Consider the following 41,970-nt stretch of genomic DNA (forward strand, 5'->3'; position numbering starts at 1 on the left):
ACCGTCGAGAACATCATTCCCCGGCGCCGCGTCGGGCAGGGTCACCGTCAGGGTCGTGCTTTGGGTCCGGGTGGTTTCCAGCCCCGCCTCGGTGCTGGTGTAGTCCGGGTTGTCGGCATCGATGTCGGTGGTCGTGACCTCGACGGTCAGGTCGAAGGTCGGCGCCGTTCCCGTGGGCACCGACAAGAACAGGCTGCCGTCCGTGTACAGGGCGTCCTGGGCATCACTGAGCGGAACAGCCCAGCGCCCGTCTCCCAGATCGGTGCCGACGGACAAGGTGACGCCGTCCGGCAGACCCGAAATCACGATCGTTTGCGATTCCGAGCCATCCTGATCAATCAGCGTGCTCGACAACGACAAGGGCACCGTGTAGCCGCTGGCCTCGCCATCACCATGCAGCACATCGTCGCCGGCGCCCCCCGCCACGGTGTCGTCGCCATCGCCGCCATACACCGTATCGGCGCCATCGCCCGCCGTGATGACATCATCCCCGGCGCCCCCATGAACCACGTCGTCGCCGGCACCGGCCACGATCGTATCCGCGTGGCCGGTTCCCGCCAGCGTGTCGGCCTCGTCGGTGCCCGCCGGGGGAGGCGTCGCCGCCCCGGCCTCGGCCGTTCCGCTCGTGGCCGTCAGGGTCACGCCATCGGCCACCGCCAGGACTTCGATCGTCATGGTGCTGGTGACCGTCACCGGATCACCAAGCGAGTTGGACCCTTCCACCTGGATGGTGAGATCAAAGTCATCGGCGCTGTTGGCCGCGGGCGTGAGGGTCAGCCCCTCCATGTCCTGGGGCAGGACACGCCAGACCCCGCCGCCCATGTCCTCGCCCGCCGAGAGAGTAGCCCCCGCCGGCACGCCGGAAATCACGAAAACGGAGGGAAGCACGCCCTCGACCGAGACATCCAGCGCGATCGCCTGATCCTCGTGGCCTCCGCCCTCGCCCGACACGCTGGTGGGAGCGGCCTGCGCCGCGCCGCCGGTATCGGTCGGGTCGCGCGGTACCTCGGGGGTGTCCGGACCGCCGTCACCGCCCGGAACATCAACGCCCGTGGTGGGATCGAAGCCGGTCGAGGGTGGGGACGTGTTTTCCGCCGGCCCTGTCCCCTCGGTGGGAGAGGACTCGGGACTGGGTTCTGTATCGGTGGTTTCGGTATTGTCTTCCTCGACCGGAACCTGGCCCTCTCCCTCGCCCACGCCACCGGTACCGCCCACATCGGCAGGCGCGCCCGCTGCCCCGGCCGCCTGGGCGGGAGCGTTGGGCGTTCCGGGAGCCGGAGGGGCCTGGTTTTCCGTGTCGCCCGCCGTTTCTCCCGCCGGACCCTCGGGCAACTCGGGCTCGCCCGAGGGAACACCCGCCTCGGGTTCCGGGTACTCGGGGGAGACAAAGCCGCCGGAGCGGGTTGGCGCGATTTCGTTTTCGCCTTCGAAGCGACGGATGGTCGGATCGGTCGGATCGACAGGGGGCGTTTCCTCGCGCGGGATCTCGCGAGAGGGCGGCACCACCACCTCGCCTTCCACCGTCTGGGCGCCACCGACTGCTTCGCCTTCGCGGACATTTTCGTCAGGGACCGAGCTGCCCTGATGGAACGCCCCGTAGACCATCAGGTTTTCGGTGTCTTCCGGATGGACGTCGGCCAGGTCCTCGTCGTCCTCGTCGCGCAGGGTGTTGTCCTGCACGTCCGACATCATCAGAAGATCGTTGTTCACCGCGTCCTGGTTCTGGGACCCGGCTTCGTCCATCTCGTCGTCCATTTCCGGCGGCGTCGGGGTAGTGGTATCGCTAGCCATGGTGCCATTCCCATTCTGCTGACCGTCCGGATGCCCCCGGACCCCTTGACGGACAGAGCCGAGACTCCACCCTTTGCCTGCGTCAGGCGCTTATTCCAAGGAATAGGCCGCTTTTGACGCGATTGCCATGTGGACCTATGGGAGGGGGGCAACCACCGCTTGCTTCTCCCATAACCCTTTGATTAACAATACAATCCCATCGCTCCCTTCTCGTTATATGACTTCGGGCATAAGGGCGGTCTGACGACGTTCCGCGCCCGAAGGCCGGGAATCGAAACGCCCGCCCCAGAAAGGGCGGGCGTGAAACGTCATGGAACGGTAAAACAGAGCGGATTAGCGTTCGTGGAACGCTGTCTCGATGTTGCGATAAACCGGCTTGAGCAAATATTGCAGCAAGGTTTTATCGCCCGTGATGATATCGGCCTGCACCGTCATGCCGGGCAAGACTGGATTGCGTTCCGGGTCCGTGCCCACATAATCCTTATCGAGGCTGACAAACCCTTTGTAATAGGGGTTGTTATCTTCATCCACGAAGGTCGTGGCCGAGACGGCGGTTAGCTTGCCCGTCACATAGCCATAGCGCGAGAAATCATAACTGGTCACCTTGACCTTGACCGGCTGGCCGACCGCCACGTGGCCGATATCCCGGGTCTGGATGCGGGCCTCGACGCGCAGGTTCTCCTCGACCGGCACGATATTGAGGATAATCCCCCCGGCCGGCACCACGGCGCCCACCGTTTTCACCTTCATGTCCTGCACGTAGCCCGAAACGGGCGCGCGGACTTCAAGGCGGGCCACCCGGTCCTGGGCCTTGCTCATGGCTTCGCGCACCTGGGCCAGTTCCGAGGTAACCGCCCCCATTTCCTTGAGGGCCTCCTGGCGCAAGGTGGCGTCAAGATCGCCAAGGCGGCTGTTGATCTCGGCGATTTCCTGCATCACCGAGCGCTTGTTGCCCAGCACCTGCACGATGTCCCCCTTGACCGAGGCGGCGGTGCGTCGGGTATCAAGCAGCGTGACGCGCGAGGTGAGCCCCTTGCGCATCAGCTCTTCGCGCATGCCCAGTTCCTCGCCCACCAGGCTCAGCTGTTCATTCAGCGCGTGTTCCTGCTCGTCGAGGAGGGTAAGGGACTCGCGCTTCTGGCGGATCTGGTCGACCAGAACGGCGCGCGAGGTCTCGCGGTTGGCCACCTGGGTACGGAAAATCGACATCTGGTCGTCCTTGAGCGCCTTGTACTCATCGCTCAGGAACGAAAAGTCCGGCTCGCGCCCGGCCCCGAAGGCCCGCAGCCGCTCGGCTTGCAGCGACAGGGCGGCAAAACGCGCCCGCATGGTCTGAAGCTCGGACAAGGCCGCGTCCGGGCTCATTTTCAGCAAGATCTCGCCATCCTTGACCAGCTGGCCCTCGTCCACCGAAATCTCCTGGACGATCCCCCCTTCCAGATGCTGCACCACCCGCACCGACCCACTGGGCGCCACCTGGCCAAAGGCAATGGACACCTCTTCCAGATGAGTCAGCGAGGCCCAGACCAGGAAGGCGGTGACCACCCCGGCGGCGGTGATCATGGCAAGCCGGACGTAGCGGGACATGCCCGCCTCCTCCAGCATCACCGATTGCCCGAGATAGCGGGTCTGGCGGCTTCCCTTGCTGACCCGGGACCGGCCGGCGGCCGAGGTCGACGCGTGAGAAGCCGTTCCCGCCACGAAAGGCCCGGCCGGGCCCCCGGCGGACACGGGTGTCAGATCGGAAGAAGGCGCGGTCATAGCATCTCCTGCGGAATCTTGTCGCGCACCTGGTCGGTGGGGCCAGCCAGACGCAGATACCCGTCCTCCAGCACCACGATCTGGTCGGCCAGGCGCAGATGGCTGGGGCGATGGGTGACCAGGAACACGGTGGCGTGGCCGCGCATGGCTTCCACCGTTTTCATGAAGGCGCGGTCGCCCGCGAAGTCGAGACCGTTCACCGGTTCATCGAACAGCATGATCGGAGAGCGCTGCACGTAGGCCCGCGCCAGGCACAGGCGCTGCACCAGGCTGGCCGACAGGCGTTCGCGCGCCCCATCGCCCACCCGGGTGTTGATCCCCTCGGGCAGGGCCTCGATTTCCTTCAGGCAGTCGGCCTGGTCGCAGGCCCAAAGGATATCGTCGTCGGTCGCGGTTGGCGCGGCCAGGCGCAGGTTCTGGGCTACCGTGCCATGGAACAGGGCCGGGGTCTGGGGCACGTAGCCAATGGACTGGCGCAGTTCCAGGGGCTCGATCTGGCGGATATCGATGTTGTCGATCCGCACGTTGCCGGCCTGCGGGTGATACATGCCCAAGATCAGCTTGAGCACCGTGGACTTGCCCGCGCCATTGGGCCCGACCACCGCCACGACCTCGCCCGGCTGGGCCTCGAAGGTCACGCCGACCAGGGCCGGGTCGGCCTCGCTGGAATAGCGGTGCGACACGCGCGAAAAGGTGATCTTGCCCTTGAAGCGGGTCTGGGTCTTGACCGTGGCCGAGGGCTCGCGCTCGGGCTTGAGGCCCATCAGGCCGTCAATGTTGCGGATGGCCGAGCGCACCTGCTCCACCTGGGTCAGGGCCAGGAACCCGTTTTGCAGCGGCCCCAGCACCCGCCAGACCAGCATCATCGAGGCGATGAGCGCGCCCACGGTCATGTCGCCCGACAAGATGCGGGTCACGCCAAACGTGATGGTGCCCAGGCCCGTGCCGATCACGGTCACGTGCGACAAGGTGCCGGCGGTCGACGACAACAGCGCGGCATGGAAGTTCGCCATGGTCGAACGGGCCGACATCTCGCGATAGCGCCGCCGCCAGGTGGCTTCGGCGCCCGTCACCTTGAGGGCCCGCATCTTGGAAACCGTCTCGACCAGGAATTCCTGGCGCCGCGCCTCGACCCGCGACGCGTAGCTGACCTGGGCCCGGATCCGGCCAAACATGATAAAGCCAATGAAGGCGAAAATTCCCAGCGAAAGCAGGGGAATCAAAACCAAGGTTCCCCCCAGCCAGAAAATAACGCCCAGGTAAAGAAGCATGAACGGCAGTTCAAGCGCGACGGTCGCCAGGGATCCGGTGAAGAAGTCACGCACCGTGTCGAAATTCTTGATGCGCGCGACCTGGGACCCCAGGGTCGCGCGCTCGGTATAGGATGGCGGCAGGCACAAGATCCGCTCGAAAATCGCGTTGCCCACGATGTTATCGAGACGGGCGCCCACATAGGCGATCATGCGCGCGCGCACGTCACGCAGCAGGTGATCAAAGAAGACCGCGAGCAAAACCCCGGCCAGCAGATAGCCCAGGGCGGACACCGACCCGGTCGCGATAACCGTGTCATAGACCGCCATCACGAACATGGGCATCGCCAGGGCAAGAACGTTGCTCAGCAACGAAGTCGCGAACAGTTGCCAGATGACCGGCCGGAAGCGGGTAATGGTGGCCTTGAACCAGCCTTGCTGCCGGTTGACCTGGGCGATTTCCTCGGTGTCGATGGGCGAGAAAACATAGGCCTCGCCCATGACCCGGGGCATGCGAACCGTGGCGTAATTTTCCGTTCCCGACCGGTACACGACCATGACCGGCTCGCCCTCGCGCTCGCGCACCGACAAGGCGACAAAGGCCGGTCCGCTATCGGGCAGGAACAGGGCCGGCATCAGGCGCGGGTCGATGTCGCACGCCCGCGTCCGGAAGAGATCGCTGCGATAACCCAGTTGCGCCATGGTGTTGCGCAAGCCGGTGATGTCGAGGGTGTCGGCGAAATGCGGCAGGGCCTCGGCGATCTGCCGGGGGTTGCCCGCCCACTTCAAGGCGCGCAGCAAGGGCAGCAGGCATGCCGCCAGATCGGATTTGGCGCGAAAGCCGCCCAGGGTTCCGGCGGTGATCGCGGCATCGGAAATGCCCAGTTCGCGCGGAGGGGCTCCCCACGACGGGCCGGTGGGACGCGCCTGGGCCAGTTCCCGACCCAAGGGGGTGTCCCCTTCCAACCCCTGGGCCGCCAGCAGCTCGCGCACGGTCCGAGCCGCCTCGTCATCCATGCGTTCCTGGGCCTTGGCCGCCAGCGTGGCTTCCATCAGGGTGCTACTCCCCTTGTCACGGGTCTCGTTCAGATCAACCGGCGCAACGGCTGGGCCCGGCGGGCCCCGAACCCGGCCGGTCCCCCCGCCGGGGCTTCGGCGCCCTCGACGCGCTCGACCAGGGTGCCCATCGAAAGCTGATAGACCCGGTCGGTCATGCGCAGGAGCGACGGCCGCTGACTGACGACCACCATGGTGCATCGTCCCTTGAGCCGCTCCAAGGCGGCCCGCAGGTAGGTATCGCCCACGCTGTCCACCGACGAATTCGCCTCGTCGAACAAGATCACGCGGGGTTCATGCAGCAAGGCCCGCGCGATGGCAAGCCGCTGGCGCAAGCCGGTGGGCAGGGTATCGTAGGCGCCATCGCCAACCATGGTTTCAAATCCCATGGGCAGGGCGGCGACCACATCGGTCAACCCCAGGTCGTCGGCAACCTGCAAGGCCCTCTCGCGGCGATCGGGATCGAACATCGTGATGTTCTCAAGGATGGATCCCTTGAACAGCTGCCCGTCCTGGGGCAGCGTGCCGATCTGCTCCTTGTACGAAGAGGGCTGATAGGCGCGCAGATCAAGGCCATCCAGGGTGACCCGCCCCCGGGTGGGGCGCAAGGTGCCGTTGATCAGCGACAAAAGCGTGGTCTTGCCGCTGCCGTTCGCGCCCACGATGCCGATGCACTCACCGGGCCTGATCTCAAGATCAATGCCCCGCACCACTTCCTGATCCTCGCCGCCATAGGTGAAATGGGCCTGCTCCAGCACCACGTGGCCCCTAAGCTCGGGCAACGGCGGCAGGGTCTCGGCGGCGTCGACCGGCAACGAGAGGATCCGGCGCAACCGTTCGCGGCCGATGTGAATGGTCTGGAACCGGGTCCACAGGCCGGCGACCCGCTGCAGCGGCTGCAGCGAGCGCCCCGACAGCAAGGTGCACGCCGCCAGCTGGCCAATGGTCAGGCGATTGTCCATCACCAGAAGCGCCCCGTAGGTACTGACCAGCACCATGGTCAACTGCGAGAAAAACGCCCCCTGGGCAATGGAAATGGCGTTGCGTTCGGCGACCGCGAAGCTCGCCGTGGCGCACGATTCCTGCAAACGCTCGAAGCGACGCATCATCAGGCTTTCCATGGCCATGGCCTTGGTCGCGTGAATGTTGCTCAACACTTCGATGATGAAATTCAGCTTCCGGTCATTGCTGGTCTGGTGATCCTCGATCGCCTTGCGCAGCCTGATGCCCGAACGCACCGCGACCAGCGCGAAAATCACCAGCATGCCAAGCGGCACCAGGACAATCGGTCCTCCCAGGAACCACGTCACCCCGAGGTAGATGAACACGAAAGGCAGATCCAGAAGCGAGGTCGCCGCCTGTCCGCCATAGTACTCCTTGACCGATTTAAGGGCGGACATTTCCTCAAGCAGCACGCCCGAACCCTTGCGCTGCACGGCCATCAGGTCGGCCCCCAGCAGGCAGGCAAACGAGGCGTTGCCCATGCGGTGCTCGAAACGGGCCCCCTCCCACCCGGTGGCATACGACCGGCCAATGCGCAAAAGCGCCTCCAGGGCCAGGGCCGTGAGAACCCCGATCACCAGAAGCGCCAGCGTCTGCATGCTGGAGTTGGGAACGATCCGGTCATACACCTGCAAAAGGGCGACCGGCAGGGCCAGGGAGAGGAGATTCAGGAAAAAGGATGTGATCATCAGGTCGGGCGATGCCTGGGGCAGCGCCGACAAGGCCTTGACATCCTCTTGCGTTGCGTCTTTTGCCCGCCCCACGTTCAATGCTCCCGCTTGAATCAACCAAAGTATGCGGGGTCTTCCCGTCTTCTTCGTTTCGTTATCGCAAAAGTATCGCCCCCTCACAAGGGACATGACGCCAGGCCCGGGGGAGAGCGTTTGCGTAACCCCCGAAAGGCCGGTTCCCAAGAGACGAGAGCCACTCCAAACAGGTTCAAGGCACCTGGCGCGGACCGATCCATCGTTTCAGCCGGTCAATCGCCTGAAGAATCGTCTCGGTTTCGCCACAAAAACTAAACCGGACCCAGGCGCGCCCCTGCTCCTCGTCGAAGTCCAGGCCCGGAGTCGCGGCCACCCCGGTTTCCTCCAGCAAACGCGCGCAGAAGGCCACGCTGTCGGTGGTCAGGGTGCCCACGTCCACGTACAGGTAAAAGGCGCCGTCCGGCGGCGCGAAGTGAGGAAGCCCCATCCGGGGCAGTTCCGCCAGCAAAAGGTCGCGGTTGCGGGCGTAGCGGCGGATGTTGGCGTCGAAGGCCTCGCGATGGCGCAGCGCGATCACGCCCGCGTGCTGCGACAAGGCGGGCGGGCTGATGAACAGGTTCTGGGCCAGGCATTCCACCGGACGCACCAGCTCGGGCGGCAGCACCAGCCAGCCCAGGCGCCAGCCCGTCATGCAAAAATACTTGGAAAAGCTGTTCACGATGATCGGATGATCGGCCATCCCCGCCGCCGTCACCGCCGGGGTTTCGTAGGTGATGCCGTGGTAGATCTCGTCGGAAATCAGCCGGATGCCACGCGCGCCACAGGCCTCGACCAGCTCGCGGAGCGCCTCGCCCCCCAAAACGGTGCCGGTGGGGTTGGCGGGACTGGCCACGATCAGCCCGTCGAGCGGCTCGGGCAGGCTGTCGAGCAGCTCGGGCGTGGGCTGGTAGCGGGTTTCGGGCCCCACCCGCACGGTCACGGGCTCGCAGCCCAGGGCCCGCAGGATGTGGCGGTAGGCGGGATACCCCGGCGCCAGCACGCCCACCCGATCGCCGGCCTCGAAGGCGGCCAGGAACGCGAGCACGAAAGCCCCCGACGAGCCCGTGGTCACGGCGATGCGGGCCGGATCAACGTCCACGCCCTGGGTCTCGCGGTAATGGGTGGCAATGCCCTGGCGCAGGGCATCGAGGCCCAGCGCCACCGTGTAGCCCAGGGCATCCTCGCCCTTCAGAAGGGCCGCCAGCTCCTCGCGGGCCGCCGGAGGCAGGCCACTTGACGGCTGCCCGACCTCCAGGTGCAGGGCCGAGGCCCCCGAGGCCTCGCGCCGGGCGGCGGCCTGCATCACATCCATGACGATGAACGGCGGAATCTGCCCGCGACGGGCAACCTTAAGCGACATGATGGCTTCCAACCCAATCAGGACAAAACGGCGGGCACCCGCTCAAGGGGTGTGCGCCCAAACAAGGAGAGCCTCGGCCCCCTTCGCGTCAGGTGCCCGAGCGCAGGGCATAGCCGGCCCCGCGCGGATCGGTGGCGGCGCGGCAGGTTTCGGGCCGGGGCGGGATGCCGCCGGGGCACGAGCCCACGTTGACCCGCGCGCCGTCGGTCCGGCCGGCTTCGGAGCCAAGCACCGCTTCGGGATCGGCCCGGCCCTGGGTCAAGGGCCCGAGCAGGGCATCCAGCGCCCGGCCGGCCCCGGGCCCGGTGGCCGCGACCGCCAGATGGAACTCGTGGGAATGGTGATTGGTGACCAGCATCGTGGCCAGCCCGGTTTCCACCGGCGCGGCCAGCACCAGCCCCAGGTCGCTCAGCATGGTGCCGGTGCCAAACGGTTGCCCCATGGTCAAGGCGCACGCCACCGCCGCGCCATGGCGGTCGGCGACCACGAAGCTGGTGCCGGCGCGATCCGAGGCGCTTCCCGCCCCCTCGCCGAACACGGCCCGGTGGCTGGTCTCGTAGCCCGCGGGCGCGTCGCTGGCCGGGCGCCACGCCGGCACCTGGGCGCGCAGGTCGTCCAGGGTCAGGCCAAAGCCCGCCGCGCCGGCTGCCCGGACCACGTCGCGGGCCAGCATGCCGTCATGCAGATCGCCGGCGCCTCGCTGGCGCACCCGCCCCAGGGTCGCGGCCAGGGCCGGCAGGGCAACGACCTGCCCTTCGACCACGCCGGCCGGCAACCCCGGCGCGCGCGCGCCGCCCAGACGCTGGACCAGGGCGCGCGGCACCGGGAACCCGAAACGCGCCAGGTTCTCGGCCGGCGCCACCACGCTTTCCCAGCGCAAGGTCCCGAAACGGGCTTGCAGGGCGAAAAGCCCGCGCGCCAGCGCCGGCACGGCCACGCCGCCCGCCGCTCCCCGCGCGCCGGCCGGCGTCGCGCGGAAATCCAGGGTTTCGGCGACATTGGTCTTGGGATCGTAGGCGAGGCACACGCCCCCCCCGCCCAGGCCCGCCGACGACGGCAGCGTCACCGCCAAGGTGAAGGCAAGGCCGGTGGCGGCATCGGCCGCCGTGCCTCCGGCCGACAGGATATCGCGGGCCACCAGCACCGCTTGCGGCTCGTCGGCGGCGATCACGCCCGCGAACCCCTCGACATGGCCGATCACCCCGGGGGGACGGGAATCCGCGCACGCCGCGAGCGTCAGCGCGAGGACGGTTCCCAGCCCCAAGGTCCAAAAGCCCGGCGCCGATTGACGCCCGCGACCCCGCTCCCTACCCTTGCTCACAGCACCTTTCCTTTTCACCGTCATGGTGGCTTCCATGCGCACGCTTGCCGTCGTTTGTCTTGTTGCCTGCCTTGCGGCCCTGGCGCCTGGTCTGGTCCAGGCGCGCAGCCTGTCCTTGATTCGAGACGCGGAAATCGAACGTACCATCGCCACCTTCTCCGCGCCACTGCTGCGGGTCGGAGGATTCGGCGAGCGGGCCGTCACCATTCGGGTTCTGAATGACGACGCCGTCAACGCGTTCGCCACGACCGAATCAAGGATTTTCATCAACTCCGGCCTTCTGCTGCGCGCGGATGGCCCCGACGAGATCAAGGGCGTGATCGCCCACGAAATCGGCCACCTGGCCGGCGGCCACCTGTTGCGCCTGCGCGACCAGGTGGGCCAGTCGACCCTGTCCACCCTGGTCGGCGCGCTTGCCGGGGCGGCGGCCGGCGTCGCCGCCGGGCGGGCCGACGTGGGGGGCGCCGTGGCCCTGGGCGCGGCGCAGATGGCGAACCGCGACCTGCTGTCGTTCACCCGCCTGCAGGAAAACTCGGCCGATGCCTTCGCCATGCGGGCCCTGGACGCCACCGGGCAGTCAACGGCCGGGATGCTGCGGTTCTTCAACGTCCTCAAGGACCAGGAAGCCCTGATGTCCTCGTCGCAGGACGCCTACAACCGCACGCACCCCCTCACCTCGGAACGCATGGACGCGCTGGCCGCCCATCTGGCCCAGTCCCCCCTGGCCAACAAGCCGCCCGCGCCCGAGGACGTGGCCGCCTTCGCGCGCCTGAAGGCCAAGCTGTTTGCCTTTTTGCGTCCGCCGTCCACCACCTTGGCCACCTACCCGGCCAGCGACACGTCGGTGGCGGGGCGCTACGCCCGGGCCATCGCCCACTACCGGCGCTCCGACCTGACGCAGGCGCTTCCCCTGATCGATGCCCTGATCGCCGAGTTCCCGCGCGATCCCTGGTTCCACGAAATGCGCGCGCAGATGCTGTTCGAGCACCAGCGCCTGCCCGAGGCCCGGCTTTCCTATGCCGAGGCCGCCCGCCTCGCGCCCACCGAACCCTTGCTGCTCACCGAACTGGCCCATGTGGACACCGAACTGGGCGAGCCCCGGTTGCTGGAGGAAGCGCGGACCATGGCGAAGGCCGCCGTGGGCATCGAGCCAGACTTCCCCTTTGCCTGGCGCCAGTTGGCCAACGCTCACGGACGCCTGGGCGACGAGGGCCGCGCCGCCTATGCCCTCGCGGAAATGGCCCTGGCCCAGGGCGACCCCAAGGCCGCCTTGGAGTACGCCAAGCGCGCCCAGGCCCGTCTTGCCCCGGGCACGCCCGAGGGCCTGCGCCTGCAAGACCTGATCGCCGAGGCCGAGCGCCAGCAAAAACGCGACGATCGATAACAGCGGTGTTTTTCCAAGACCCCTTCAGGCCCCTCTTCCTTCGCGAAGGGGGGCCGGAGGACCGGAAGCGCTACCAGTTGCGCAAGACCAGATCCAGGGCGATGCCGCCCCCCGCCGCCCGGCGCACCGATTTGTTGGCCGTGCGTGCCACCGGAATACGCTGCAACCGGCAGTAGCCGATCAAAACGAACATCAGTTCGGAAGCGGGAAAAAGGCGCGAGGTCGTGCGCCCCCCCGGAGACACGATGATCGCGGTCAGCTCCAGGGGATCGTCGTGAGTGACCGAAAAGCTCTGCACCACGTCCTCGGGATCGGGAAGCCCGGCCCGGGAATAGCCTCCTCGTTCGGCCTCGGCTTCCAGGCGCTGGCCCTCGGCGCGCAAAAGCGTGTCGATGGCGTCCTTCACCTCGGCGTCGCGAAAAACCAGGCGGCGCATCTCCATCGGCATGCCCGAAGGATCCTTCCTGCTCAAGGGCCGGGTCCGGTCCACGGCCCGCGCCCTTCCCCCCTGGATACCCCGGGGATGTCCTGGGCCGTTCCTTTGGATCCGGCCGGCCATGCTGGCACAGCCCCCAGGCATGGACAAAGCCGCGTTTCCCGGAACGATTGTTCCGTTCGCGCGCCGCGCCCCCCTGCCCGGCCCCCTTGGAACGCCCCGGATGTCCTCATCCCGGAAACGCGCCCCAACGGGTGGGTCAAGCATACGGGATCCGGCCTTTCCAGAAGATGAAAAGGCCGGATGCCCCCGAACAGGGATCAGTTCTTGACGCGTTCGTCGGCGCCGCTCAGACGGGCCGCCAGCGACGCCGCCATGAACTGGTCCAGGTCGCCGTCGAGAACGCCTTGCGTATCCGAGGTTTCCACCTGGGTGCGCAGGTCCTTGACCATCTGGTAGGGCTGCAGCACATACGACCGGATCTGATGCCCCCAACCGATATCGGTCTTGGTGTCTTCCAGGGCCTGGGCCGCCGCCTCGCGAATCTGCAACTCACGCTCGTAAAGACGGGCGCGCAGCATCTTCCAGCAGTTATCCTTGTTCTGGTGCTGCGAGCGCTCCGACTGGCACTGCACGACGATGTTGGTCGGCAGGTGGGTGATGCGCACCGCCGATTCGGTCCGGTTCACGTGCTGGCCGCCGGCGCCCGAGGCGCGGTAGACGTCGATGCGGCAGTCCTTTTCCTCGATCACGATGTCGATGGTGTCATCCACCACCGGGAACACCCAAACCGAGGAAAAGCTGGTGTGGCGCCGGGCCGAGCTGTCGTAGGGGGAAATGCGCACCAACCGGTGAACGCCGCTTTCCGTCTTCAGCCAGCCATAGGCGTTGCGGCCGCTGATGCGCACGGTGCACGACTTGATGCCGGCTTCCTCGCCCTCGCTCTCTTCCAGGTATTCCACCTTGTAGCCGTGGGCATCGGCCCAGCGGGTATACATGCGCAGCAGGATCTGGGCCCAGTCCTGGGCCTCGGTGCCGCCAGCGCCGGCGTTGACTTCCAAATAGCAGTCGTTGCCGTCCGCCTCGCCCGACAACAGGCTTTCCAGCTCCATCTGGCGGGCCCTGGCGCTCAGGGCCTGCAACTGGGCCTCGCCCTCGGCGATGGTGTCGGGATCGTCCTCGGCCTCGCCCAGCTCGATCAGGGTCAAGGCGTCGTCCATGGTGCTTTCCAACGTGCGCACGTTGGCGATGCTATCTTGCAGCTGGGTCCGTTCGCGCATCAAGGTCTGGGCCTTGGCGGCGTTGTTCCACAGGTTGGGATCCTCGGTCAGGGCATCGAGTTCGTCGAGGCGACGCAGGGCATTATCCCAGTCAAAGATGCCTCCTCAGCAGGTCCATCGCCTGCTTGATCCGGTCAACAAGGGCCTGATGTTCCGCTCGCATGCCGCGGGGTTGCCTTTCTTGTCTGGTCGGCGCGCCCCAGGCCCCAAGGGAGCCCGGGGCGACCCAGTAAAACGACCGGAAGACCCGAACGGCCTCCCGAACGGAAAAGGGAGCATGACCCCCCGGGGAAGGTTTCTCCTCCCCGAAGGGTCCTTGGGTGATCCCTTGGTTTAGTACAAGCCGCCGGCGGCGGGCGCCCCCGAGCTGCCCGAGCCGCTCCAGGCGGGACCCTCGCCTCCCGGCGGCAGGGCTCCGGTGCCATCCGGGCTTCCCGGCCACGCGCCCGTCCCATCCACGCCCAAGGCGCCGGGGGCCGAGCCATCGATCACGAACGACGAGGCCACCGACGGCTCGGTGCCGGGCTTGAAGGCTTCCAGGATCGCGTTCTCGGATCCCGGGCCCACCCGCTGGCCGGTCATGCGATCGATGCGCACGAACTTGATGCCCGACGGCACATGGAAGGGCAGGTCCGGCTTGTCGGCCAGCGCGCCTTTCATGAAGTCGGTGAAAATGGGCGCGGCCGCCGTCGACCCCGCCTCGTGTCCGCCCAGGGTGCGCGGCTCGTCGAAGCCCACGAAGACCCCACACACCAGATCGGGCGAGAAGCCCACGAACCAGGTATCCAGGCTGTCGTTCGAGGTGCCGGTCTTGCCCGCCACCGTCTTGCCCACGGCGCGAACCCGGGCGCCGGTGCCCCGCTGGACCACGCCTTGCAGGATCGAGACCATCTGATACGCCGACAGGGGATCGGTCATGACTTCGCGGTTGTCGGTGATCGCGGGAATCCCCCCCGACGGATCCGGGGCGACGCAGCCCTCGCACGGCCGGCTGTCGTGGCGATAGATGGTTTCGCCGGTCCGGTTCTGGATGCGGTCGATCAAGGTGGGTTCGATGCGCCGCCCGCCGTTGACCAGCATGGCATAGGCCGTGGTCAGGTGCATGACCGTGGTTTCCACCGCGCCCAGCGACGCGGCCAGCACCCGGGGCATGGTTTCCACCACCCCGAACTTCTCGGCGTACTGGGCGACGACATCCATGCCCACGGCGTTGGCCAGGCGAACGGTCATGAGATTGCGCGATTTCTCGATGCCCATGCGCAAGGTCGTGGGCCCGTAGTACTCGCCGCCGTAGTTCTTGGGGCGCCACAGGGGTTGCCCCGGACCGGGGTCGTACACAAAGGGCGCGTCCAAGATCAGGGTCGCCGGGGTGTAGCCGTGGTCAAGCGCCGCCAGGTACACGAACGGTTTGAACGAGGAACCGGGCTGGCGCTTGGCCTGGGTCGCGCGGTTGAACTCGGAACGCGCCCGGGAAAAGCCGCCCACCATGGCCAGCACGCGCCCGGTGTGGGGATCCATGGCGACCAGGGCGCCCTCGACATCGGGCATCTGGCGCAGGGCGAAGGTGCCGTTGGGATAGGCCTTGCCCTTGGCGTTGGCGCTCACCGCCTCGACCAGGACGACATCGCCCACCTTCAGCACGTCGGCGGGCTTGCGCGGTTGGGCGCCGGTCCGCTGGCCCGAAAGCCAGGGGCGCGCCCAGCTCATTTCCGCCATGGGGATGGTGCCCCCATAGCCATCGGTGAAGCCCAGGCGGGCCTCGCCGGCGTCCACGCGCAAGATCACGGCAAGGCGCCAGGAGTCGGGAACCCCGGGCGGCACCGCCACGGCGCCGAGCAGGTCCTTCCAGCCCGTGCCCACGGGCAAGGTCGCGACCGGGCCGCGCCAGCCGTGGCGCCGGTCGTAATCGATCAGGCCCTGGCGCAGGGCATCGGTGGCCAGGTCCTGGAGCCGGGGGTCAAGGGTGGTGCGCACGTACATGCCGCCCTTGTACAGGGCTTCCTCGCCGTAACGGGCCTGAAGCTGGCGGCGGACTTCCTCGGAGAAGAACTCGCCGTGACGCACCGACTGCGCCTCGTCGCGGGGATGAACCTCCAGGGGCTCGCGGGTGGCCTCCTCGGCCTGGGCGGCGGTGATGTGGCCATCCTCGGCCATGCGCTGCAACACCCAGTCGCGCCGTCCCCGCGCCGCCTCGGGCCGGCGGATCGGATTGTAGTTGTTGGGCGCCTTGGGCAAGGCGGCCAGGAACGCCGCCTCGGCCACGGTCAGTTCATCAAGGCCCTTGTTGAAATAGTTCATGGCGGCGGCCGCGACGCCGTAGGACCCCTGGCCGAGGTAAATTTCGTTCAGGTACAGTTCCAGGATTCGTTCCTTGGAAAAGGCCTGCTCGATTCGAAAAGCCAGGATGGCTTCCTTGATCTTGCGATCGATCGAGACTTCGCTCGACAGCAGGAAATTCTTGGCAACCTGCTGGGTGATGGTGGACGCCCCCACCGGCCGGCGCCCCGAGCCCACGTTGCGCAGGTTGGTGAGAACGGCGCGGAACAGGCCCACGAAATCGACACCCGAGTGTTCGTAGAAATTCTTGTCCTCGGCCGAGAGGAAGGCATTGATCACGAATTGGGGAATGGCCTGGATCGGCACGTACACGCGCCGCTCGATGGCGTATTCGGCCATCAGGCGGCCGTCGCTGGCCAGGACCCGGGTGGTGATGGGCGGCTCGTACTTGGCCAGGGCCCGGTAATCGGGCAGATCCCCGCCGAAGCGGTCGGCCAGGACAAGCAGGCCGCCGCTCCCCCCGATCAGGAGAAGCAAGGCAAGGGACAGGACGATCCGTATCATCGGCCGCGATCCGGGTCTGAAAAAAAGGGACAAGAAGCGCCCCCGCGTCCGCGCGGAAGGTCGCTCCCGGGGGGCCTGTCGGTCATCACGGGGCGGCCGGGAAGGCCCGTCCCCGGAATCATCACGGGCGTTACGGCCCCGATCAGGGCCGCCACGCCCGTTGCTGTTGAAGAACGGCATAATCATCAATACTTTGGGTGATGGCTTGCGCCAGCTTGGACCGGTAGGCGACGGTGCGCAAGAGCTTTTCATCCGCGGCGTTGGACAAGAACCCCATTTCGATCAGAACCGAAGGCACGTCCGGGGCCTTGAGCACCGCGAAACCGGCCGATCGCAAGGGCTTGTACAGCCGGCGCACGTCGCCCGGCAGGTTGCGCAGCAAGGTGGTGGCGAACAGGGCCGAGTTGTTCATGGTGGCGCGCTGGGCCAGGTCGATCAGAATCGTGGCCACGTCCGGCGACTGCTGGGACAAGTCGGCGCTGAGCAGGATGTCGGCCTTGTTTTCGCGGTCGGCCAGGGCGGCGGCCTCGGCGTCGGACGCGGTTTCCGAAAGGGTGTAGACCGAAAGACCGCGCACGCCAGGATCGTGCATGGCGTCGGCGTGCAACGAAATGAACAGGTCGCCCTCGGCCTGGCGCCCCAGGGCCACCCGCTCGCGCAGCTGGACGGCGGTGTCGTTCGAGCGCGTGAGCACGACCCGGTAACGCCCGGTTTCCTCCAGCATCTTGCGCAGCTCGCGCGCCATGGTCAGCGTGATTTCCTTTTCGTACAGGCCATCGGGGGCGATGGTCCCGGGATCGCGGCCGCCATGGCCGGGATCAAGCACGATCACCGGCCGGCGCCCCGGCTGGGCCGCCAGGGTGCGGGGCGGCTTGGAAGCGGGCACGGGCACCCGGCGCCCATCGGCCAGGCGCACCATCACCGGCCCCTCGCGCGAGACGACGGGCGAGGCGTCGCCCCCCGGGAACGGGGAACCGGCACCGCTCGCGGCGGCCGGCGCCCCGGCCGGAGGAACGGGCGCGGGGGGCGCCATCGACGCGGGCGGCGTGGACACCCCGGCCGGAGGCGCGGGGGTTGTCGTGTAGGTCGCCGGGATGGGCGTGGGGTCCGAGGCCGGTTCATACGAAACCATCGACGCCGTTGCCCCCGCCGCCCGACGCGGGCGCAGATCCACGGGTCCCGTCGTCGCCATCGGGGCCACGGGGCCCGTCGTCGCCATCGGGGCCACCGGGGCCACCGGGCCGGACCCGGCGCCCGCCGGCGCGCTCGGAGTGGGAAAAACCCCCGACGCGGACGCGAGCCCGCCCGAGGCCGGCTCGGCGGAAACCGGAGCCGACGCGGCCCGGGTCGACGGCGCCGGAGTCAGGGTTTGCGGCACCACCGGCGCGGGGACACGCCCGACGGTGGCCAGGAAGGCGTTCCGGTCCACCCCCGTCAGGTCCAAGACCAGGCGCCAGCCGTGACCGCCCTGCGGTTCAAGCAGAAAATCCTTGTCGACCACGGCCGGGCGGGCGAGATCGATCACGACCCGCGACAGGCCACTCTCGCCCGGACCGGTGCGCAGGGCCTTGATCACCCCCGCCCCGCGTGGCAAGGAGGCAGGGAAGGTGGTTTCGCTGAGGTCCAAGATCAGGCGCGGGGGATCGGCGACCGCGAAGGTCCGCCAGACCACCCGGTCGCTGAGGTCCATCACCACGCGGGTTGTCGCGCCGTGATCGCCCAGCCGCACGCCGGTCGCCTGCACCGCCGCCCGCGCCGCCCGGGGCACCAAGACCCCGGCCGCCAGGATCGGGGCGCTGCCCAACAACGCGCGGCGGCTAATTCCTGTGCGCCTGTGATCGCTCATCCCCGTTCACCCGACCTGACACTTCGTCGACGCCAACACCCACCATCATAGCCCCCTGTCCCCGGTATAGGGGAGAGGGAGCCCGCAATCAAGATTTCAATGCAAGAAAATCCCATTACCCTATGATTTAACACATTTTAACATTCTTCACCCCGTCTCCCTCCCCCCTCTTTTCCGGATTTTTTTCCGACCTCCGGACGACTCTGGCACAAGATGGTTGTGGAACGGCGAGGGGAACAGTATCCTAAGGGCGAGATTCCGTTGATGGGTCTTGTCCCCCCGGGATCGGCAGGCGCCGCCCGGGGGGCGGGGCGTACCCCGGGAGGGTGGTTTACCGCCGCTTTCCCGGCGGGAGCCTGGAGACACGATGGTGGTCCGGGCGGGTGTTTTGAAAGGACACGCGGAGGGGCATCCCTCCGAAGTCTTCGGGATGCCTTTTCCTTTCCCCATGGGCAAGGATGCGCCCCCGTCCCGATCCGTCAAGCGGTTTTGACAAACAGGTTTCATGTCGGCCGGGTCCCCCCGCGCCGGATGAAGGAAACGCTTGAGCGGGAATGGCGAATCTAGCGGCGCGACAGCAGTGGGTGACGAATGGAGGAAACGGCCGCGAGGCCGTGGCCCGGTCGTATCCCCATGAGCGCCGCGCGATCGCCGCCCACCCGAACCTCCCCCACTCGTTTTCCCCCTTCCCGTCCGGCCCCGGCCGGACAACGGGAGGAAGAAGACGTGCCCGTGGAGAGCGCTCGCGGGAGTCGCTTGTGCCCTTGATCCACTCATCCGGCCCGGACGAGATCCGCCGATCCCGACAGATCGACCGGCTTCTGGCGCAAGGACGCCTGAAAGTCCCGGTCCCGCGGAGACGTCTTCCGAATGACCAAACGCATGCTTATCGACGCCAACCACCCCGAGGAAACTCGGGTCGTGGTCATGGACGGAACTCGTCTTGACGAATTCGACGTCGAGACCTCCACCAAGAAGCAGATCAAGGGCAATATCTATCTCGCCAAGATCGTTCGGGTCGAACCTTCCCTTCAGGCCGCTTTCGTGGATTACGGCGGCAACCGCCACGGGTTCCTGGCGTTCAACGAAATTCACCCCGACTACTACCAGATTCCGGTCGCGGATCGCGAACGCCTGATCGCGGAGCAGGCGGCGCAGGCAGCCGCCGACGCGGCCGACGACGACGAGGACGAAGACGGCCTCGATACCACGGTCGAGGACGCCGAGGAGCCGCCGCCGCCCCGGCAGCGCGCCCGCCCCGCCCGCTCCTACAAGATCCAAGACGTGATCAAGCGCCGGCAGATCGTGCTGGTTCAGGTCGTGAAGGAAGAGCGCGGCAACAAGGGCGCGGCGCTCACCACCTACCTGTCCCTGGCGGGCCGGTATTGCGTGTTCATGCCCAACACGACGCGCGGCGGCGGCGTGTCGCGCAAGATCACCAGCGCGACCGACCGCAAGCGGCTGAAGGCGATCATGAGCGAGCTGACCGGTCCCCGGGGCAGCGCCATCATCCTGCGCACCGCCGGTTCGGAGCGCTCCAAGGCCGAGATCAAGCGCGACCACGATTACCTGCTGCGCACCTGGGAGACCATCCGCACCACCACCCTGGCCTCGTGCGCGCCGTGCCTGATCCACGAGGAAGGCAGCCTGATCAAGCGGGCCATCCGGGATATTTACTCCCGCGACATCGAGGAAGTTCTGGTCGAGGGCGAGGCGGGCTACCGCATGGCCAAGGACTTCATGCGCATGCTGACGCCGTCCCATGCCAAGCGGGTCCAGCCCTACAAGGACGAATCCATGCCGCTCTTCCACCGTTTCCAGGTGGAAAGCCAGATGGATTCAATGCTCTCGCCCATCGCCCAACTGAAATCGGGCGGCTATCTGGTGATCAACCAGACGGAAGCGCTGGTGGCCATCGATGTCAACTCGGGCCGCTCGACCCGCGAACGCAACATCGAGGAGACGGCCTACAAGACGAACCTGGAAGCGGCCGACGAGATCGCCCGCCAGCTTCGCTTGCGCGACCTGTCGGGGCTGATCGTCATCGACTTCATCGACATGGACGACCCCAAGTACAACGCCGCCGTCGAACGCCGCATGAAGGAGGCGTTGCGCAGCGACCGGGCGCGGATCCAGATCGGGCGCATCAGTGCCTTTGGCCTGCTTGAAATGTCGCGTCAGCGCCTGCGCCCCAGTCTGATGGAAACCAGCTTCCAGCCCTGCCCGCACTGCCGGGGCGCCGGCGTGGTGCGCTCGGTGGAATCGACGGCGATTCATATCCTGCGCATCATCGAGGAAGAAGGCGTGCGCCGCCGCTCGTCGGAAGTGACGGTTTTCGTGCCCACGGCGGTGGCGCTCTACATCCTGAACCACAAGCGCGACGCGCTGGCGGCGATGGAACAGCGCTATGACTTCCAGGTTCTGCTGCAAGGCGACGACAGCCTGATCGTGCCCGACCACCGCATGGAGCGGGTGAAGGCGGAAACGCCGCGCCGGGAAAGCCAGCCGACCCCGGAAACCATCGAAAGCGCCGAGGATATTGAAATCGACGCCGCCCTGGCGGCGGCCGAGGAGGAAGCCCTGGCGGTGGATGACACCGATCAGGCCGACGGCGCCCTTGCCGACGGCGAGAACGGCGACGGCGACGACCTGGACGCCGACGGCTCCGGCCGCAAGCGCCGGCGGCGGCGGCGGCGGCGGCGCAAGGACCAGGAGAACGACTCGGCTCCCCGGACGGACGACGCCAGCGACGAGGACGCGGAGGGCGACGACGAGGCCCTGGGCCGCGGGGAGGACGACGAGGAAACCGGCGAGCCGGGCGAAACGACCGGCCAGCCGGCCGAGGCCGGACCGGGCGGCGACCTGGGCGACGGCCTGGGCGATGGGGGCCGGGATGGCGAGCGGCGGCGCTCGCGGCGGCGGCGCTCGCGCCGGCGTGAGCGCCCGGTGCGCGACGACCTGCCGGCGGCGGCCCTGGTCGATGCCGACAGCGCCGAGGACGTGATCGGCCTGCCCGAGGAAGAAACGGCGCCGGCCGGGGGGGCTGCGGCTCCCGAGTGGCGGGGCGACGAGGAGCCGTTTGAAACGCCCGCCGAGGCGGCCCAGGACACGCGCGTCGAGGGCGCGACCTGGGAGCAGGCGGCGCAAGCCCCGGCCGACGAGGGCCTGGCGCCGGCCAGCGACGCGTTCGCCGGCGAGGAACCGGTCGAGATGGCCTCCCCCGCGTCGTCCGTGAGCGAAGACGAGGCGTCCGAGGCCGAGACGCCGGCCGATCCCGCCACCTCCGAAGAAACCGCGCACGCGGACGAGGCACCGGCGACGGAAGAGCCGGCCCCCGAGGCGGTGGACCCGGTCGAGACGGGCCACGAGGCGCCGGACGCCCGCGAGGCGGAGAGCCCGGCCCCCGTGTCGGACGCCGGGCCGGATCTTGCCCTGGCCTCGCCTGACCAGCCGGCCGTGCCCGTGGAATCGGCTGAACCGGCGCCCCCGGCCGATGAGCCGGCCGAACCGGTCGAACCGGTCGAACCGGTCGAACCGGTCGAACCGGTTGAACCGGCCGCCGGGGCGCCGGCGGTGGACGAGCCTCCCGCCACGCCGGCCGCGCCCGAACCGCGACGGGTGGGCTGGTGGACCCGTCTGGTTGCCTCGTCGTGATGCAAGACGGCCCCCGGGGTGCAATCCCCGGGGGCCGGTGCCGGCTCTCGCGCGGTGGTCCCTTGTCTTCGCCCCTTGAAAGGCAGTCTTTTATTTTCCCCTGGGGATGTTGCGCGGAGAGAAGCCATGGGAGTCGTGCCGCGTTTTCTCGTCGCGGTCCTGGTGGGGCTGTCGTGCGCCGGATGCGGCCCCCTTTATCAAACCCGCTACACGTTTGAATCCCCGGACACGGCCGAAGGACGGCTGTGCGCCAGCCAGTGCGTGATGTGGCAGCAAACCTGTCTGCTGACCTGCCAGCAGGAAACAACGCGCTGCCAGGAACGCGAACGGGACGACGCGCGCCGCGACTATCGGGCCTATGTCCGGGAACGGGAAAGCAAGGGCCTGAAGATCAAACGCACGGAAAGCTCGTTTTACAACGCGGGACACTGCGCGAATTCGGCATGCGCCGACCAGTGCGCGGCCGTTCATCGCCAGTGCCACGAGACCTGCGGCGGAACCGTCAGCACCACGCAAGCATGCGTTGCTTTCTGTGACCAGGCCCCCCCGGTTCCTCCGGCCCTCCCCGCCACGGCGGCGCCGAAACCGCCTCCCAAAGCCCCCGACGCTCCCCCTTCGACCTGCCAGCCGGGGCGGCACGCCGAGGTTTTGTGGGAAGGCAACTGGTACCCGGCGCGGATCCTGGGCCAGGGAACCGGCGCCAGGGGATGCCGGATCCACTACGAAGGATACGAGAGCAAGGACGACGAAACGGTTCCCCTGGGGCGCATCCGCTATCCAGGCTGACGCGAAACCCGAAAAGAGAACGTCCCTTTTCCGAGTCTCGCGCCAAGGGGGGCGCCCCCTCGCGGCGCGCTCCCGTCCTTTTTTTTCCGTGCCCGTGGTTCCGGGAAACACTCGCTGGTTTCCCGCGCTCCGCCTCAGGCGGCGCGCACGGCGAACAGAATGTAGTTCATGCTGACGTCCTGGGTCTTGCTCCACTCGTCGAGCAGCGGATTCCAGGTCATGCCCGCCACATCGCGGGTTTCCAGGCCCGCCCGGCGCAGGCCGGTGGTCAGTTCCGACGGCTTCATGAACTTGCGCCAGTCGTGGGTGCCGCGCGGCAGCCAGCGCAGGACATATTCGGCGGCGTACTTGGCAAGCGCCAGGGATTTCAAGGTGCGGTTCAAGGTGGCGGCGACCACGGCCCCGCCCGGACGCACCAGGGTGCCGATCGACTCCAAGAACAGATCGACGTCGGCGACGTGCTCGACCACTTCCAAGGTCAGGACGGCGTCGAACACCTGGCCCTCGCGCACCAGGTCCTCGGGCGTGGCCTGACGGTAGGTAACCGGCACGCCCGAGCGCTCGGCATGCACGCGCGCGGTGCCAATGTTACGTTCGGCCGCATCGATCCCGATCACCTCGAAGCCCAGGCGGGCCAGGGGCTCGCTCACCAGGCCGCCGCCACAGCCGATATCGAGAAGGCGCAGCCCCTCGAACGGACGTTCGACATCAAGCGAACGGCCAAAATGAGCCGCCATGTGATCGCTGATATACGCAATGCGCAGGGGATTGAACTTGTGCAGGGGCTTGAACTTGCCCTCCGGATCCCACCAGGCATCGGCCATTGCGCTGAATTTGGCCAGTTCCGCCGGCGAGGCAGTGCTGGGACTGCTGGACGTCATCGGGGTTCTCTCCCTTTGATTATGGACGGACCGTCGCGTAAAACAACCCGGTCCGCGTTCGAATGCCTTGTACGGTTGCCTTCCCTTTCGCGGACCAGCAGGGGCGCAACAGGGGTTGGCGCGTATCCCCGCTTGCGGGGCCCGGCCGGCTGCTTTACTACACGGCGCGGAACCGGGGAGCAACCGGACGCAACAGACGAGCAACCGTCGGAAGTGGGGAATACGGCACGCCATGGCGCGCATCGTGATGAAGTTTGGCGGCACCTCGGTGGGCGACATCGAGCGGATCCGCAACGTGGCCCGACGGGTGAAGACCGAGGTCGACGCGGGCAATCAGGTGGCGGTGGTGGTTTCGGCCATGTCGGGCGAAACCAACCGCCTGGTCGGCTATTGCGACGCCATGGCCGAGCTGTACGACACCCGTGAATACGACACCGTGGTCGCGACGGGCGAGCAGGTCACCATTGGCCTGCTGGCGCTGGCCTTGCAAACCATTGGCGTCGATGCCCGCTCGTGGACGGGCTGGCAGATCCCCATCCGCACCGACGACGCCCATGGCAAGGCCCGCATCTTGTCGATTGACACCACCATCTTGAACGAACGCCTGGCCCTGGGGCAGGTGGCGGTGGTGGCGGGCTTCCAGGGCCTGGGCCAGGACAACCGGATCACCACCTTGGGCCGGGGCGGCTCGGATACGTCGGCGGTGGCGCTGGCGGCCGCGCTCAAGGCCGATCGCTGCGACATTTACACGGATGTGGACGGGGTTTATACGACGGACCCGCGCATCGTGCCCCGCGCGCGCAAGCTCGACCGGATCACCTACGAGGAAATGCTGGAGCAGGCCTCGCTGGGCGCGAAGGTCTTGCAAACGCGCTCGGTCGAGATGGCCATGAAGCACAAGGTCCGGCTTCAGGTTCTGTCTAGTTTCGTGGATATGCCGGGAACCCTGGTCTGTGACGAGGACGAAATCGTGGAAAAAGAACTGGTCAGCGGGATCGCCTACAGTCGCGACGAGGCCAAGGTAACCTTGATGGCCGTGGCCGACCGGCCGGGCGTGGCGGCGCGCATTTTCGGCCCGCTGGCCGACAACAACATCAATGTCGACATGATCGTTCAGAACATCTCGGCGGATGGCAAGGCGACCGACGTCACCTTCACGCTGCCGCGCGGCGATCTGTCGCGCGCCCTCCGGGTGCTGGAAGCCCAGCAGGACGCCATCGGATACCAACGGTTGATTTCCGACAAGGGTGTGGTCAAGGTGTCGGTGATCGGCGTGGGCATGCGCAGTCATGCCGGCGTGGCCCAGACCATGTTCTCGGCGCTGTCGGAGAAGGGGATCAATATCCAGGTCATCTCCACCAGCGAGATCAAGGTCTCGGTTCTGATCGCCGAGGAATACATGGAATTGGCGGTGCGGGCCTTGCACACCGCCTATGGTCTGGACGCGGCGTAAGGCCGCCCACGCCCCAAGGGCGCACGCGGAGAACACCCATGAAGGACGCGACCGAGCAGATGACCCTGACCGACGGCGAGGAGGCCGCCCTGTGGGGCCGCGACCGCCTTGACGAGCTGTGGGCGCGCGGCTGCGCCTTCCTGGGCAGCGATGTCGCCATTCTGGGCGGCGCCATGTCGTGGATTTCCGAGCGCCACCTGGTCGCCGCCCTTTCGGGGGCCGGCGGCTTTGGCGTGCTGGCCGCGGGCTCGATGCCGCCCGAGCGCCTGGCCGAGGAGATCGAGGCCACCCGCGCCCTGATGGCGGCGCGCGGCCGACAACGCACGTTTGGCGTGAACCTGATCACCATGCATTCCCAGCTGGACGCGCTGATCGACGTGTGCCGGGAAATGAAGGTGTCGCACGTGGTCCTGGCCGGTGGCCTGCCTTCGGCGGCGTCGATTCGCAAGGTCAAGGACGGTGGCGCGCGCTGCGTGTGCTTCTCGCCGGCGCTGGCGCTGGCGCGCAAGCTGGTGCGGGCCGGGGCCGATGCCCTGGTCATCGAAGGCGCCGAGGCCGGGGGCCACATCGGCCCGGTGTCGACCACGGTGCTGGCCCAGGAAATCCTGCCCCAGGTGCGCGACGTGCCGATTTTCGTGGCCGGCGGCATCGGGCGCGGCGAAGCCATTGTCTCTTTCCTCGAAATGGGCGCGGCCGGCGTGCAGCTGGGCACCCGCTTCGTGTGCGCGAGCGAGTGCATCGCCCACCCCGCGTTCAAGAAAGCCTTTCTCCGCGCGAGTGCCCGCGACGCCGTGCCGACCGTGCAGGTCGATCCGCGTTTCCCGGTCATCCCGGTGCGCGCGCTTTCCAACAAGGGCACGGCGGATTTCGTGGAAACCCAGCGCCAGGTCATTGATCGTTATCAACGAGGGGAAATCGACCAGAAATCGGCTCAGCTGGAGATCGAACATTTCTGGGCCGGTGCCTTGCGCCGCGCGGTGATCGACGGCGACGTGGAAACCGGCTCGCTGATGGCCGGCCAAAGCGTCGGGCTCGTCACGCGCGAGCAACCCGTGGCCGAGATCCTCGACGAACTCGTGACCCAGGCCGTGGCTTCCCTGGCCCGGCGCGCCCCTCAATCCACTCCATTCTGACCCCCAAGGGGGAATTCAAAAACCATGTCGTTGCGCGATCCCAATGCGCGCAGCCTGCTGGGACGCCTGCGCGACGTCATGGCCGGCGGCGGGTCACCCCAGGACCGCCTGGACCGGGTGACCGCCCTCATCGCAAAAGGGATGGGAACCGATGTCTGCTCGTGCTACGTGCTGCGAGCCGGCGAGGTCCTGGAACTGTTCGCGACCGAGGGTCTGACCCAGTCGGCGGTGCATCACACCCGGCTGCGGGTGGGCGAAGGCCTGATCGGCGAGATCGCGGCCATCGCCCAGCCGTTGCGGGTTAGCGACGCCTGGGCGCACCCGCGTTTTGTCTATCGCCCGGAAACGGGCGAGGATGTGTACAAGTCGCTGATGGGCGTGCCCCTGGTTCACGGGGGGCGGGTCATTGGCGTGCTCGCGGTGCAAAACCGCGAGGGCCGCGAATACCGGGAGATCGAACAGGAATCCCTGGAAACCGTGGCCATGGTCCTGGCCGAGCTGCTGGCCGGGGCGGGCCTGATCCCGCGCGAGGAACTGGGGCCGGCCTCGGGCAACGCGGTGCTGCCGCTGCGCCTGGAAGGGACCAGCCTCAACCCGGGCATCGGCCTGGGCACCGCCGTCTATCATCAGCCCGAGGTGCACGTCACCACGCTGCTGGCCGACGACCCCGAGCGGGAGTTGGCCCGGCTGCGCGCGGCCATGGACGAAATGCGCGAGGCGCTCGACGCCCTGCTCGCCATCACCGCCACCGCGCCCAGTGAATCGCGCGACGTGTTGCGAACCTTCCGCATGTTCGCCGACGATACCGGATGGATCAACCGCATCAGCGAGCACATCCAGGCCGGCCTGTCGGCGGAAGCGGCGGTGCGCAAGGTCGATAACGACATGCGGCTGCGCCTGTCGCAGGTGTCGGATCCCTACATCCGCGAACGACTCCACGACCTGGAAGACCTGGCCAACCGCCTGCTGCGCCACCTGACCGGCGAGCGGGGGACGGCGGCCAAGGGCGACTTGCCCGACCATGTGATCTTGATCTGCCGGACCCTGGGCCCGGCCGAGCTGCTGGACTACGACCCGGAGCGTCTGCGCGGCGTGATCCTGGAGGAAGGCAGCCCGGGCATGCACGCGGTGATCGTGGCCAAGGCCCTGGATATTCCGGTGATCGGCCGCCTGCCCGGCGTGTTCCAGCGCATCGCGCCCCTGGACCCGGTGGTGGTAGACGGGGATCACGGCCAGGTGTTCGTGCGCCCGGGCGAGGACGTGCGCGAGGCCGTGATGCGCGGCATTCACGAGCGCAAGCGCCGCCGGGCGGAGTATGACCGCCTGCGCGACCTGCCCGCCGAAACCCAGGACGGCGTGCGCGTGCGCCTGATGATCAACGCCGGCTTGATGATGGACATGGAGAACCTGGGCGCGACCGGGGCCGACGGGGTGGGGTTGTACCGCACCGAAATCCCCTTCATGGCGCGGCCCAGCCTGCCTTCCGTGGAAAGCCAGACCTCGTTGTATGGCAAGGTGCTGGCGCTCGCGGGCGACCGGCCCGTGGTGTTTCGCACCATCGACGTGGGGGGCGACAAGCTGCTGCCCTATTGGCAGAGCCAGCCGGAGGACAACCCGGCGCTGGGCTGGCGCTCGGCGCGGATCACCTTGGATCGTCCGGCCATCTTGCGCCAGCAGTTGCGGGCCTTGCTGCGCGCCGCCTCGGGCCGGGCGCTCGATGTCATGTTCCCGATGATCGCCACGGTATCAGAATACCGAACCGCCCGTCATGCCCTGGAGCTGGAACTGGCGCGCGAACGCGAGCGGGGCACGCCGCCCCCGGCCTCGATCCGGGTGGGAACCATGCTGGAAGTGCCCTCGCTGCTGTGGCACCTGCCCGCCCTGGTGCAAGAGCCGATCGATTTCATCTCGGTGGGCAGCAACGATCTCTTCCAGTTCACCTTTGCCGCCGATCGGGGCAACCCCCGGGTGGCCAGCCGCTACGACCCGCTGTCGCCGCCGGTGCTTTCGATGCTGCGCCATCTCGTGGAGGTCTGCGACGCGGCCGGCAAGCCGCTGTCGTTGTGCGGCGAAATGGCGTCGCGCCCCCTGGACGCCCTGGTGCTGGTGGCCCTGGGCTTTCGCACCTTGTCGCTGGCCGCGCCCGGCATGGGGCCGGTCAAGCGGGCGCTGCGCTCGGTCGACATCGGCCGGCTGCGCCCGTTTGTCCTGGGTCTGAGCACCCTGCCCCACGCCTCGGTGCGTGACCGGCTGGCCGCTTTCGCCCGCGATAACGGGTTCTTGCTGGACTGATCCCGGCCCGTCGTCGTCCATTCAGGGCGATCGGGTGAAGCCCTGGATGCCCTTGGAAGAGGGTTCCTCAACGCCGCGACGGCGGCCGCGCGGCTTGTGTCGCGCGCGGCAGGCGCACGGAGTGCGCGCCAGACGCTTGAGGGCCTCGAAAAAACGCCGGGGCAATCGGTTCACCCGATTGCCCCGGTCGTCCATTGCTTGACGATTGGGCCGGATACTCCGACATTATAGGGGCTTTGCGGTGCCTCGCGGGGACCGCACGCCATGGGCGCCGGCAACGGGCCCCATGCGGAGTCGCTCAAGACGACACCTTCGTCGATTGCAGATGAGGACACCCATGACCAGACTGTCCGTGTTCAACAGCCCCCTGCTTTTGGGGTTTGACCACTTCGAAAGGGTCATTGACCGGGTTTCAAAGAACCAGGCCGAGGGCTATCCGCCGTACAATATCGAGCAGATCGGGGAAACGGCCCTGCGGATCACGCTCGCCGTGGCAGGATTCGCCGAAAGCGATCTCACGGTGTCGGTGGAGGATAACCAGCTTGTCATTCGCGGTCGCCGGCAAAACGACGACGGCGAACGGATTTACCTGCATCGCGGTATTGCGTCGCGCCAGTTCCAGCGGGCGTTCGTGCTGGCCGAAGGAATCGAAATCACGGCCGCCACCTTGGAAAATGGTTTGTTGCATATCGATCTGGAACGGCCCGTGCCCGAGCCCAAGGTGCGCCACATTCCCATTGGCGCCAAGAACGCCTCGGCCGGCGCTTCCGGTCCGCAAACCATCGACGTCGCCCCGCGTGAGGGCCGTTGAGACTCCGCCCCCCGCCGAATGCCGGGATGAAGGAGAAAAACAATGGATACCGCCAAAGACCGTTCCCTCGCCGACCTTGCTCCGACCCCCGTTGACGTGACCGAGCTGGCCGCGCTGGGCTTGAACGTGGTTGCCTATGTCCGGGACCTGGATCCCGCGACCGAACCCGCGTTGCCCGGCATGCAGCCGGGCGGTTTCGCCATCCACGCGGCCAATGGCCAGCGCATCGGCTGGGCGCCCAGCCGGGATCTGGCCGTGCAGGCCATCCGTCAGCACGAAATGGAACCGGTCGCGATTCACTGACCCCGCCCAGGCTCCTCGACCCGGAAGGCCTCCCAGGGATCCCTGGCCGGGTTCGGGACCTCGCAAGCCTAGCAGGGCTCGTCTCCCGGGCCCTCGTTTCCCGAGGCCAAGGCGCGCCGCCCGTCTTGGGGCCAGTGCGGCGCGCGCCGGGATCCGCCGGGCGGGCAGCCCCTTGCCGAGGCCCCCGCTCCTGCCGGCTGTTTAGTCTTCCTGGGACGAGCCCAGGCGTTCGATCACCCGCATCATCTGCGCGCGGGCTTCCTGGGCCACGTGATCAAGGCCCGGGTTGTCGATGACGTGCATGGCCGCGAAGGGATCGATGGCCGAAATCTGGATTTCTCCTCCCTCGACTTCCCGAATCGCCACGTTGTAGGGCAGCATCAGGCCGCTCAGGGGCTCTTCGTGGATATCGCGCAGCATGAAGCCGGGATTGCACGCTCCCAAGATCACATACGGCGCGAGATCGGCATCCAGCGCCTTCTTGACCATGGCGCTTGCGTCAATGGTGCTGATGACCTGGAAGTCGTTGTCGGCCAGGGCGGCCCTGGCGTCGGCAACCGCCTGGTCGAAGCCGCCGGAACCAGCGTACCGGGTGGAAATATGATAGGTCATGGGTGTTCAGGCCCCTTGCACAGGAAATACCACGCCCAAGGATAGGGGCTTGTCCGGGGCCATGCCAAGGGATTTCGCGGGCCGCTCTTATTCCAAATTCACGCCGCACGTCCTTGTCAAACAACTGTCATCCCTTCGGGATGGGTGTCAAACAAGTGTCACCCCTCCGGGATGGTCCTTGCCGGCACACTTTGCCTGGCATGTCCGGACAGCCGGCTGCCCGACCTCTTTTCCCGGAGAACAAGACCATGACGTTTTCCTACCTTGTGGTTTCCCTGGGCCGGCGCGGGGCGCTGGGCCTGGGGGCGGCCCTCGCCGGCCTGGTCCTGGGCGGCACCGGCAAGGCCCAGGCCGCCAGCGGCGCGGTTTCCAGCGGGCGCTGGGTGTGCACCAACAACGACTGCGACCCGTTCATCTACGATCCCAATGTGGGCGACCCCGACAACCTGGCCAGCCCGGGCCACCCCATTCCCCCCGGCGTGCGCTTCGAGGATCTGCCGGAAACCTGGAAATGCCCGTTGTGCGGATCTCCCAAAAGCTGGTTTCGCCCCACCACCCGCTGACGACCGCCCCGGCTCCGGTCCAGGCCGGGGCGGCCCTGCCTCAGGCCGCGCGCAAGGTGGCCAGGAAGCGATCCACCTGAAGACGCAAGGTCTTGTTGTGACCCGCCAGGGCTTCGGCGGCGGCGGCGATGGCCGCGGCCGAAGCCCCGGTTTCACGCACCCCGACCTGAACCCCGGCCACGGCGTGGCTGACCGCGCTGGTGCCGCCACTGGCTTCTTGGATATTGCGGGCGATTTCGTCGGTGGCCGCGCCTTGCTGGCCCACGGCGACGGCGATATCGGCGCTCAGCCCTCCCACCCGTTCAACGGTGCCGGCGATCTGGCGCATGGCGGCGACCACCTCCAAGGTGACCTGGCGCATGGCCCCGATCTGGCTGGTGATGTCGGCGGTGGCCCGCTGGGTCTGGCTGGCCAGGGTCTTGACCTCGCCCGCGACCACGGCGAACCCCTTGCCCGCCTCGCCAGCCCGGGCCGCCTCGATGGTGGCGTTGAGGGCGAGCAGATTGGTCTGGGCCGCGATGCCATCGATCAGGTGGACGACGCTGCCGATCCGCTCCGCCATCTCGGCCAGGGAATCGACGCACTGGTTGGTGCGGGCCGCTTCCTCGGCCGCCTGCCGGGATACCCGGGCGCTTTCCGCCACCCGACGCGCGATTTCCTGAATCGACGCCGCCAGTTCCTCGGCGGCGCCGGCCACGGTCTGGACGTTGGCGCTGGCCTGCAAGGCGGCGGCGGAAACGGTCCCCGCCTCGCGCCCGCCCCGGTCGGCCGCGTCCGTCAACGTGGAGGCCGAGGTGTGCAAGGTGTCGGCCGCCGCCCCGATCGAGGCCACCACCGAGGCCACCTCGTGTTCCAGGGTTTCGCCCATGCCCATCAGAAGCTGGCGCCGCGTGGCCTCGGCTTCCACCCGCTCGGCGTCGCGCTGGGCCTTGATCTGCTCGGCCTCGCGCAGCCGCTGGCGGAAGATTTCCAGCCCCCGGGCCAGGGCCCCCAGGTCGTCGCGACGAAGCCCGCCGGCGACGGGGGTGTCCAGCCGTCCCTCGGCCAGATCCTCGGTCGCCCGGCCAAGGGCGCGCAGGTTGTTGAGAATGCTCCGGCGCAGCACGATGACGATCAGCGCGCACAAGGCCAGCGTGGCCCCGGCGACGCCGAGAAGAACCTGGAACCGGCGAACCTGATCGCCGATGTGGGCGTCGGTCAGGGCATGAAGACGCGCGCTCAAGGCATCCTCGATCGCCTTCATGGCGTCGATGCGCGCGCTGGTCGCCGCGAACCAGTCGGAGGCGCCCAGGCCTTTGAAGATCCCGATCAGGCCGCCCTTGTAAATGGTCTCGCGCATGGCCGCCACCGGCTCCAGGGCCGCGCCCTCGACCGTCTCGTCGAAGCGCTTCACGATGTCGGCCGGCGCCAGGGCGCGAAACGACGCGAACAGCCCGTCTTGCGCCGCGCCCAGGGCGATCAGCCGCCGGTGGATGTCGGGGTCGAAGCGGCCGGCGGCCAGACCCTGGGCACCGGTCGCGCGTTCGCGCCCCGCCATCTCCTTGGCCCGGGCGAACACCTCGCTGGTGGCGACCAGGCCCCGCAGATCGCCTTCGGTCGCCAACGCGCCCAGGGCGCCCGTGGCCCCCATCAGGGTTTCAATGATGGTGGTGTAATAGGCGAAACTCTCGGCCGGCTTCAGCGAAAGATCGTGAATGGCGGCGCGGGTCCGCTGGCGTTCGTCCAGCAGGGTTTCCCCCTCGCGCAGGGCGGCCACGGCCGGCGTATGCCCGGCCACCCCTTGCGCGAGGGCCGTGAGCGCGTCCGAGAACGCGCTCACGGCCTCCTCGGTCAGGTGTTGCTGGGTGGCCATCTCCTCGCCGAAACGGGTTCCGTGCCCGCCCAGGAACAAGGCGCTGGCGCCGCGTTCCTTTTGCAGTTCGTGGACCAGGGCGCTGGCACGGGTTTCCGTTTCGATGATCGCCCGCACCTGCTGACTTTGGAGCATGTCCTGGCGTTGCTGCCAGACATCGTATGTTAGAATGGATAATAAAGCCGTAAGGGGTATAAGGGCAACAACCCAAAGACTAACACCCAGCGGCAAGAGTTGCAAAAACCGCCGTATCATAAGAACCCCCGGACTAAAGGATATATCGCCATTTGCACTCTGGCATTTGTTTGTTTCCTCATATCATATTTTATTCTTTATTCAAACGACCTTTCGATGTATCAACAATTTTATGTAATACAAGGGACGGAGGCTTTCACTGTTCTTCATCGGGGCTCCTCCTTCTTGCGCCTGGGAACCTGCCCAAGCGCCCCATTTTCAAGGCTCTTTTGCCTCCGATAAAGATTGCGATCAAGTCGCATTCGCGATATAACCCCGGCAGGTTTCAGGGACTTTTCCTCGCTCCTCTTCCCTTGCTCCCTCCTTGGAAGGAAGGCCCGCATGACTCCGCTGCACGCCCGGCCCTTGCCGCCCACCCCTGCCCTTCGCGTGTCCCCGGGCCTTGCGCCTGCCCGGCCCGCCCGTCTTCTGGTCGAGGCCGCCCGGACGTGGGCGCGGACTCCCGATGGCCGGGGAGGATTCGAGCCGGCACTGGCCCGGCAGGTGTGCGCGGCCGGACTGGGCAGCCTGCTGCCCGCGCTGGATGGCCTGATGGTGATCATCGCCGTGCACGCGCCAGCGCCGCTTGCCCTGGGGGCGCCGGGGTCGGAACCGACCACCTCGGATGCCCGCCTGCTCGTGGCGGCCTTGAACGGACTGGTCACCACGGGCGAGTCCGGCGGGCCGGCCATCGACCGCCTGGCCTTGCGCCTGGGAGCCCGGGGAGGCGCCCTGGCGCGGGCCTGCCTGGCCCGGCTGGCCCAGGCGCTTCCGGCCCCGGCGGTGCGCATGGTGTGGCCGTCGGCCGATGCGACGCAGGCGGCCGTTTTTCCGGAAGCAACGGAAGAGAAAGCCTTGGGCTCCTCCGGCGAACGGCGGTCCTGTCGCGCATTTTTTCCGTCTTTAGAGGCGCACTAACCCTTTTTTCTCGTCCCAAGGGACGGGATGTCTTCAAGACTTCCCCAAAGCTTCATCAAAGGGACGTTTTTGACCTTTGAACGGGTGGCGATACTGCCGGCGCGGCCTTCCCTGACGCCACGGGGGGGCTGGGAAGAAGGATCCCGCGCCCGGCCATCCGGTCGGTGGCGGGGTTTGTCTTGATGTCTTCCCAAAATTTCCTTTCGGACGAGGTTTCCATGACCCAGAATCCCCCCGAAGGCCTGTCGCCCGCCGTGGGCGCGCCGGGCGAGGCTGATTATTCCAACCCCTCGGTCACCACGACCCTGGGCGATCTCATTGCCGCCCGGCTTGGTGGGCTGGCCCAGGCGCCGGTCGGCCGGCGCGATGCCCTGCGCGGCCTTGGCGCCCTTTCGGCGCTGGCCGCCCTGCCCGCCGCCGCCACCGGCCTGGTGGGCGCGGCTTCCAAGGCCCACGCGGCGGGCTCCGCCAGCCCGTCCACCCTGACCTTCGCCGAAATCCCCCACATCCTGGACGCCACCACCCACGTGGCCGAGGGCTACAACGCCCAGGTGCTGATCCGCTGGGGCGATCCCGTCCTGCCCGGCGCGCCGGCCTTCGATCCCAACGCCCTGAAGGCCGCCGACCAGCTCAAGCAGTTCGGCTACAACAACGACTTCCTGGGCTATTTCCCGCTGGAGCGCGGCTCCAACACCTCGACCCATGGCCTGCTGACCATCAATCACGAATACGTGGACCGCAAGCTGATGTGGTCGGGCCAGGACCCCGACGCCATCGACACCCAGACCAAGGAGCAGATCGATTACGAGATGGCCGCCCACGGCCATTCGGTGATCGAGGTCAAGAAGGACGGCGACACCTGGAGCGTGGTTCCCGACAGCCGCTACGCCCGCCGCTTCTCGGCCCTGGAAACCGAGTTCACGCTTTCGGGCCCGGCCGCGGGGCACAAGCGCCTGCGCACCAGCGCCGATCCGACCGGCACCAAGGTGATCGGCACGGTCAACAACTGCGCGGGCGGCGTCACCCCCTGGGGCACGGTGCTGATCGCCGAGGAAAACTTTGACCGCTATTTCATGGGCGAAAGCCTGCCGGCGGCCGAAGAGCAGAACTACAAGCGCCTGGGCATCAAGAAGCCGGATTACGGCTGGTACCGTTTCCATCCGCGTTTCGACACCGCCAGGGAGCCCAACGAGGCCAACCGCTTTGGCTGGATGATCGAGATCGATCCCTACGATCCGACCTCGACCCCGATCAAGCGCACCGCCCTGGGCCGCTTCAAGCACGAAGGCGCCAACGTCATTGTCAACCACGACGGCCGCCTGGCCGTGTACGCCGGCGACGACGAGCGCTTCGAGTTCCTGTACAAATTCCTGACCAAGAACAAGGTGGATCTGGCCAATCCGGCCAACAACAAGCACCTGCTCGACGAAGGCACGCTGTACGTCGCTCGCTTCAAGGACGATGGCACCATGGCGTGGCTGCCCCTGGTTCATGGCCACGGCCCGCTGACCGCCGCCAACGGCTTTAACAGCCAGGCCGACGTGCTGATTGAAACCCGCCGCGCCGCCACCTTGCTGGGCGCCACCCCGATGGACCGCCCGGAGGACGTGGAGCCCAACCCGGTCACCGGCTCGATTTTCGTGGTGCTGACCAACAACACCAAGCGCAAGCCCGATCAGGTGGACGCCGCCAACCCGCGTCCGGCCAACGAGCACGGCCATATCCTGGAAATCATCCCCCCCGGCGGCAAGGGCGCCCAGGCCCGCCACGAAGCCGAAACCGCGACCTGGATGATTTTCCTGCTGGCCGGCAACCCCGCCAAGCCCGAGGACGGCGCCCGCTACCACCCGGCGACCACCGAAGCCGGCTGGCTGTCGTGCCCCGACAACATCGCCTTCGACCCCAAGGGCCGCATCTGGATCGCCACCGACGGCGCCACCAAGGCCGGGATCGCCGATGGCATCTGGGCCTCGGACGTGGAAGGCGACGGTCGCGCCCTGACCCGTCACTTCTTCGCCACCCCCACGGGGGCCGAGATGTGCGGGCCCTTCCTGACCCCGGACGGCACCACCTTCTTCTGCTGTGTCCAGCACCCGGGCGACGACAAGGACAGCACCTTCGACAAGCCGTCCACCCGCTGGCCCGACTTCAAGGACGGCATGCCGCCCCGCCCGTCGGTGGTGGCCATCACCCGCAAGGGTGGCGGCGAAATCGGCCAGTAAGTTAGCCTGCCCCTGATCCCCACCTGGGAAGGGGCCTGGAGACCACCGTCCCCAGGCCCCTTCCCTTCCTGTTCAGCCCCGCGGCTCTTCCAGCGGATAGGTGGCCCAAGGCTCGTAATGGGGCCCCTCGCGGCCCAGGTGGCTGGAAAACAAGGTAAAGGAGTCGGCGACAAACGTGCCGCCCACCAGAAGGCTGGCCCCTTCGATGAAAGCCTGCAACCGCTCCTCGTGCGGGCGGGTCAGGCGGGCCAGGGTGATGTGCGGGGAAAACTGGCGCGCGTCGCCGGCAATGCCCAGGGGCCGCAAGCTGGCGTCGATGCGCCCCTTGAGGCCGGCCAGGGCGGGCCCGGGCTCCACCCCCGCCCATAACGTATGCCTGCGCGCCCCCTTGCCGAACACGCCAAGGTCCCGCAGGCGCACCGGCACCGGTGACCAGCGCACGCCCAGCAAGGCGGCGTCGATCTCGCGCGCCAAGCCTTCCTCGACCTCGCCCAGGAAGCGCAGCGTCAGGTGCAGGCTTTCGGGGGGCATCCAGCGCACCCCGGGGATCCCCCGCCCGAGGTCGGCCAGGCTTCCCCGCACGCTCTGCGGCGGAACCAGGGCCACGAACAGGCGGATCATCGCCCCTCCTCCACCCGATCCAGCAGGGTTTCAACCGCCGGCAGGATGCGGGCCACGACCTCGTCCACGCCTTGGGCGTTCGGATGCATGCCGTCGGCCTGGTTCAAGGCCGGGTTCAGCGCCACGCCTTCCAGGAAAAAGGGGTAGAACACCACGTCGTGGTCCGCCGCCAGTTGGGGATACACCGCGTCGAAAACCTGGGCGTACTCGCGGCCCATGTTGGGGGGCGCCTTCATCCCGGCCAGCAAAACCGCCACCCCGTGGTCGCGCAGTGTCCGCAAGATGCGATCCAGGTTCGTTCTGGTGGCCACCGGGTCCAGGCCGCGCAGGCCATCGTTGGCCCCCAGTTCCACGATCATCGCCTGGGGTTCGTCGCCCAGCACCCAATCCAGCCGCGCAAGCCCCCCGGCCGAGGTATCCCCCGAGACGCCGGCATTGACCACCCGCACCGCGTGCCCTTTCTCGGCCAGGGCCCGGCCCAGGCGGGCGGGAAAGGCCTCGTCGGCCGGCAGGCCATAGCCGGCGGTCAGACTGTCGCCCAGCACGCTCAGCACCACCGGCGCCCCCCCCGCCCCCGCCCCGGGATCGGCGTGGGCCCGCCCGCCCCCAAGGGCTGCCAGTATCACCGCCAGGGCCAGCCCTCCGGCGCGCGCCCCTCGCGCGGCTTGGCAGACGAGGCCTTTTCCCCCATATCGGGGCAGGATGCGACACGGACCGGGCAAGGAAACAGGCATGGAAGACTCCTGGCATGACACGGCCCCCCTTCAGCTTGAAGGGGTTCACCTCAGCCTGAAAGGTCCGGCGGGCGAGGTCAACATCCTGAAGGGCGTGAGCTTCCAGGCCGCGCCGGGCGAAAGCGTGGGCGTGGTCGGGCCCAGCGGATCGGGCAAGACCTCCCTTCTGATGCTGTGCGCCGGGCTGGAGCGCGCGACCCGGGGATCCGTGCGCCTGGCCGGCCACGACCTGGGCCCCTTGTCCGAGGACGCGCTGGCCCGCCTGCGCCGCGATCACCTGGGCATCGTGTTCCAGTCCTTTCACCTGATCGCGACCATGACCGCGCTGGAAAACGTGGCCCTGCCCCTGGAGCTGTCCGGGCGGCCCGATGCGTTCGACCGCGCCCGCGACGCCCTGGCCGCCGTCGGCCTGGGTCCCCGCCTGGACCACCGCCCGGGGCAGCTTTCGGGAGGCGAGCAGCAGCGCGTCGCCCTGGCCCGGGCCTTTGTCATCAACCCCCGCGTCTTGCTGGCCGACGAACCCACCGGCAACCTGGATGGCGACACCGGAGCCCTGATCATGTCCTTGCTTTTTGATTTGCACGCGCGTTCGGGCACCACCTTGGTCCTGGTCACCCACGACATGGCCCTGGCCCAACGCTGCCAGCGGGTTGTTACCTTGCGCGACGGCCAGATCCAGGACGACACGCGGGCCCTGGCGGGAGCCGGCGCATGAACGCCCCCGATCCCCGCCCCGCCCGCTTCGAGGCCAACCGGGCCCAGGCCTACGACGACACCATTGCCCGCGCCCTGCCCGGCTACGCGCTGATCCACGACATGGCCGCCGTGCTGATGAAGGTCCTGTTGCCGGCCGGGGCCCGGGTGCTGGTGATCGGGGCCGGCACCGGCACCGATATCCTGCGCCTGGGCCAGGATAACCCGGGCTGGCGGTTCCTGGGGGTTGATCCCTCGCCCGACATGCTGGCGGTCGCCCGCCAGCGGGTGGCCACCGTGCCCGGCCTGGAAGAGCGGGTGGACTGGCACGCGGGTGCGCTCGACACCCTGGCCGCCGACACCCCCGCCCACGACGGCGCCTTGTCGGTGCTGGTCAGCCATTTCCTGCCCGACACGCCCTCGGGCAAGGCGGCCCTGCTGGGCCATGCCGCCCGCTTCCTGCGCCCGGGCGCCCCCCTGATGCTGGCCGACTTCCTGCCCCCCGGCCCCGACCTGCCCGACGCGGCCCTGATGGAAGCGGCGTGGGTGGCCTGGCAGCGCGAACGCGGCATCGAAGACGACGCGATCATGCGCGGGCTCTCCCACGCCCGGCGCGCCATTCACCCCATCGGGCCCGAACGCCTGGGCGCCTTGCTGACCGACGCCGGCTTCACCCCCCCGGTCCGGGTGATGCAGGCCTTGCATGTGCACGGCTGGCTCACCCGCAAGCGGGAGGACGCATGACCAAGCCCTTGCGCCTGCCCCTGTCCACCCGCCTTGCGCTGCGCGACCTGCGCGGTGGGCTGGGCAGCTTTCGCCTGTTCCTGGCCTGCTTGTTCCTGGGGATCCTGACCCTGGCCGGGGCGGGGTCCTTCGACCGCGCGGTGAAGGCCGGGCTGGCCGACAACGCCCGCACCCTGCTGGGGGGCGATCTGGCGGTGCGGCTTTTGCACCGCCTGCCCACCGACGCCGAACAGGCATCCCTGGATGCCCTGGGCCCCACCACCCGCGTGGCCGAGCTGCGCACCATGGCCCGCCCGGAGGCCGACGCCACGCGCCGCGTCCTGGTGCAGCTGAAGGCCGTGGACCCCGCCTATCCCCTGGTGGGTACCTTGACCGTGCAAGGCCCCCTGACCCTGGCCCAGGCCCTGGCGGCGGTCCCGGGCGAGCCCCCGGGCGCCGTGGTGGCGCCCACCCTCGCCGCCCGGCTGGGGGTGGGGGTGGGGGACAGGCTGCGGATCGGCGACGCGACCGTGGTTTTGCGCGCCTTCATCGCCCACGAACCCGATGCCCTGGCCGGCGCCTTCCAGATGGGCCCGCGCGTGATGATCGCGGCCGACACCCTGGCCCAAACCGGCCTGATCCGCCCGGGCAGCCTGGTGGAATACACCACCTTGATCCGCCTGCCCCAAGGGATCTCGCCCGCAACCGCCAAGGCCACCTTGACCCGGGCCCACCCCGAAGCCGGCTGGCGCATCCGGGGGCCGGACGAGGCTTCGACCGGCGTGCAATCGTTCCTGGACCGTTTGGTGCTGTTCCTGGTTCTGGTCGGCCTTGCCACCTTGCTGGTGGGGGGGATCGGGGTGGCCAACGCCATCACCGCCCACCTGGAGGGCCGCCGCCCCACCCTTGCCATCCTGAAAAGCGTGGGCGCCTCCTCGGGGCTGGTCTACCGGGTGGTGCTGACCCAGGTGGCCCTGATGACCGGGCTGGCGCTGGCCCTGGGGCTGGGGCTGGGGGCCGCCCTGCCCGCGCTGGCGATCGAGGCGTTGGGGGACGCCCTGCCCCTGCCGGCCCGCGCCGGTGTCTATCCCGGCGCGCTGGCGCTCGCGGCCGGGTTTGGCATGCTCAGTGCCCTGCTGTTCACCTGGATTCCCCTGGCCCGCGCCCGGGCGCTGCCGGCGGCCTTCCTCCTGCGCCCCGGCGCCGAGGCCCTGCTTCCCCCACCCCTGCCCTGGCGTGACCGGGGGGCGGTTGCCCTCACCGCGCTGGCCCTGGTCGGGCTGGCCGTGGCCACCGCCAGCGATCCGCGCCTTGCCGGCTGGTTCGTGGCTGGCACCCTTGCCGCCTTCGCGCTGTTTCGAGGCGTGGCGGCCCTCTTGATGGCCGGCGTGCGTCGCCTGCCCCTGCCCGCCCGCCCCACCGCGCTGCGCCTGGGCCTCGCGGCCGTGGCCCGCCCCGGGGCCTCCACCCCCACCGTGGTGGTATCGTTGGGCCTGGGCCTGAGCGTGCTGGTCACCATCGCGGTGGTGGAACGCTCGCTCAACGCCCACATCGCCCAGGGCCTGCCCGAGCGCGCGCCGGGCTTTTTCCTGCTCGACATCCAGCCCGATCAGGTGGACCCGGTGCGCGCGGCGATCGAAACCAGCGCGCCCACGGCCACGCTCCAGATGGCCGACATGGTGCGCGGCCGCCTGCTGGCCGTGAACGGCGTGCCGATCAACGAAGAAACCGTTGCCCCCGATGCCCGTTGGGCGGTGCGGGGCGATCGGGGATTCACCACCGCCGCCACCTTGCCCACCGGCTCCACCCTGGTGCGGGGCGCGTGGTGGCCCGCCGACTACCAGGGCCCCCCCCTGTTCTCGGTGACCGAGGACATCGCCAGGGGCATGGCGTTGAAGCTGGGCGACACGATCACGGTCACCATCCTGGGCCGCGCCCTCACCGGCACCCTGGCCGCGACCCGGCGGGTGGACTGGACCAGCCTGGGCATGAACTTTGCCTTCGTGGTATCGCCCGGGGCCTTTGCCGGCGCGCCCCGCACCTGGATCGCCACCGTGCACGCCCCCGCCGCCGAGTTGGGCGCGATCGAGCAGGCGGTGGGGGGAGGCTTCAGCAACGTGTCGATCATCGACGTGCGCGAGGTGCTCGCCCAGGTGGGGGCGATCCTGGGCCAGGTCAGCCGGGCCGTGCAAGGCGCCGCCGCCCTCACCCTGGTCACGGGCGTTCTCGTGCTGGCGGGCGCCTTCGCCGCCACCCAGCGCCGGCGCCTGCGCGAGGCCGTGACCCTCAAGGTCCTGGGCGCGACCCGCCCCACCCTTGCCGCAGCCTTTGCCGTGGAATACGGGCTGATGGGCCTTGCCGCCGGCCTGATCGCCTCGGGCGTGGGCGTGGGCGCCGCCTGGGCGATCTTGCGTTTCGGCCTGTCCACGCCGCTGGTCGTGGCCCCGGGAGGGATCGCGGCCCTGGTGAGCCTCGCCCTCGTGCTCAGCCTCGCCACCGGCTTCGCCGGCACCGGCCGCGCCCTGGGCATCCGCGCCGCCCCCCTTCTGCGCGACGCGTAACCCGGCCCTGGCTTCCCCCCGCGTTGGGCTCATGGCCCTGCGGGGGGCGACAGGAGGCGCGCTCTCCCTCGCCCCGACGGTGGCCAACTGAAGGCAGCGGCGCCCGGCCTCCGTCGGTATCGGTATGATACTCCGCCGCACGGGTGTGGCGCAAGGCGACCAGACCCCGATGCGGCGTGTGCTTCCTATCCACGCCCCCGCACGGGGGGCGACTTGACCAGCGCCGTAAGCTGTGCGCCCTCATCCCCGTTTCTATCCACGCCCCCGCACGGGGGGCGACTGTCTACCGGCTGGTCTCCCAGGTGGGGGTAAACGTTTCTATCCACGCCCCCGCACGGGGGGCGACACCTCTCCGCCCTCGTCAAGGGGCAGGAGGTCGGGGTTTCTATCCACGCCCCCGCACGGGGGGCGACACGAGTGGGTGTCAGATCCGGCCAGGATCTGCCGGGTTTCTATCCACGCCCCCGCACGGGGGGCGACGTCGTTGGCATGGCGTATAGCGGCTCGGGGCATGGGTTTCTATCCACGCCCCCGCACGGGGGGCGACACGTCGTCCAGCTTCAGCTCGGCGCGCAGCTCGTCGTTTCTATCCACGCCCCCGCACGGGGGGCGACAGGTGCGGCCATTCTTACCCCTTTGAATAAGGACGTTTCTATCCACGCCCCCGCACGGGGGGCGACCCGACACATGCAAGCCGGCCCCGCCCGCATTGCTGTTTCTATCCACGCCCCCGCACGGGGGGCGACTTGCCGCGCTTTTGCAGTCTCCCTACGATCAACGTTTCTATCCACGCCCCCGCACGGGGGGCGACCGCGTGGCGCGAAGGCCACGACGCGCGGATTGGCCGTTT

28 protein-coding genes, 1 pseudogene and 1 CRISPR repeat array are annotated in these 41,970 nt (G+C 68.2%); of the genes and pseudogenes, 14 read left to right on the top strand and 15 right to left on the bottom strand.

What is annotated here, in order from left to right:
• The 6 genes and pseudogenes from ROR02_RS05125 to ROR02_RS05150 all read right to left on the bottom strand — a co-directional run.
• Positions 1 to 1,791, bottom strand: a pseudogene (locus ROR02_RS05125) (hypothetical protein); the annotation flags it as partial.
• 333 nt (positions 1,792 to 2,124) lie between these two features.
• Complete coding sequence (locus ROR02_RS05130; protein WP_147162942.1) at positions 2,125 to 3,552, bottom strand: HlyD family type I secretion periplasmic adaptor subunit; 1,428 nt, start codon at positions 3,550 to 3,552, stop codon at positions 2,125 to 2,127.
• Complete coding sequence (locus ROR02_RS05135; RefSeq protein ID WP_170244969.1) at positions 3,549 to 5,855, bottom strand: peptidase domain-containing ABC transporter; 2,307 nt, start codon at positions 5,853 to 5,855, stop codon at positions 3,549 to 3,551. The genes ROR02_RS05130 and ROR02_RS05135 overlap by 4 nt, the downstream gene beginning before the upstream one ends.
• Positions 5,856 to 5,887: 32 nt before the next feature.
• Positions 5,888 to 7,624, bottom strand: a complete 1,737-nt coding sequence (locus tag ROR02_RS05140) for a peptidase domain-containing ABC transporter (RefSeq protein ID WP_170244970.1) — start codon at positions 7,622 to 7,624, stop codon at positions 5,888 to 5,890.
• A 175-nt stretch (positions 7,625 to 7,799) separates the two neighbouring features.
• Positions 7,800 to 8,966 (bottom strand): pyridoxal phosphate-dependent aminotransferase, encoded by a 1,167-nt coding sequence (locus ROR02_RS05145; protein ID WP_147162945.1) that lies wholly within the window; start codon positions 8,964 to 8,966, stop codon positions 7,800 to 7,802.
• Between the two features lie 88 nt (positions 8,967 to 9,054).
• Positions 9,055 to 10,287: a gamma-glutamyltransferase gene (locus tag ROR02_RS05150; RefSeq protein WP_246135410.1), complete on the bottom strand. Its 1,233-nt coding sequence runs from the start codon at positions 10,285 to 10,287 to the stop codon at positions 9,055 to 9,057.
• A 34-nt stretch (positions 10,288 to 10,321) separates the two neighbouring features.
• Between ROR02_RS05150 and ROR02_RS05155 the strand changes: the two genes are divergently transcribed.
• Entirely contained in the window at positions 10,322 to 11,671 is a 1,350-nt protein-coding gene (locus ROR02_RS05155; protein WP_246135411.1) for a M48 family metalloprotease, read from the top strand.
• Between the two features lie 70 nt (positions 11,672 to 11,741).
• Here the strand turns inward: ROR02_RS05155 and ROR02_RS05160 are convergent, their stop codons facing one another.
• From ROR02_RS05160 to ROR02_RS05175, 4 genes are all read right to left on the bottom strand, one after another.
• Complete coding sequence (locus tag ROR02_RS05160) at positions 11,742 to 12,119, bottom strand: hypothetical protein (RefSeq protein ID WP_147162948.1); 378 nt, start codon at positions 12,117 to 12,119, stop codon at positions 11,742 to 11,744.
• A 308-nt stretch (positions 12,120 to 12,427) separates the two neighbouring features.
• Positions 12,428 to 13,550, bottom strand: a protein-coding gene (gene prfB, locus ROR02_RS05165; RefSeq protein ID WP_147162949.1) for a peptide chain release factor 2 whose coding sequence is annotated in 2 segments (ribosomal slippage) — positions 12,428 to 13,480 and positions 13,482 to 13,550 — 1,122 coding nt in all. Because the reading frame shifts where the segments join, the coding sequence is not laid out codon by codon here.
• Positions 13,551 to 13,720: 170 nt separating this feature from the next.
• A complete protein-coding gene (locus tag ROR02_RS05170) occupies positions 13,721 to 16,228 on the bottom strand; it encodes a penicillin-binding protein 1A (RefSeq protein ID WP_147162950.1) in 2,508 nt (835 codons plus the stop codon).
• 142 nt (positions 16,229 to 16,370) lie between these two features.
• On the bottom strand, positions 16,371 to 18,074 hold the full coding sequence (locus ROR02_RS05175; protein ID WP_147162951.1) for an N-acetylmuramoyl-L-alanine amidase: 1,704 nt from the start codon (positions 18,072 to 18,074) through the stop codon (positions 16,371 to 16,373).
• A gap of 870 nt (positions 18,075 to 18,944) precedes the next feature.
• Here ROR02_RS05175 and ROR02_RS05180 point away from each other — a divergent pair.
• The gene (locus tag ROR02_RS05180) at positions 18,945 to 21,728 is read left to right on the top strand and encodes an Rne/Rng family ribonuclease (RefSeq protein ID WP_147162952.1); all 2,784 of its coding nucleotides are present in this window, start codon (positions 18,945 to 18,947) and stop codon (positions 21,726 to 21,728) included.
• Positions 21,729 to 21,854: 126 nt separating this feature from the next.
• Positions 21,855 to 22,514 carry an MBT domain-containing protein gene (locus ROR02_RS05185; RefSeq protein ID WP_147162953.1) on the top strand — a complete coding sequence of 220 codons (660 nt, stop codon included), beginning with the start codon at positions 21,855 to 21,857 and terminating at the stop codon, positions 22,512 to 22,514.
• Between the two features lie 134 nt (positions 22,515 to 22,648).
• Here ROR02_RS05185 and ubiG read toward each other — a convergent pair whose 3' ends face one another.
• Positions 22,649 to 23,395 (bottom strand): bifunctional 2-polyprenyl-6-hydroxyphenol methylase/3-demethylubiquinol 3-O-methyltransferase UbiG, encoded by a 747-nt coding sequence (gene ubiG, locus ROR02_RS05190; RefSeq protein WP_147162954.1) that lies wholly within the window; start codon positions 23,393 to 23,395, stop codon positions 22,649 to 22,651.
• Positions 23,396 to 23,627: 232 nt separating this feature from the next.
• On the opposite strand from ubiG, the gene ROR02_RS05195 reads away from it, so the two are divergent.
• The 5 genes from ROR02_RS05195 to ROR02_RS05215 all read left to right on the top strand — a co-directional run bounded on the left by ROR02_RS05195 (position 23,628) and on the right by ROR02_RS05215 (position 29,387).
• Complete coding sequence (locus ROR02_RS05195; RefSeq protein WP_147162955.1) at positions 23,628 to 24,848, top strand: aspartate kinase; 1,221 nt, start codon at positions 23,628 to 23,630, stop codon at positions 24,846 to 24,848.
• 38 nt (positions 24,849 to 24,886) lie between these two features.
• Positions 24,887 to 25,981, top strand: a complete 1,095-nt coding sequence (locus tag ROR02_RS05200; protein WP_170244971.1) for an NAD(P)H-dependent flavin oxidoreductase — start codon at positions 24,887 to 24,889, stop codon at positions 25,979 to 25,981.
• A 24-nt stretch (positions 25,982 to 26,005) separates the two neighbouring features.
• Entirely contained in the window at positions 26,006 to 28,273 is a 2,268-nt protein-coding gene (gene ptsP, locus ROR02_RS05205; protein WP_147162956.1) for a phosphoenolpyruvate--protein phosphotransferase, read from the top strand.
• A gap of 337 nt (positions 28,274 to 28,610) precedes the next feature.
• Entirely contained in the window at positions 28,611 to 29,084 is a 474-nt protein-coding gene (locus tag ROR02_RS05210) for an Hsp20 family protein (RefSeq protein WP_170244972.1), read from the top strand.
• A 42-nt stretch (positions 29,085 to 29,126) separates the two neighbouring features.
• Complete coding sequence (locus ROR02_RS05215) at positions 29,127 to 29,387, top strand: DUF1150 family protein (protein WP_147162958.1); 261 nt, start codon at positions 29,127 to 29,129, stop codon at positions 29,385 to 29,387.
• Positions 29,388 to 29,588: 201 nt separating this feature from the next.
• Here ROR02_RS05215 and ROR02_RS05220 read toward each other — a convergent pair whose 3' ends face one another.
• Positions 29,589 to 29,999 carry a DUF302 domain-containing protein gene (locus tag ROR02_RS05220; RefSeq protein ID WP_147162959.1) on the bottom strand — a complete coding sequence of 137 codons (411 nt, stop codon included), beginning with the start codon at positions 29,997 to 29,999 and terminating at the stop codon, positions 29,589 to 29,591.
• Between the two features lie 248 nt (positions 30,000 to 30,247).
• On the opposite strand from ROR02_RS05220, the gene ROR02_RS17510 reads away from it, so the two are divergent.
• Positions 30,248 to 30,562, top strand: a complete 315-nt coding sequence (locus ROR02_RS17510; protein WP_147162960.1) for a rubredoxin — start codon at positions 30,248 to 30,250, stop codon at positions 30,560 to 30,562.
• A gap of 40 nt (positions 30,563 to 30,602) precedes the next feature.
• On the opposite strand, the gene ROR02_RS05230 is transcribed toward ROR02_RS17510, so the two are convergent.
• A complete protein-coding gene (locus tag ROR02_RS05230; RefSeq protein WP_170244973.1) occupies positions 30,603 to 32,549 on the bottom strand; it encodes a methyl-accepting chemotaxis protein in 1,947 nt (648 codons plus the stop codon).
• 441 nt (positions 32,550 to 32,990) lie between these two features.
• Here ROR02_RS05230 and ROR02_RS05235 point away from each other — a divergent pair, with 441 nt between their 5' ends.
• The gene (locus tag ROR02_RS05235) at positions 32,991 to 33,566 is read left to right on the top strand and encodes a hypothetical protein (protein ID WP_147162962.1); all 576 of its coding nucleotides are present in this window, start codon (positions 32,991 to 32,993) and stop codon (positions 33,564 to 33,566) included.
• Positions 33,567 to 33,784: 218 nt separating this feature from the next.
• Positions 33,785 to 35,788: a PhoX family protein gene (locus ROR02_RS05240; protein ID WP_147162963.1), complete on the top strand. Its 2,004-nt coding sequence runs from the start codon at positions 33,785 to 33,787 to the stop codon at positions 35,786 to 35,788.
• A 72-nt stretch (positions 35,789 to 35,860) separates the two neighbouring features.
• Here ROR02_RS05240 and thpR read toward each other — a convergent pair whose 3' ends face one another.
• Positions 35,861 to 36,409, bottom strand: coding sequence for an RNA 2',3'-cyclic phosphodiesterase (gene thpR / locus ROR02_RS05245; RefSeq protein WP_147162964.1), 549 nt, complete (start codon positions 36,407 to 36,409; stop codon positions 35,861 to 35,863).
• The gene (locus ROR02_RS05250) at positions 36,406 to 37,143 is read right to left on the bottom strand and encodes an arylesterase (protein WP_147162965.1); all 738 of its coding nucleotides are present in this window, start codon (positions 37,141 to 37,143) and stop codon (positions 36,406 to 36,408) included. Before ROR02_RS05250 ends, thpR begins: the two co-directional genes overlap by 4 nt.
• Between ROR02_RS05250 and ROR02_RS05255 the strand changes: the two genes are divergently transcribed.
• Genes ROR02_RS05255 through ROR02_RS05265 form a run of 3 tightly spaced genes read left to right on the top strand, consistent with a single transcriptional unit; the run spans position 37,142 to position 41,120 of the window.
• The gene (locus ROR02_RS05255; protein WP_147162966.1) at positions 37,142 to 37,858 is read left to right on the top strand and encodes an ABC transporter ATP-binding protein; all 717 of its coding nucleotides are present in this window, start codon (positions 37,142 to 37,144) and stop codon (positions 37,856 to 37,858) included. The two genes, ROR02_RS05250 and ROR02_RS05255, sit on opposite strands and share 2 nt — an antisense overlap.
• The gene (locus ROR02_RS05260; RefSeq protein WP_147162967.1) at positions 37,855 to 38,580 is read left to right on the top strand and encodes a class I SAM-dependent methyltransferase; all 726 of its coding nucleotides are present in this window, start codon (positions 37,855 to 37,857) and stop codon (positions 38,578 to 38,580) included. The genes ROR02_RS05255 and ROR02_RS05260 overlap by 4 nt, the downstream gene beginning before the upstream one ends.
• A complete protein-coding gene (locus ROR02_RS05265; RefSeq protein ID WP_147162968.1) occupies positions 38,577 to 41,120 on the top strand; it encodes an ABC transporter permease in 2,544 nt (847 codons plus the stop codon). Before ROR02_RS05260 ends, ROR02_RS05265 begins: the two co-directional genes overlap by 4 nt.
• A 181-nt stretch (positions 41,121 to 41,301) precedes the next feature.
• Positions 41,302 to 41,931: direct repeats of the CRISPR family, unit length 32 nt; unit sequence GTTTCTATCCACGCCCCCGCACGGGGGGCGAC.
• The last annotated feature ends 39 nt before the right edge of the window (positions 41,932 to 41,970 follow it).

This window comes from Pararhodospirillum oryzae, from assembly GCF_007992075.1.
Lineage (GTDB): Bacteria > Pseudomonadota > Alphaproteobacteria > Rhodospirillales > Rhodospirillaceae > Pararhodospirillum > Pararhodospirillum oryzae.

Coding starts and splice junctions, on each gene's coding strand:
- ROR02_RS05215 (WP_147162958.1), top strand. CDS start 29,127: ATGGATACCGCCAAAGACCGTTCCCTCGCCGACCTTGCTCCGACCCCC.
- ROR02_RS05195 (WP_147162955.1), top strand. CDS start 23,628: ATGGCGCGCATCGTGATGAAGTTTGGCGGCACCTCGGTGGGCGACATC.
- ROR02_RS05260 (WP_147162967.1), top strand. CDS start 37,855: ATGAACGCCCCCGATCCCCGCCCCGCCCGCTTCGAGGCCAACCGGGCC.
- ROR02_RS05235 (WP_147162962.1), top strand. CDS start 32,991: ATGACTCCGCTGCACGCCCGGCCCTTGCCGCCCACCCCTGCCCTTCGC.
- ROR02_RS05220 (WP_147162959.1), bottom strand. CDS start 29,999: ATGACCTATCATATTTCCACCCGGTACGCTGGTTCCGGCGGCTTCGAC.
- ptsP (WP_147162956.1), top strand. CDS start 26,006: ATGTCGTTGCGCGATCCCAATGCGCGCAGCCTGCTGGGACGCCTGCGC.
- ROR02_RS17510 (WP_147162960.1), top strand. CDS start 30,248: ATGACGTTTTCCTACCTTGTGGTTTCCCTGGGCCGGCGCGGGGCGCTG.
- ROR02_RS05230 (WP_170244973.1), bottom strand. CDS start 32,549: ATGCTCCAAAGTCAGCAGGTGCGGGCGATCATCGAAACGGAAACCCGT.
- ROR02_RS05160 (WP_147162948.1), bottom strand. CDS start 12,119: ATGCCGATGGAGATGCGCCGCCTGGTTTTTCGCGACGCCGAGGTGAAG.
- ROR02_RS05155 (WP_246135411.1), top strand. CDS start 10,322: ATGCGCACGCTTGCCGTCGTTTGTCTTGTTGCCTGCCTTGCGGCCCTG.
- ROR02_RS05170 (WP_147162950.1), bottom strand. CDS start 16,228: ATGATACGGATCGTCCTGTCCCTTGCCTTGCTTCTCCTGATCGGGGGG.
- ROR02_RS05240 (WP_147162963.1), top strand. CDS start 33,785: ATGACCCAGAATCCCCCCGAAGGCCTGTCGCCCGCCGTGGGCGCGCCG.
- ROR02_RS05145 (WP_147162945.1), bottom strand. CDS start 8,966: ATGTCGCTTAAGGTTGCCCGTCGCGGGCAGATTCCGCCGTTCATCGTC.
- ROR02_RS05255 (WP_147162966.1), top strand. CDS start 37,142: ATGGAAGACTCCTGGCATGACACGGCCCCCCTTCAGCTTGAAGGGGTT.
- ROR02_RS05180 (WP_147162952.1), top strand. CDS start 18,945: ATGACCAAACGCATGCTTATCGACGCCAACCACCCCGAGGAAACTCGG.
- ubiG (WP_147162954.1), bottom strand. CDS start 23,395: ATGACGTCCAGCAGTCCCAGCACTGCCTCGCCGGCGGAACTGGCCAAA.
- ROR02_RS05130 (WP_147162942.1), bottom strand. CDS start 3,552: ATGACCGCGCCTTCTTCCGATCTGACACCCGTGTCCGCCGGGGGCCCG.
- ROR02_RS05250 (WP_147162965.1), bottom strand. CDS start 37,143: ATGCCTGTTTCCTTGCCCGGTCCGTGTCGCATCCTGCCCCGATATGGG.
- ROR02_RS05135 (WP_170244969.1), bottom strand. CDS start 5,855: ATGGAAGCCACGCTGGCGGCCAAGGCCCAGGAACGCATGGATGACGAG.
- thpR (WP_147162964.1), bottom strand. CDS start 36,409: ATGATCCGCCTGTTCGTGGCCCTGGTTCCGCCGCAGAGCGTGCGGGGA.
- ROR02_RS05210 (WP_170244972.1), top strand. CDS start 28,611: ATGACCAGACTGTCCGTGTTCAACAGCCCCCTGCTTTTGGGGTTTGAC.
- ROR02_RS05265 (WP_147162968.1), top strand. CDS start 38,577: ATGACCAAGCCCTTGCGCCTGCCCCTGTCCACCCGCCTTGCGCTGCGC.
- ROR02_RS05175 (WP_147162951.1), bottom strand. CDS start 18,074: ATGAGCGATCACAGGCGCACAGGAATTAGCCGCCGCGCGTTGTTGGGC.
- ROR02_RS05185 (WP_147162953.1), top strand. CDS start 21,855: ATGGGAGTCGTGCCGCGTTTTCTCGTCGCGGTCCTGGTGGGGCTGTCG.
- ROR02_RS05200 (WP_170244971.1), top strand. CDS start 24,887: ATGAAGGACGCGACCGAGCAGATGACCCTGACCGACGGCGAGGAGGCC.